This is a genomic window from Streptomyces sp. NBC_00989 (assembly GCF_045162655.1).
In the GTDB taxonomy this organism is placed as follows: domain Bacteria; phylum Actinomycetota; class Actinomycetes; order Streptomycetales; family Streptomycetaceae; genus Streptomyces.
In genome coordinates, this window is sequence record NZ_CP108728.1 from 11,479,177 (window position 1) to 11,534,790 (window position 55,614).

At 67.7% G+C, this 55,614-nt stretch carries 53 protein-coding genes and 12 pseudogenes (1 of these 65 only partly in view); 37 read left to right on the top strand and 28 right to left on the bottom strand.

The genetic code is table 11. The features are described from left to right. The 3 genes and pseudogenes from OG714_RS51845 to OG714_RS51855 form a co-directional block, all read left to right on the top strand. A protein-coding gene (locus OG714_RS51845) for a TetR/AcrR family transcriptional regulator (RefSeq protein WP_189151489.1) crosses the window boundary here: on the top strand, positions 1-486 show its 3' portion. It extends 114 nt beyond the left edge of the window; the window shows 486 of its 600 coding nt (coding positions 115-600); its start codon lies off the left edge, out of view; its stop codon occupies positions 484-486. 171 nt (positions 487-657) lie between these two features. Next, positions 658-1,059, top strand: a complete 402-nt coding sequence (locus OG714_RS51850; protein ID WP_406131453.1) for a hypothetical protein — start codon at positions 658-660, stop codon at positions 1,057-1,059. A 7-nt stretch (positions 1,060-1,066) separates the two neighbouring features. Continuing rightward, a pseudogene (locus OG714_RS51855) lies at positions 1,067-1,610 on the top strand (ATP-binding protein); the annotation flags it as partial. Positions 1,611-1,662: 52 nt separating this feature from the next. Here OG714_RS51855 and OG714_RS51860 read toward each other — a convergent pair. Both OG714_RS51860 and OG714_RS51865 read right to left on the bottom strand, forming a co-directional pair. Beyond that, a complete protein-coding gene (locus OG714_RS51860) occupies positions 1,663-2,259 on the bottom strand; it encodes a DinB family protein (protein ID WP_406131454.1) in 597 nt (198 codons plus the stop codon). A 149-nt stretch (positions 2,260-2,408) separates the two neighbouring features. Continuing rightward, a pseudogene (locus OG714_RS51865) lies at positions 2,409-2,793 on the bottom strand (LacI family DNA-binding transcriptional regulator); the annotation flags it as partial. 101 nt (positions 2,794-2,894) lie between these two features. On the opposite strand from OG714_RS51865, the pseudogene OG714_RS51870 reads away from it, so the two are divergent. Both OG714_RS51870 and OG714_RS51875 read left to right on the top strand, forming a co-directional pair. Further along, positions 2,895-3,368: pseudogene (locus OG714_RS51870) on the top strand (hypothetical protein); the annotation flags it as partial. Further along, entirely contained in the window at positions 3,271-4,680 is a 1,410-nt protein-coding gene (locus OG714_RS51875; protein ID WP_406132230.1) for a ricin-type beta-trefoil lectin domain protein, read from the top strand. The pseudogene OG714_RS51870 and the gene OG714_RS51875, both read left to right, overlap by 98 nt. 42 nt (positions 4,681-4,722) lie before the next feature. Here the strand turns inward: OG714_RS51875 and OG714_RS51880 are convergent, their stop codons facing one another. The 4 genes and pseudogenes from OG714_RS51880 to OG714_RS51895 form a co-directional block, all read right to left on the bottom strand. Continuing rightward, complete coding sequence (locus OG714_RS51880; RefSeq protein WP_406131455.1) at positions 4,723-5,763, bottom strand: LacI family DNA-binding transcriptional regulator; 1,041 nt, start codon at positions 5,761-5,763, stop codon at positions 4,723-4,725. Positions 5,764-5,852: 89 nt separating this feature from the next. After that, positions 5,853-7,091, bottom strand: a pseudogene (locus OG714_RS51885) (IS701 family transposase). Positions 7,092-7,246: 155 nt separating this feature from the next. Continuing rightward, positions 7,247-7,438, bottom strand: a complete 192-nt coding sequence (locus OG714_RS51890; protein WP_406132252.1) for a hypothetical protein — start codon at positions 7,436-7,438, stop codon at positions 7,247-7,249. 336 nt (positions 7,439-7,774) lie between these two features. Beyond that, on the bottom strand, positions 7,775-8,014 hold the full coding sequence (locus OG714_RS51895) for a hypothetical protein (RefSeq protein WP_406131456.1): 240 nt from the start codon (positions 8,012-8,014) through the stop codon (positions 7,775-7,777). Positions 8,015-8,249: 235 nt separating this feature from the next. Between OG714_RS51895 and OG714_RS51900 the strand changes: the two genes are divergently transcribed. The 3 genes and pseudogenes from OG714_RS51900 to OG714_RS51910 form a co-directional block, all read left to right on the top strand. Then, entirely contained in the window at positions 8,250-8,759 is a 510-nt protein-coding gene (locus OG714_RS51900) for a SigE family RNA polymerase sigma factor (RefSeq protein WP_180362331.1), read from the top strand. A gap of 8 nt (positions 8,760-8,767) precedes the next feature. Beyond that, on the top strand, positions 8,768-9,082 hold the full coding sequence (locus OG714_RS51905; protein ID WP_406131457.1) for a hypothetical protein: 315 nt from the start codon (positions 8,768-8,770) through the stop codon (positions 9,080-9,082). Between the two features lie 304 nt (positions 9,083-9,386). Continuing rightward, positions 9,387-9,926: pseudogene (locus tag OG714_RS51910) on the top strand (transposase family protein); the annotation flags it as partial. Between the two features lie 24 nt (positions 9,927-9,950). Here the strand turns inward: OG714_RS51910 and OG714_RS51915 are convergent. Together OG714_RS51915 and OG714_RS51920 are read right to left on the bottom strand one after the other, a co-directional pair. Next, complete coding sequence (locus OG714_RS51915) at positions 9,951-10,322, bottom strand: hypothetical protein (protein ID WP_406131458.1); 372 nt, start codon at positions 10,320-10,322, stop codon at positions 9,951-9,953. Then, on the bottom strand, positions 10,319-10,444 hold the full coding sequence (locus tag OG714_RS51920) for a hypothetical protein (RefSeq protein ID WP_406131459.1): 126 nt from the start codon (positions 10,442-10,444) through the stop codon (positions 10,319-10,321). The genes OG714_RS51915 and OG714_RS51920 overlap by 4 nt, the downstream gene beginning before the upstream one ends. Positions 10,445-10,616: 172 nt before the next feature. Here OG714_RS51920 and OG714_RS51925 point away from each other — a divergent pair, with 172 nt between their 5' ends. The 5 genes from OG714_RS51925 (at position 10,617) to OG714_RS51945 (ending at position 16,717) form a co-directional block, all read left to right on the top strand. After that, complete coding sequence (locus OG714_RS51925; protein WP_406131460.1) at positions 10,617-11,519, top strand: AraC family transcriptional regulator; 903 nt, start codon at positions 10,617-10,619, stop codon at positions 11,517-11,519. A 96-nt stretch (positions 11,520-11,615) separates the two neighbouring features. Then, positions 11,616-12,314 carry a hemerythrin domain-containing protein gene (locus OG714_RS51930; protein WP_406131461.1) on the top strand — a complete coding sequence of 233 codons (699 nt, stop codon included), beginning with the start codon at positions 11,616-11,618 and terminating at the stop codon, positions 12,312-12,314. After that, positions 12,311-13,189 (top strand): LLM class flavin-dependent oxidoreductase, encoded by an 879-nt coding sequence (locus OG714_RS51935; protein ID WP_406131462.1) that lies wholly within the window; start codon positions 12,311-12,313, stop codon positions 13,187-13,189. The genes OG714_RS51930 and OG714_RS51935 overlap by 4 nt, the downstream gene beginning before the upstream one ends. An 854-nt stretch (positions 13,190-14,043) precedes the next feature. Continuing rightward, positions 14,044-14,967, top strand: coding sequence for a helix-turn-helix domain-containing protein (locus tag OG714_RS51940; RefSeq protein ID WP_406131463.1), 924 nt, complete (start codon positions 14,044-14,046; stop codon positions 14,965-14,967). Positions 14,968-15,241: 274 nt separating this feature from the next. Beyond that, positions 15,242-16,717, top strand: a complete 1,476-nt coding sequence (locus OG714_RS51945; RefSeq protein ID WP_406131464.1) for an aldehyde dehydrogenase — start codon at positions 15,242-15,244, stop codon at positions 16,715-16,717. A 244-nt stretch (positions 16,718-16,961) separates the two neighbouring features. Here OG714_RS51945 and OG714_RS51950 read toward each other — a convergent pair whose 3' ends face one another. The 4 genes from OG714_RS51950 to OG714_RS51965 form a co-directional block, all read right to left on the bottom strand. Next, on the bottom strand, positions 16,962-17,573 hold the full coding sequence (locus OG714_RS51950) for an NAD(P)-dependent oxidoreductase (protein ID WP_406131465.1): 612 nt from the start codon (positions 17,571-17,573) through the stop codon (positions 16,962-16,964). 136 nt (positions 17,574-17,709) lie between these two features. Beyond that, entirely contained in the window at positions 17,710-18,141 is a 432-nt protein-coding gene (locus OG714_RS51955; RefSeq protein ID WP_406131466.1) for an ester cyclase, read from the bottom strand. 24 nt (positions 18,142-18,165) lie between these two features. Beyond that, complete coding sequence (locus OG714_RS51960) at positions 18,166-18,336, bottom strand: hypothetical protein (protein ID WP_406131467.1); 171 nt, start codon at positions 18,334-18,336, stop codon at positions 18,166-18,168. Between the two features lie 119 nt (positions 18,337-18,455). Further along, a complete protein-coding gene (locus tag OG714_RS51965) occupies positions 18,456-19,373 on the bottom strand; it encodes an oxidoreductase (protein WP_406131468.1) in 918 nt (305 codons plus the stop codon). Positions 19,374-19,460: 87 nt separating this feature from the next. Here OG714_RS51965 and OG714_RS51970 point away from each other — a divergent pair, with 87 nt between their 5' ends. Beyond that, positions 19,461-20,018 (top strand): TetR family transcriptional regulator, encoded by a 558-nt coding sequence (locus tag OG714_RS51970; protein WP_406131469.1) that lies wholly within the window; start codon positions 19,461-19,463, stop codon positions 20,016-20,018. A gap of 168 nt (positions 20,019-20,186) precedes the next feature. Here the strand turns inward: OG714_RS51970 and OG714_RS51975 are convergent. Beyond that, a pseudogene (locus OG714_RS51975) lies at positions 20,187-20,327 on the bottom strand (IS5/IS1182 family transposase); the annotation flags it as partial. A gap of 966 nt (positions 20,328-21,293) precedes the next feature. Next, positions 21,294-22,532, bottom strand: coding sequence for an integrase (locus OG714_RS51980; protein WP_406131470.1), 1,239 nt, complete (start codon positions 22,530-22,532; stop codon positions 21,294-21,296). 75 nt (positions 22,533-22,607) lie between these two features. On the opposite strand from OG714_RS51980, the gene OG714_RS51985 reads away from it, so the two are divergent. Continuing rightward, positions 22,608-23,357 (top strand): transposase family protein, encoded by a 750-nt coding sequence (locus OG714_RS51985; RefSeq protein WP_406131471.1) that lies wholly within the window; start codon positions 22,608-22,610, stop codon positions 23,355-23,357. Between the two features lie 10 nt (positions 23,358-23,367). Here OG714_RS51985 and OG714_RS51990 read toward each other — a convergent pair whose 3' ends face one another. Beyond that, the gene (locus OG714_RS51990) at positions 23,368-23,754 is read right to left on the bottom strand and encodes an STAS domain-containing protein (protein WP_406131472.1); all 387 of its coding nucleotides are present in this window, start codon (positions 23,752-23,754) and stop codon (positions 23,368-23,370) included. A 425-nt stretch (positions 23,755-24,179) separates the two neighbouring features. Between OG714_RS51990 and OG714_RS51995 the strand changes: the two genes are divergently transcribed. The 8 genes from OG714_RS51995 to OG714_RS52030 all read left to right on the top strand — a co-directional run bounded on the left by OG714_RS51995 (position 24,180) and on the right by OG714_RS52030 (position 31,862). Beyond that, the gene (locus tag OG714_RS51995) at positions 24,180-24,779 is read left to right on the top strand and encodes a chemotaxis protein CheB (protein WP_406131473.1); all 600 of its coding nucleotides are present in this window, start codon (positions 24,180-24,182) and stop codon (positions 24,777-24,779) included. Then, complete coding sequence (locus OG714_RS52000) at positions 24,779-26,644, top strand: CheR family methyltransferase (RefSeq protein ID WP_406131474.1); 1,866 nt, start codon at positions 24,779-24,781, stop codon at positions 26,642-26,644. The genes OG714_RS51995 and OG714_RS52000 overlap by 1 nt, the downstream gene beginning before the upstream one ends. Before the next feature lie 23 nt (positions 26,645-26,667). Continuing rightward, on the top strand, positions 26,668-27,522 hold the full coding sequence (locus OG714_RS52005; protein ID WP_406131475.1) for a GAF and ANTAR domain-containing protein: 855 nt from the start codon (positions 26,668-26,670) through the stop codon (positions 27,520-27,522). A gap of 12 nt (positions 27,523-27,534) precedes the next feature. Then, positions 27,535-28,281, top strand: coding sequence for an ANTAR domain-containing response regulator (locus tag OG714_RS52010; protein WP_406131476.1), 747 nt, complete (start codon positions 27,535-27,537; stop codon positions 28,279-28,281). A 720-nt stretch (positions 28,282-29,001) separates the two neighbouring features. Further along, the gene (locus tag OG714_RS52015; RefSeq protein ID WP_149547173.1) at positions 29,002-29,205 is read left to right on the top strand and encodes a cold-shock protein; all 204 of its coding nucleotides are present in this window, start codon (positions 29,002-29,004) and stop codon (positions 29,203-29,205) included. 354 nt (positions 29,206-29,559) lie between these two features. Next, positions 29,560-31,053, top strand: coding sequence for a DEAD/DEAH box helicase (locus tag OG714_RS52020; RefSeq protein ID WP_406131477.1), 1,494 nt, complete (start codon positions 29,560-29,562; stop codon positions 31,051-31,053). 46 nt (positions 31,054-31,099) lie between these two features. Continuing rightward, the gene (locus OG714_RS52025; protein ID WP_406131478.1) at positions 31,100-31,504 is read left to right on the top strand and encodes a CBS domain-containing protein; all 405 of its coding nucleotides are present in this window, start codon (positions 31,100-31,102) and stop codon (positions 31,502-31,504) included. A 49-nt stretch (positions 31,505-31,553) separates the two neighbouring features. Next, on the top strand, positions 31,554-31,862 hold the full coding sequence (locus tag OG714_RS52030; RefSeq protein ID WP_406131479.1) for an SCO5918 family protein: 309 nt from the start codon (positions 31,554-31,556) through the stop codon (positions 31,860-31,862). A gap of 117 nt (positions 31,863-31,979) precedes the next feature. On the opposite strand, the gene OG714_RS52035 is transcribed toward OG714_RS52030, so the two are convergent. Both OG714_RS52035 and OG714_RS52040 read right to left on the bottom strand, forming a co-directional pair. Then, complete coding sequence (locus tag OG714_RS52035; RefSeq protein WP_406131480.1) at positions 31,980-32,339, bottom strand: hypothetical protein; 360 nt, start codon at positions 32,337-32,339, stop codon at positions 31,980-31,982. Positions 32,340-32,385: 46 nt separating this feature from the next. Continuing rightward, a pseudogene (locus tag OG714_RS52040) lies at positions 32,386-32,774 on the bottom strand (ATP-binding protein). A gap of 879 nt (positions 32,775-33,653) precedes the next feature. On the opposite strand from OG714_RS52040, the gene OG714_RS52045 reads away from it, so the two are divergent. Together OG714_RS52045 and OG714_RS52050 are read left to right on the top strand one after the other, a co-directional pair. Further along, complete coding sequence (locus tag OG714_RS52045) at positions 33,654-33,992, top strand: MerR family transcriptional regulator (protein WP_406131481.1); 339 nt, start codon at positions 33,654-33,656, stop codon at positions 33,990-33,992. A gap of 245 nt (positions 33,993-34,237) precedes the next feature. Then, positions 34,238-34,441, top strand: coding sequence for a cold-shock protein (locus tag OG714_RS52050; protein ID WP_266771059.1), 204 nt, complete (start codon positions 34,238-34,240; stop codon positions 34,439-34,441). Between the two features lie 603 nt (positions 34,442-35,044). Here the strand turns inward: OG714_RS52050 and OG714_RS52055 are convergent. Beyond that, a complete protein-coding gene (locus OG714_RS52055; RefSeq protein ID WP_406132253.1) occupies positions 35,045-35,194 on the bottom strand; it encodes a hypothetical protein in 150 nt (49 codons plus the stop codon). Here OG714_RS52055 and OG714_RS52060 point away from each other — a divergent pair. From OG714_RS52060 to OG714_RS52070, 3 genes are all read left to right on the top strand, one after another. Continuing rightward, positions 35,189-35,788, top strand: a complete 600-nt coding sequence (locus tag OG714_RS52060; RefSeq protein WP_406132231.1) for a hemolysin III family protein — start codon at positions 35,189-35,191, stop codon at positions 35,786-35,788. The two genes, OG714_RS52055 and OG714_RS52060, sit on opposite strands and share 6 nt — an antisense overlap. A 222-nt stretch (positions 35,789-36,010) precedes the next feature. Then, positions 36,011-36,367: a PRC-barrel domain-containing protein gene (locus OG714_RS52065; protein ID WP_406131482.1), complete on the top strand. Its 357-nt coding sequence runs from the start codon at positions 36,011-36,013 to the stop codon at positions 36,365-36,367. Between the two features lie 37 nt (positions 36,368-36,404). Continuing rightward, complete coding sequence (locus OG714_RS52070; protein ID WP_406131483.1) at positions 36,405-36,572, top strand: hypothetical protein; 168 nt, start codon at positions 36,405-36,407, stop codon at positions 36,570-36,572. A 77-nt stretch (positions 36,573-36,649) separates the two neighbouring features. On the opposite strand, the pseudogene OG714_RS52075 reads toward OG714_RS52070, so the two are convergent. Beyond that, positions 36,650-37,888 (bottom strand): annotated as a pseudogene (locus OG714_RS52075) (PP2C family protein-serine/threonine phosphatase). A 1,266-nt stretch (positions 37,889-39,154) separates the two neighbouring features. On the opposite strand from OG714_RS52075, the gene OG714_RS52080 reads away from it, so the two are divergent. The 5 genes from OG714_RS52080 to OG714_RS52100 all read left to right on the top strand — a co-directional run bounded on the left by OG714_RS52080 (position 39,155) and on the right by OG714_RS52100 (position 42,557). Beyond that, positions 39,155-39,778, top strand: coding sequence for a hypothetical protein (locus tag OG714_RS52080; protein WP_406131484.1), 624 nt, complete (start codon positions 39,155-39,157; stop codon positions 39,776-39,778). A 13-nt stretch (positions 39,779-39,791) separates the two neighbouring features. Then, positions 39,792-40,523, top strand: coding sequence for a CBS domain-containing protein (locus tag OG714_RS52085; protein ID WP_406131485.1), 732 nt, complete (start codon positions 39,792-39,794; stop codon positions 40,521-40,523). A 15-nt stretch (positions 40,524-40,538) separates the two neighbouring features. Then, positions 40,539-41,048 carry a flavodoxin domain-containing protein gene (locus tag OG714_RS52090; protein WP_406131486.1) on the top strand — a complete coding sequence of 170 codons (510 nt, stop codon included), beginning with the start codon at positions 40,539-40,541 and terminating at the stop codon, positions 41,046-41,048. A 254-nt stretch (positions 41,049-41,302) separates the two neighbouring features. Next, positions 41,303-41,629, top strand: coding sequence for a hypothetical protein (locus OG714_RS52095; RefSeq protein WP_406131487.1), 327 nt, complete (start codon positions 41,303-41,305; stop codon positions 41,627-41,629). A gap of 238 nt (positions 41,630-41,867) precedes the next feature. After that, a complete protein-coding gene (locus OG714_RS52100; protein WP_406131488.1) occupies positions 41,868-42,557 on the top strand; it encodes a response regulator in 690 nt (229 codons plus the stop codon). A 15-nt stretch (positions 42,558-42,572) separates the two neighbouring features. Here the strand turns inward: OG714_RS52100 and OG714_RS52105 are convergent, their stop codons facing one another. Beyond that, complete coding sequence (locus OG714_RS52105) at positions 42,573-44,264, bottom strand: GAF domain-containing protein (protein WP_406132233.1); 1,692 nt, start codon at positions 44,262-44,264, stop codon at positions 42,573-42,575. A gap of 103 nt (positions 44,265-44,367) precedes the next feature. After that, positions 44,368-44,574: a DUF2180 family protein gene (locus OG714_RS52110; protein ID WP_406131489.1), complete on the bottom strand. Its 207-nt coding sequence runs from the start codon at positions 44,572-44,574 to the stop codon at positions 44,368-44,370. A 161-nt stretch (positions 44,575-44,735) separates the two neighbouring features. On the opposite strand from OG714_RS52110, the gene OG714_RS52115 reads away from it, so the two are divergent. Further along, positions 44,736-45,902, top strand: coding sequence for an RNA-guided endonuclease InsQ/TnpB family protein (locus tag OG714_RS52115; RefSeq protein WP_406131490.1), 1,167 nt, complete (start codon positions 44,736-44,738; stop codon positions 45,900-45,902). 1,317 nt (positions 45,903-47,219) lie between these two features. Here OG714_RS52115 and OG714_RS52120 read toward each other — a convergent pair. From OG714_RS52120 to OG714_RS52145, 6 genes and pseudogenes are all read right to left on the bottom strand, one after another. Continuing rightward, positions 47,220-47,432 (bottom strand): annotated as a pseudogene (locus OG714_RS52120) (hypothetical protein); the annotation flags it as partial. 265 nt (positions 47,433-47,697) lie between these two features. After that, positions 47,698-48,579 (bottom strand): helix-turn-helix domain-containing protein, encoded by an 882-nt coding sequence (locus tag OG714_RS52125; RefSeq protein ID WP_406131491.1) that lies wholly within the window; start codon positions 48,577-48,579, stop codon positions 47,698-47,700. Between the two features lie 9 nt (positions 48,580-48,588). Then, positions 48,589-49,422 (bottom strand): alpha/beta fold hydrolase, encoded by an 834-nt coding sequence (locus tag OG714_RS52130; RefSeq protein ID WP_406131492.1) that lies wholly within the window; start codon positions 49,420-49,422, stop codon positions 48,589-48,591. A 235-nt stretch (positions 49,423-49,657) separates the two neighbouring features. Continuing rightward, positions 49,658-50,118 (bottom strand): annotated as a pseudogene (locus OG714_RS52135) (nucleotidyl transferase AbiEii/AbiGii toxin family protein); the annotation flags it as partial. A gap of 5 nt (positions 50,119-50,123) precedes the next feature. After that, positions 50,124-50,474 (bottom strand): hypothetical protein, encoded by a 351-nt coding sequence (locus OG714_RS52140; RefSeq protein WP_406131493.1) that lies wholly within the window; start codon positions 50,472-50,474, stop codon positions 50,124-50,126. Between the two features lie 870 nt (positions 50,475-51,344). Next, positions 51,345-51,554: pseudogene (locus tag OG714_RS52145) on the bottom strand (transposase); the annotation flags it as partial. 804 nt (positions 51,555-52,358) lie between these two features. Between OG714_RS52145 and OG714_RS52150 the strand changes: the two are divergent. Further along, positions 52,359-53,033: a hemerythrin domain-containing protein gene (locus tag OG714_RS52150; protein WP_406131494.1), complete on the top strand. Its 675-nt coding sequence runs from the start codon at positions 52,359-52,361 to the stop codon at positions 53,031-53,033. Positions 53,034-53,311: 278 nt separating this feature from the next. Continuing rightward, positions 53,312-53,628 (top strand): annotated as a pseudogene (locus OG714_RS52155) (transposase family protein); the annotation flags it as partial. Between the two features lie 231 nt (positions 53,629-53,859). Here OG714_RS52155 and OG714_RS52160 read toward each other — a convergent pair. Then, the gene (locus tag OG714_RS52160) at positions 53,860-54,831 is read right to left on the bottom strand and encodes an SDR family NAD(P)-dependent oxidoreductase (RefSeq protein ID WP_406131495.1); all 972 of its coding nucleotides are present in this window, start codon (positions 54,829-54,831) and stop codon (positions 53,860-53,862) included. Between the two features lie 62 nt (positions 54,832-54,893). Between OG714_RS52160 and OG714_RS52165 the strand changes: the two genes are divergently transcribed. Further along, positions 54,894-55,466 carry a TetR/AcrR family transcriptional regulator gene (locus tag OG714_RS52165; protein WP_406131496.1) on the top strand — a complete coding sequence of 191 codons (573 nt, stop codon included), beginning with the start codon at positions 54,894-54,896 and terminating at the stop codon, positions 55,464-55,466. Positions 55,467-55,614 lie beyond the last annotated feature (148 nt).

A 55,614-nucleotide genomic window follows, 5' to 3' on the forward strand; every position in this document is an offset into this window, starting at 1 on the left:
GCTGGATTCACCAACGGTGCGCTCGCACGATACTTTCCCACCAAAGCAGCCATTCTGCGGGCCGCGCTGGAGCGCGCCAATGCGGCCACCGAGCAGCGTGCCGCCCGCACCATCGCCGGCGCCAACGGCCTGAACGCGTTCCGCAAGTTCTGCGTCGAGATCATGCCCCTGGACGACGAGCGTCTCAATGAGGCCCGCGTGGTCATCGGCTTCTGGAATTACGCGGTAGCCGATCAGGAACTGATCGGCGTCTACGACCAGGCGATATCGCGCTGGCGCGATCAGATGCTCTCGTATCTGCACACTGCGGCTGAAGCGGGAGAGATCAACCCATCCTGCGATCTCGATGCGTTCTTGGACCTTGCGATGGCCACGCTGATGGGACTCCAGATCAACGCGATCTTCGCGGCTCGCCTGACCACACCCTCCCGCCAGTTGCGGATACTCGACGGACTCATCGCGGGGTTGCAGACCGGCACCTCATGATTCGAGCACGCAGGCGCAGACGTACTCACCTGTGGATCAGTTGCATCTGATCCGTCCCTTGTGTCACAACGGGTTCTCAATCGGTCGCAGCGGCGCCCGCCAGGTGGAGTCATTTCTCACCTACAAAATCGGGTCTCCCAGGCACCGGATGGAGTCAGAACTGACCTACAAGTGGCGTCGACCGTCACCTACGAAGCCACGGGAGCGGTCATCGGCTTCGACGACGAGCCGATGAAGCAGTACATCACCAACACCTTCGGCCCCATCGACGACCCGGCCTCGGCGGCGTACTTCAACTCCGTACGCCCCCACCACTACGTCGAGCACAACGCCCGTGCCATCAAGGCCCAGGGCGTCAAGGTCCGTCTCCTCGTCGGCGACGGCGACTGGCTCTACGACAACAACGGCACACGGATCACGGAGAACTTCAGCAAACTGCTGACCGAGTACGGCATTTCGCACACCTACGCCGTCCTCCCCGGCGTCGACCACATGATCACCGAGGCGATCGAGGCCGGCACCCTCGCCTACCCGTCCGGATTCTGGGAGGAGGCCCTGGCGAAGTTCACGTAGCCCTCAGCGGGCGTTCGACTTCGACGCCAACCCCAGCATCGACCCGGCCACCGTCAACACCCTCGCCACCTGCGAATGGGTCAAGAAGGGCGAGCCGCTCTGCCTGATCGGAGACTCCGGCACCGGCAAGTCCCCCCTCCTGATCGCCCTGGGCACCGAGGCGGCGATGCACGGCTTCCGCGTCCGCTACGTGCTGGCCACCAAGCTAGTCAACGAACTGGTCGAGGCCGCCGACGAGAAGCAGTTGACGAAGACGATCGCCCGCTACGGCCGTGTCGATCTTTTATGCATTGATGAACTCGGCTATGGAACTTGACCGCAGGGGTGCTGAGCTGCTGTTTCAGGTTTTGCCGGAGCGTGAGGAAAAGAACAGCGTCGCCATTGCTTCGAACGAGAGTTTCAGTGGCTGGACGAAGACCTTCATCGACCCTCGGCTCTGCGCGGCCATTGTCGACCGCCTGACCTTCAACGGCGCCATCATCCAAACCGGCACCGAGTCCTACCGTCTCGCCCACACCAAAGCCCTGGCCGGGCAGACCGCAGCCGGCTGAACGGCGCCGTATGGCCGACCCCGGAGCCAACGGGGTCGGCAGCACGGCGAGATCAGCCGTCGACTTCCCGCGCCACGCGCTCCAGTCGGCTCCGGTAGTCCTCCCACCACGCGTGATCGCCTGGTGGCATGTTGTCGTTGCCCTTCAAATACCCGACGCTCTCGTCGATGAGCTCTCGCACGATGTCGGCGTGGCCGGTGTGGCGCTGGGTATCGGTGATCACGCGCACCACGATGTGGTGCAGTGTCACCTCTCGGCGTTCCTCCGGCCACCACGGGACGTGACCGATCGCGTCGAGCGGTAGCGTCGCGATTGTGCTGTTGGAGTGCTCCCACGCCTGGTGATACAGCCCAACGATCTCTTCTCGCGACTGGTCTGCGGTGGCCCACATGTCCGAGTTGGGTTCTGAGTCCTCCGTATACCACCAGGTCGGCACGTCCTCGTCGAAGAAGGGCCGCCCGAACGTGTCACCGAGGTACCCCAGCTCCACGCTGGCGATGTGTTTGACCAGCCCCAGCAGGTTCGTGCCCGTGTGAGTCAGCGGGCGGCGGATGTCGTATTCCGAGAGTCCATCGAGCTTCCACAGCAGGGCGTCACGCCCGTCTTGCAGGTAACGGAGAAGGTCCGCTTTCGGGTTCGGTTCGATCATGCCGGGCAGTTTCCCACCCGGCACTGACAGCCGGGAGTGACATCAAAAGTCACTGACATTGATCTTGCCTGCCGCCGCGAAACGACTCCCCAAGTCACCTCGAAATAACTCCCGTCGAAAGTGGCACAGCCACACGGTCGGTCCAGCGTCCGGACCGACTGCCGGATCACGAGCTGGGTGCTGAGGACGACGTGGTCGTCGGCGGCGGGCCGGTCCTCGCCGTGGAGAGCCAGGCGTACGGCGGTGCGGCCGAAGTCCTGGAAGGGGACGCGGACCGTGGTGAGGGCGGGGGTGAGGTCTGCGGCGAAGGGGACGTCGTCGAAGCCGACGAGGGAGATGTCGCCGGGGACGTCGAGGTGGGCCTCGCGGAGAGCTGTGAGGGCGCCGGCGGCGACCATGTCGGTGCTGGCGAAGACGGCGGTGAAGTCGAGGCCCGCCCGGAGGGCGGCGCGGATCCTCTGGTAGCCGGAGATGCGGGTGTAGGGCGCCGGGGACGTCGAGTTCGTCGGCCTGGGGGATGCCGTGGGCGCGCAGCGGGGTAGCCGGTGCACCTGGCAGCCGGGACTCCCACATCATCTGGACGACATCGTTCCGAGGGAGCTCATCTCTCTTGCCGATGACGAGGGAACAGCGTCGCCGTCAACGTTCCGGGCCGCGACTCCGGGTGGGCCGCCGGCCTCGACGCCGAGATCATCGTCAGGACGCCCTTCGTGTCCGGCCGTATCGACTTGGTGCTGTCTGCCTCGAAGTTCTGTCGTATTCGGAACCGTCACAGGTCTTGTCACCGGTGTGGGCGCCGTGCGAGTGTCCGGCCATGGTTACGTAACCATGGCCGGTTTGCGCGGGTCCGAGTGTCTGCATCCGGACCCTGGTTCATCACTGCCTCGGCTCAGGTGACGAACTCGCACGCCGCCCTCTGCGATTCCCGTCACTGGAGACGACATGACCAAGACCCCGACGAGGTCGAAAAGACTGGCCAGTGTGATCATGGCCGGCTTCGGCGCGACACTCATGCTCCTGACCGCCCCCGCCTTCGCCCAGTCGGCCCCCGCGGCATCAGCCGCCTCGCACGCGCCGGCGAAGCCTGGGCCGAAGGGCGGTACCAGTGACTTCCGCGGGGTGAACTGGGCGGACCCGCGGGACAACTACGCCAGTGACGCCGTGGTGCCCAGCGGGCTCTCGGTGACCGACGACTACCGCACCGTGTACCGAACCACGGGTCACATGGTGCGCGGCTTCAAGAAGAACCTGGGCGCCAACACGCTGCGACTGCCGATCAACCCGGCAAGCGTCGGCACCACCTGGTGGAAGTCGTACCGGGCGACGATCGACGCGGCCACGGCCTACGGTGACAAGGTCATCGTCAGCTACTGGGAGGCCGACTCCAGCAAGGACGGCCTGGTCGACGACACGGCCGCCTGGAACAAGATGTGGAACACCGTGGTGCGGGAGTACAAGCACAACCCGCGGGTCTACTTCGAGCCGATGAACGAGCCGCACGGCTACACCCTTGACCAGTGGGTGTCCGTCACCAGCGGCTGGCTGGCCCAGCACAAGGACGTCCCGCGCGGCCGTGTCGTGATCAGCGGCACCGGCTACAACGACAACGTCACCGGTGTCGGCGCGGCACCCGCGCTGCGGGGAACGCTGCTGTCGCTGCACTTCTACGGCTACTGGGCCAGCTACACCCAGCAGGCGGACTGGGTCGCCGACCTCAATGCCCGGATCGGCAAGTACGCCGGCCGGACCGTCATCGACGAGGCCGGTTCCCCGATGACCATCGGGCTGAACTACGGCGCGTGGAACGGCAACGTCTACACCTCGTACCTCGCGGCGGTGGCCAACACCGCCCGCAGCAAGGGGATGGGCCTGGTGTACTGGCCGGGGCTGCGGTTCGGCGACTCCTACTCGATCGAGTCGCTGGACGCCAAGGGCAACCTGGTGGACAACAGCGCCACCGGAGTCGCGCTGCTGCGCTGGGGCTACGGCTTCGGCAAGAAGGCGCCCGTCAACAACCTGCCGGCCGCGCCTCCCGGCGAGGTCCTGCGCGGAGTGGGCTCCACCCGCTGCGTCGACGTACCCGGCTTCAGCACGACCAACGGCACCCAGCTCGACCTCTGGGACTGCAACGCCGGCGGCAACCAGACCTGGAACTGGAACGCGGACAAGCAGCTCACCGTCTACGGCAACAAGTGCATGACGGTGGGAGGCACCGGAGCCACGGCGGGAGATCCCGTGGTCATCTCCGACTGCACCGGCACGACCGCACAACAGTGGAACGTGAACGCGGACCTCTCCGTGACCAGCGTCGCCAACCCGGCGCTCTGCCTGGACGCGGCCGGAGCGGGCACCGGCAACGGCACGTCGGTCGATGTCTGGTACTGCAACGGAGGCAGCAACCAGCAGTGGACCAGGAGCTGACACCGGCACCCGTTCCCGTCGACTGCTGATCCGAACCGCACGTCAGCGCCGCCGCGCTTCGCCTTCCGGCGAGGTCGGCGGCGCTGTGGTGCTCGCGCGGACCACCAGACAGGTCGGAACCAGGGTCTTGTCGATCATGTCGGGCCCGGTGCGGCCGATCTTGCTCAGCAGCTTCTGAAGGCTGAGCCGGCCGACCGCGGCGAAGTCCTGCCGCACGGTGGTCAGCGGCGGCCAGAAGGCATGGGCCTCCTCCACGTCGTCGAACCCCACCACGCTGACGTCGTCGGGAATCCGGCGGCCGAGTTCGTGCAGGGCACGCATGACACCGAGCGCCATGTGGTCGTTCGCGGCGAAGATCGCCGTTACCTCCGGCCTTCGCCCGAGAGTCAACCCGTGCCGGTATCCGGATCGGGTGGTCCAGTCGCCGTACAGCACTGGGGGCGGGACGATGTCGGCAGACTGCAGGGTGCGCCGCCAGGACTCGACCCGATGGGCCGCGGAGTACGAGGTCTGGGGTCCGGCGATGTGCCATACCTGCCGGTGGCCGAGTTCCAGCAGGTGCTCAGTTGCCTGACGGGCACCCTGCGCCTGATCGGTGTCCACCACGGTGTAACCGGGGCCGGTGTCGGAGTCGACCACCACCATCGGAACCCCCGGCGGGAGGCTGAACTCGGCGTCGTCCAGGAGATGCGCCTCGAAGACGAGGATCACTCCGTCGACGGCCGCCTCGCTGAGCCGGTCGTAGGCACCGGAAACCCTGCCCATGGTCGGGTCCGGCACGGGGATGAGGGTGACGGCGTACTTGGCGCGTGCGGCTTCCTCGGCTATGGCGTCGAGTGTGCGCGTATTTCCGAACGTCCTGAGCGTGAACGTGATGACACCGATCGTGTTGAACCGCCCGCTCTTGAGCGCGCGTGCGGCTCCGTTCGGCCGGTAGCCCAGCGCCTGCATCGACTCCACGACCCGCTGCCTGGTCGCCGGGTCGACGTTGCTGTGGCCGTTGGACACGCGCGAAACCGTCTGCGGCGCGACACCGGCGTGACGGGCGACGTCCGCCATCGACGGCCGGGACCGCCTGGACATGGGCTCGTCCCCAATCGCCATGATCCCTTGTTTCCCTTGTTTCTCGGGCCCTGACAACAGCCTAGTACTCCAGCTGTAGATCGTGATCTTCATGTCTGGGATGCGGCTTGCCGCCGGTAGTGACTGGTGCGTGATCGTGCCTGGTGGCGGCGGCGCCAGTCAGACCGGGCAAGCCGGTGGGCCGCGTCGCGAACGGGCCGGACGACGAGTGCGATGAACAGGCGGCAGATCTCGTTGCAGGACAGTGGGATCAGGTCGTCCGGCGTGGGCCGGTGTGCGTGTTCGTCGGCGCGGACGACGGAAAGGAAGGCGTGGGCCAGCATCGCGAGGGTGACCCAGCGGGTCCACGAGGGGTAGCGGCGGACCTGGTGCTCATCCAGCCCGGCCAGTGCCTTCTCCGTTTGGAAGGTCTCCTCCACCCGCCATCTGGAACCTGCGACCTTGACCAGGGTGGCCAGGGATGCCGGCGCGGTGGAGTGGCAGCGGTAGTAGGCGAGTTCACCAGTGCTGCGGTTGCGGCGGATCAGCAGTTGGTGGCGGCCCCGTGCCGGCTCGGCGAGGTCGATGACGGCTCAGTCGTAGAACCGCTGTCCCTTCGCCCCGCGTCCGGCCGACAGCTTCTGTCAGGCCCGCTTCGGCACCTTCTTCACCAGGGCGTCGGCGCGGAACTTGCCTGTGCCGGTGGGAACTTCGGTCGTGCAGGCCACCGCGAGGACATAACCGATGCCGCGTTCCTCCAGAGCCGTACGGAGTCTTGGGTTTCCGCCGTAGACCTCGCCCCCGGTGACCCAACCGACGTGGTGTCCGGCGTCCAGGAACCGTTCGATCATCGTGCGGGCCAGGTCCGGCTTGGTCGCGAAGACGGTGTCCTCGCCGAGCCCTGCTGCTCGGTCTCGGTCCAGGGTGCACGTCCAGGAGCGCGGGATGTACAGCTCCCGGTCCACCGCCGCGTGCCCGCGCTCGCCGGCGTAGACGAGGTAGACCGCGACCTGGGAGTTCTCGATCCGTCCAGCCGTTCCGGTGTACTGGCGCTGGACCCCGACCGTGTGGGTGCCCTTCTTCACATCGCCGGTCTCGTCGACGACCAGCACCGCTGCCTCGTCGTGGAGGTGCTCGACGACGTATTCGCGCACGTCATCACGGACGCTATCGGCATCCCACACGGCCCGGCACAGCAGATGCTGCATGCCGTGCGGGTTGGCCTCTCCGGCCCACTCCGCGATCGTCCAGCAGTTCTTCCTCGGCAGGTCCGACAGCAGTCCCAGCACCAACCGCCCGGCTCGCAGGCGGGGTTCGACCCGGGCGAACCGGGCAGCGATCCGGCCCATGGCAACCTCGAACGCCTCCCGCCAACGGACGGGATCTGTGCTGTGACCTGCGGCCACCGTCTCATCGTTACTCCACACAAGTCGCGATGATCAACGGTGGCCGCACCCGTCTCCGCACCGGCCCCGACCAGCAAGATCACGATCGACAGCTGGCACTAGGCGGTTTCGAGGAGTCGCTTCCGCAGCAGGGCGGCGCCGGATTCGGCGAGCCAGTCCGCGAGCGTACGCAGTCCGGGGTGGATGATGCGCAGCGCCTCGATGTCGGCGTGCCAGCGTGATCCAGCTGCCCAGCGCTCCCGGACCTGGGCAATCTCGGGGGCTGCAGGCCCCGTATACGCCGAGTCCATGCGCGTGGCTCAGGAGACGCTCGACGCCGAGCTCAGCGGTCGGCCCCACGGACGCAGCAGCGCGCCCGTCAAGACAACCGGCCGACTCATGATGTCGAGATTCGGATAGGCCAGACCGGGGTCCAGCCAAGGTAAAGCCAAACGCCGCAACGGGGATGTCGGAGAGGGACCGTTCCCGGGACACGCCACAGGGGCGCCTGATCTTCATCCAGGGCACGTTGCTACCCCTCCGAGGGGCAATGAGGTCCACGGCGGGTCGTGCGGAGCAGCACGCCTCCCGCACCGGGCAAAGGCCCGAGGCTCTCGGGGAGGCGTGCGTACTCCTCGGGGTGGGGCTCAGCCCACCGCGTTCGCCCGCTCGGCCGCGCTCAGCGACGAGAGGGGTTCGGCGGCAGACTTGGCGTGGACCGGGTTTGCTTGGGTGGCCGCAACCGGGTCCGCGTGGGTGGCGGCAACCGGGTCCGCCTGAGTGGCCGGGACCGGGACCGGGTTCGCGTGAGTGGCCGGGGTCGCGGCGCTGGCGACGCTGACCATCCCCGCGGCGGCCAGAACGGTTCCGGCGGCCACGCTGAACATAGCGCGGCGGTTATGCGAGAACTTGCGGTGCTTCGACAACGGTGTGCCTCTTCCTCGGATCGCCGGACTCCCACCTGTGCGTGGAGCCCTTTCGGGAGAGAGGTACGGAGTCGGGCGGTGGTCAGGTTGCACGGTGCGGCGGGAAAATTCTCCTGCCCGCACCGTGCAACCCCAGAGGGCCACCCCCCGTATGTATGACAGATGGAGTGGTGTGCAAGGGAGAGGCCGGCAAAGAGTGAGGGACACGGCCCGGGAACGAGAGTTCCGGGAATTTGCCGAGGCGCGGCAGGCGCAGCTCCGACGCAGCGCCTACCTGCTCTGCGGTGACTGGCACCAGGCACAGGACCTGACCCAGACGACTTTGATGAAGTTGTACGCGGCCTGGGGACGGGTCAGCCGGGACGGCAATGCGGATGCCTACGCTCGCACCATCCTCACCCGCACTTTCATCGACCAGTGGCGCAAGAGAGGCTGGCGTGAGGAGCCGGTGAGCGAGCCACCCGATCTTCCCTCGGGCGTGTCCGGCGCACCGGAGTTGCGATTGATGATGCAAGAAGCCCTGATGGAGCTGGCGCCCCGCTACCGGGCCGTGTTGGTCCTGCGATTCTGGGAGGACTGGTCCGTTGAGCAGACCGCGCACGCACTGCGGGTGAGTCCGGGAACGGTAAAGAGCCAGAGCGCCCGCGGGCTCGCCCGGCTGCGCGAGATCGTCGAAGGCTTTGACAGTGAAGGGACCAGGAGGTGAAACCGGCCATGAATGAGCACGAGAACGACGCTCTGCACGCCGCCTTCCAGGCAGTCCTCAGCGCCGAGCCGGAGCCTGAGCTACCCAGCGTTATCGACGCGGCTGTCGTCGGCGGCTTCCGGATCCGCCGCCGACGAGTTGCGCTCGCCACAGCCGGCGCACTGATCGTCGTGGCCTCCATGGCCGCCGTGGCCGTCAACCTGTCCTGGCTTGGCGGCGAACGGGCTCCGGTGCCCCTGGCCCCCGCCAGCACCGCCCACCCGACGCCGCACACACCCGAACCCGCTCGCACGGCAGCAGAGCCCCTTCCCTCCGGAGACTGACAGTCGCCGGGGCCGCCCCGGCATCAGGCTGTGGAGTCCAGGTAGATCCACACTGCCTCCGAGTTCCACTTCCGCACGCGACGGGGACCTGGACCAGTGGACCGCCACACCCTCAAGATCATCTCCGTTGCGGCTTCTGGCCTCACCTTGGCTGGACCCCGGGCCGGTGGTCAACGAGGGCTTCCAGCCTGCTTCGGCAGTTCGCCAGTCGGCCTGACACAGGGGTGAAGCTCCTGGTAAATGGGTTTTCGACCAAGAATTCAGTCTCTACCAGAGGCTTCATACGCTCGTTTACCCGTCCGGGCTGGACGTGTCCAGTTTCTGCCCTCCGGTTCCTCTCCGCCCGCCTGCGGGAACACCACCGTGGTCTCGGCACCCGATGGCGGCGCCTGAGCGCAGGTCGGCAGGCCCTGCTCGCACTCGCCCATCTCCGCAACGGTCATCCGTATGTCCGGCTCGCGGCCGGGTTCGGCGTCGGCACCACCACTGCCTACCGCTACGTCACCGAGGCGGTTGAGATCCTGGCCGCCCTCGCCCCGACGCTCGCCGAGGTGGTTCGGGCGGCGTCGATGAAGGCGTTCGTCCTGCTGGACGGGACACTGCTGCCGATCGACTGGGGGCACCTCCCGGCCGAAGGCTGGGGGAGATCGCCGCCGACCGACCCTTCTATTCGGGCAAGCACAAGAAACACGGGATGAACGTGCAGGTGATCGCCGATCCTTCCGGCCGTCTGCTGTGGGCCTCGTCGGCTCTGCCCGGCGCCGTCCACGATATTCGTGCAGCCCGCGAGCACGGCATCGTCGACGCTCTCGCCGAAGCCGGCGTCAACTGCTGGGCCGACAGAGAGGGCCCCGGCAGAGCCTGCCGATCAGTCCTGCGACGCGGCGTCCTCGACGGCCAGCGCGAGACCCTGCGCGAGAGCAAGGACGTTCTCGCGGTAGAAGCCGAGCTGGACATGGAAGGCCTCGTCCGAAGCGAACATGCTGTACGTGGACAGCAGCACCGAGTGCAGGACGTGCAGGTCCTCGGCCGAGAGGACCACCCTTTCCGTACCCTTCAGCGTGGCACTGAGCTGTTCGAGGCGCTCCTTGCCACACCCCGCTCGGACGGTGAGGACGGGTTCGCCCTCCCGCCGGTGGGCGAGCCACGGCAGTACCTCGGCGAGGAGGTCGCGCTGCGCTCCGACGAACCGGACGGAGAAACCCGCTCCGTCCCGCCGCACGAACGGCCTGGCCCTCACGATGTGCACTTCAGCACGTACCGCCCGCTCTGCACGCCGTTGTCGAACTGCACGACCGTGTACTGGAAGGCATGGACGTTGTACAACGTCTTCACGTCAAGGCTCTGGGACTCGATGTCCACGCGCAGCCGGGCACCCGCCTTGAGAGCCCAGCGCTCCAAAAGCTGTCGTGACCGCTGTGCCGCTGGGCCGGGGTTCCGTGAACCGCCCGGTCGGCCTCGCGATCACGGGCTACGATGACTCGAATGCCCGGTCTCCTGCCGAGTGGTCCGACCGGCATCGGGGGAGTGTCTGATGCTCGTTCGCACGTCGACGATCGAATCCGTGCCGCAGGACGAGGTGACGGTATCGACGTATCGCTTCGCCGAACTCGGTCCCATCCATATCGGTGAGGTCGATTTCAGCGGCGAGTTGAGGCTGGAGACCGAGGACATCGGTACGGGTTTCTACGTGCACGTGCCCATCGCGGGGCGTTTCGCGTCACGTCACCGGGGTGTGGACCTGACCGTGAGCCGCCTGGGCTCGGCTCTGTACCGACCGGGTGGCGGCGCCGTTTCCGCCCGTTGGCCTGCCGGGTACCGCGGGCTGTGCGTCCGCATCGACATGCCCGCGGTGGAGACCATGCTGGCCCGGCTGGTCGGCGACCGTACCTCCCGCCGTGTCAGCTTCGACCCGGTGATGAACTACGCCGACGGCTTCGGACGCAACTGGGCCGAACTGCTGGTGTCCGTCAACCGGCAGATCGCGGCTCCGGGCAGTCTGCTGTCGCAGCCGCTGGTGGCCGGGCCCCTGGCGGACAGCATCGTGAACGGATTCCTCCTGGCGGCGACGCACTCCCACCCCGAGGTGCTCGGTGGGCCCGTCACCCGTGCACGGCCCTTGTCGGTCCGCACGGCCATCGACATCATCGAGTCGGACCCGCAGGCGCCGCTGACGCTCTCGCTCCTCGCGGACCGTTGCGGGGTCGGTCCGCGAGCTCTGCAGAAGGCATTCCAGGCGCATCTGGAGATGTCACCGATGGAGTACGTGCGTGACGTCCGGCTGCGTCGGGCGCACGAGGAGCTCCGTGTGGCCGACCCGGCCACGGATTCGGTCGCCGCCGTCGCGCGCCGCTGGGGTTTCGCTCATCTGGGGAGATTCGCCGCCGCGCACGAAGCGAAATTCGGTCAGAAGCCGCTGCATACGCTCCGCGGATAATCCGATTCGCGTCCTGGACATTTTCTTTGCCGACGCACGTCAGGTTGCTAGATTCCGGATCGCCAAGTCCCTCCGGCAACCCCTGGGAATGCAGACATGAGTAACGAACCGCTCGCCGACGTGCGTGACATGTACATGGCCCACGCGATGTTCCGTCGCGAGTTCGGACTCGCCCCGGAACTCATCCGCGGTGTAGCCGACAACGATGTCACCCGCGCCGCCGTCATCGCCGATCACCTGCAGATCGTCGACAACGGCCTCCATCACCACCACAGCGCCGAGGACAAACACCTGTGGCCGCGGCTGCTGGAGCGGAACGCGGCGAATGCCGAGTCCATCGCGCAGCTGATGGAGGAACAGCACGCACACATCGACAGGGTCCTGGACGAGGTGCGCGCCGGGCTGGCGCACTGGCGCGGCACCGCTGACCCCGCGCAGCGCGAAAGCCTCGCCGTGTCGATGGCCCAGCTCTCGGACCTTCTCGAAGAGCACCTCGCGGCGGAGGAGGACCACGCCGTACCGCTTCTCGCCCAGTACATCACCGCTGCCGAGTGGGGACAGATGCTGGCCGACGGCGCGGGGGACGTCGCGCCGGAACAGGCCCCGCTGATCTTCGGCATGATGGCCTACGAGGCGGACCCGGACACCGTCCGCGACATCGTCGCCCAGCTGCCGCCCGAGGTCAGCGGCATCATCGGCAGTCTGGCCACGGAGGCCTACGCTGCCCACGCGGAGCAGGTCTACGGCACTGCCACGCCGGAGCGCGTCGGTGCGCGTGGCGGGGTGAGCCGATGACCACCGGAAAAGTGAGGTTCGGCGCCCTGCTGGAGCCGAGCCCGGACCACCCGCAGGATGTCGTGGAACTGGCCGAACTGATGGAACAGCTCGACTACGACGTCGTCACGCTGTCCGATCACCCGTACTGGCCCGAACGGCTCGACACCCTCGCGCTGTTGACCGCCATGGCCGTCAGGACCGAGCGCATCACGGTTATGTCCAACCTGCTGAACCTTCCGCTGCGTCCGCCTCCGGTGCTTGCCCGCACCGCCGCGACCATCGACATCCTCAGCGGCGGCCGATTCGAACTCGGTCTCGGCACCGGCGCCCAGCAGATGTGGGGGTCCATCGCCGCGGAGGGCGGGCCGGCACGCACCGCCGGGGAGTCCATCGAGGCGCTGGAGGAGGCCACCCAGCTCATCCGCGCGTTGTGGACGTCCAAGACGGATGTCGCCTTCGACGGCAAGCACTACCGGCTGGACAATGCGAAGCCGGGGCCCGAGCCGCGGCACGAGATCGGCATCTGGTTCGGCGCCTACCAGCCGCGGATGCTGCGGGTGGTCGGGACGATTGCCGACGGCTGGATCCCGAGTTCCCCGTTCCTCCCGCCGGGCGCGCTGCCGGACGCCAACCGGATCATCGACGAGGCGGCGCTCGCCGCGGGCCGCTCGCCGCGGGACATCGGCCGCGGTTACAACATCGAGGGCACCTTCGGCACCGGTTCCGGCTTCCTCGAAGGCCCCGCAACGGTGTGGGCCGAGCAGCTTGCCGAACTGGTCCTGAACAAGCAGGCGGACACGTTCTTCCTCTACCGTGCGGCCTCGGCCGACTTCCTCCGCCAGTTCGCGGCAGAGGTCGCGCCCGCGGTCCGCGAACTCGTCGCCGTCGCCTGATCGCTCTGTATGTGGAGCGCAGGCCGGGCAGTCGCGCAGCCTGCGTTTCAGGTTCCTCATCGTTTCGAATCCCGGCCAACTGGCCGGCGTCTTCAGCGTGTTGCTGAAGGAGAGGGCCGACAACCTCCTGCCGCCACTGCCCCATGACCGAGTCCAGCCGGGGCAGGATCGCGGTGCAGCCGGTCACTGGGCGGAGATCTTGTGGACGGTGGTGTCGTCGGATTCAGCCGACGCCCGTCCGCAGACAGCACTTCCAGTGTGCCCCCGAGTGGGGGGAGGCAACTCGGGGGCACGGTGCGGGGCGGGATCGACCGACCGCGATGCTCCTCTCAGGCGTGGGCAGCCTCCTGCATCGGTGTCGCCCAGTCGTCTTCGCTCTGCTCCGCCGATGGAGTCCCACAGACGCCGTTGGACGCGGGAGAGGGCTTGGAGGCCTCCGGTGGGGGCGAGTGCCCACGCTGGGTGGGTGGGCGGCGGCATCCTCCGCCTGCTCGCAGGTGTGGCCGTGTGCGATCAGCCACAGCATCCACGGCGCGGAGCCGATCCAGGCGCCACCGCGACCTGCCCACTCACCCCGGACGAAGCAGCGAATCGAACATCAGGTCTCATACCGCCCTCTGACGCTCTGGCCTGCAAAGTCGCCAAGGCCGCCGTCGGCGCCCACCAGGCCACCCTCCGTGAATATCGTGACCGGCCGAGCGACAGTGGCGAGGACTGACAACACCGCGGCTCGATGAGCGACCCGCCCGGAGGGCCCAGTCCGAGCGAGGCCGTCAACTGTGCCGGTGACGGATCCGCTGGGGGGTACTGAGCGTGACTCGTTGGCGGGCGAGCGGCGGCGTACCGTCAATCGCATGAGTGATGGCAAGCAGGTCAGCCCCGGGGTGCGGGAAGAGATCCGCGCGTTCCTGGCGACCCGCCGCGCACGGTTGACCCCCGAGCAGGCGGGTCTCACGGTGTTCGGCGGCGATCGGCGGGTCAAGGGTCTGCGCCGCGAGGAAGTCGCGGCACTGGCCGGCATCAGTGTCGAGTACTACATACGCCTTGAGCGCGGCGACGCCACCGGTGTCTCCGAATCGGTCCTCGACGGCATCCATCACGCGTTGCAGCTGACCGATGCCGAGCGGGCGCACCTGAGTGACCTGCTCGACGCGAGGCGCTCCCGTCGACCCGCGCCGCCCACCGCACGGCCGCGGCTGCGGCCGCCGGTTCAGCGCATCCTCGACTCGATGACCACCACCGCGGCGCTCGTGTTCACCGGCTGCCTCGACATCATCGGCGCCAACGCGCTCGGCCGAGCGCTCTACCAACCGATGTACGCCGCCCCGGGTCGGCCGGTCAACACCGCCCGCTTCGCGTTCCTCGACCCGGCGGCCCGTACCTTTTGGCGCGACTGGGACAGAATCGCCGATGACTCTGCCGAACTGCTGCGCGCCGAAGCCGGCCGGACGCCTCACGACCCGAAGCTCACGACCCTGATCGGAGAGCTGTCGACGCGTAGCGAAGACTTCCGGGTCCGCTGGGCTCGCCATGACGTGCGCTCGTACGCCACTGGCGTCAAACGCGTCCACTATCCGGTCGTCGGCGACTTCGATCTCGCATACGAATCGACCCGGCTGGCCGACCCCGGTCAGATACTGATCATGTACACCCCCGAGCCGGACACCCCGTCGGAGGACGCGCTGCGGATGCTCGCCAGTTGGGCGGCGTCGAAGCCGGGCGCGGATCACCCACACCCGGCGGGCGACCCGCACGCCACCGGGCCCGAACCCGGATAACCGTCCAGCCAGAGCAACTGTTCGTCCGCGGCCCGTCTTCGGACGGCTACTCGACGTACCCGAAAACAGCCGACCGCCTCTCCGGGCGGACGACCCGACCGCAGCGTCTCCCGCTCGGACATCTCGCGGACTTCGCACGCGGCGGGTGCACCGCGACTCCCACCATCCGCGCCGTTCCAGCCTGCCCGCACACACCGAGGCCGCGTCACCCGACCGGCAGTTCCGAAGCATTCCGGACTCTTTCCCAGCCGCCGCTCCGTACAAGGAGATTCCCATGAGCACCGTCCAGAACCAGACCCCCTTCGACCGGCCGATGTTCTTCGTCGGCGGCGATTGGATCGGCCCCAGCACCGATGAGCGTCATGTGGCCTTGGAGGCCGCCACCGAGGAACCCATCGGCATCGCCGCGATGGCCGGCCCCGCCGACATCGACGCCGCCGTCGCCGCCGCCCGCGCCGCCCTCGACAGCGGGCCCTGGGGCCGCAGCACCGCGGCTGAGCGGGCCGAGGCCATGCGCCGTTTCGCCGACGCATGGGACAAGCGAGCAGACCTCGCGACCACGCTCGTGAGCCGGGAGAACGGCATGCCCATCGGCCTGTCACGGCAGACCAACGGGCTCGGCCCTTCCGGGCATCTACGGCGCAACGCCGACCTCATCGAGAACTTTCCCCTGGAGGCGCCCCGCCCCAGCATGCGGGGGGCCACCATCGTCCGCCGTGAACCTGTCGGTGTCGTCGCGGCGATCACCCCCTGGAACTTCCCGCTCGGACTGGCGCTGAGCAAGCTCGCCCCGGCCCTCGCGGCCGGCTGCACCGTGGTGCTCAAGCCGTCGCCGGAAACCGCGCTCGACAGCTATCTGCTGGCGGACGCCGCCATCGAGGCCGGCCTGCCCGCGGGTGTGCTCAACATCGTGCTCGCCGACCGGGAGGCCGGCGCCTACCTTGTGAGCCATCCCGGCGTCGACAAGGTCGCCTTCACCGGCTCCACCGCGGCCGGTCGAGCGATCGGCGCCGAGTGCGGGCGCCTGATCCGCCGCTGCACCCTCGAACTCGGCGGCAAGTCCGCCTCGATCGTGCTCGACGACGCCGACCTCGACACGTTCGTCGCCGGTCTGGACGGCGCCTCCTTCATGAACAACGGCCAGACCTGCACCCTCCAGTCCCGGATCCTCGCACCGCGCTCGCGCTACGACGAGATCGTCGAGGCCGTGGCCGACTTCGCCTCCGGCCTCGTCGTCGGCGACCCGCTCGACCCGGCGACGACCTGCGGCCCGATGGCCAGCAAAGCGCACCAGGAGCGGGTGCTCAGTTACATCGAGGCGGCCCGCGCTTCGTCGGCCCGGCTCATCACTGGCGGTGGGCGTCCTGCGGGCCACAACCGCGGCTGGTTCGTCGAACCGACGGTCTTCGCCGACGTGGACAACTCCGACAGGCTCGCCCGCGAGGAGGTGTTCGGACCGGTCCTCGCCATCATCGCGTACGACGACGAGGCCGACGCCGTACGGATCGCCAACGACTCCGACTACGGGCTGGCCGGGTCCGTCTGGACCCAGGACGAGGCACGCGGCATCGACGTGGCCCGGCGGATGCGCACGGGCACGATCGGCGTCAACTACTACGCGATCGACTTCAACTCCCCGTTCGGCGGCCTGAAGGCGAGCGGCATCGGCCGCGAGTACGGTCCCGAGGGGCTCAGTAGCTACCTGGACCACAAGTCCATCTACACCAGCGCCGACCATCTGCCCGCCTGACACCGCCCCTTGTGGCGGCCGCCATCCGACCCGAGGTCGGCGACCGCCACATAGCCGGGTTCAACGGTGATCGGGCGACAGCGGCCTGATGCGCACAAGGGAGCGGGCAAGAACGCCCGGTTCGGCGACACCGGCGTTGGCCGCACGCTTATAGCGGCGGCGGCTTCAGGAGAGACGTTGTGCTGCACCACGCAGGCATGGGCGCGGCCCGACGCGACGACTCCGGAGGGTGCGGCGGACCTGGTCAGTTCTGCACGTAGACAGACTGATTCAGATAGCGCTCCTGTTCCAGATTGTCGAGCATGAAGTCGGCGAGATCGGCTCGGGAGATCCTGCCGAGGATGGATCGGCCTCGGTAATCCCCTTGCCGGTAGGCGCCGGTGGCGGGGCCGAAGGTGAGGGTGGGCGGCTGGACGATCGTGTACGTGAGACCGGAAGCGCGAACCAGCGCATCCTGCCGTTCCTTCGCCGAAAAGCCGGAACGGGCGAGGAGGCGGACTGCGCCCACCACGCCTCGCATCGCAGGGGTGAGTCGGCGTCGGCTGATCACGCTGGTACCGAATCCGGTGAGCACCTCAACGCGTTGTACGCCGGTGTTGCGCATCGCGGCGAGTATGGCGCGGGTACCTGTGTCGCAGACGGCGTCGCCGAGGCTGATGATCACCGCTTGAGCTCCGGCGAGGGCCTTCTCCAGGGCCGGCACGCAGTCGAGTTCGGCGATCGCGACCGTCAGATTCGAATGAGAGAGCGTGATGTGGGAGGCGTCGCGGGTGACGGCGATGACCTCGTGCCCCCTCCGCAGTGCTTCGGGAATGAGCACGGAGCCGACACTGCCGCTGGCGCCGAAGACGGTCATTCTCATGGCGGTGCCTTTTCCAGGTCCGTGATGCAGGTGTGACACTGCCGAGATGCCGACCGACGACCGGGACGATCCCGGCAGTGTCCATGGGTGCCGGCCGGGATCATCGGTCGCGCCGGTACGGCTCGCTGTGTCAGGAGGCGGAGGGCAGGCTGGTGATGCCGAGCTGCAGGAGCATGGCGAGGATGTCCTCGACGAAGGTCGCCTCGGCGATCTTGCCGTCGTGGATGCGATAGATCCCCACGCCGTTCCACTTGGCAGGCTTGTTAGTGGCGGGCATGCCCATGAACGGGCCCGTGTTGACGCCGCTGTTGGTGAACAGCGCGACGACGGTGTCGCCGTCGGTCAGGTACCGCTGCGGCTCCAGGTGCATGCCGGTGAACGCGCCGGCGGCGTTGGCCTCGGCGAACTTCCTGAAGTCCGCCAGGCCGTGATACTCGCCGAGACTGCCCCCGCGCCAGACCATGTCCTCGGTCCAGTACCGCTCCAGGCCGGAGAGATCGCCCCCGTTGAGGACGGTGTCGATGAATCCCCGAACGACGGCGATGTTGTCCTGCGCGCTCATGGTGGTGCTCCTGTGGTCGGTGGATCAGGCGGAGAGACGGGCGTTGAACCAGGAGGAGATGCCCTCGACGACAGCGTGGCCGGTCTTGGGGACCACGTTGTTGAAGCCGTGAACGCCATCGGGCCATACATCGAGGTCGGCGCGGTTGCCGGCGACCTGCTTCGCGAAGAGCGGGGAGAGGGAAGGGGCGCGCAACTGTTCGTCGTCATGGCCGGGGAAGGCGTTGGCAAAGAAGCCGCGGACCCGGTGGCCGGGGAGGACGAGGGCGGTGTGGTCGGCGAAACGCCGGCTGGTGCTGCGGCCTCGATGGCGTATCAGGGCCGGAAAGCGACTCCGGTCAGCCGTTCGCTCTCCGCCCACAGGCGTGCGCCCTGCTGCGGATCGTCCGCGCCGCGGGGGAGCTTGACCGGCTTCGGTGTGCCGGAGGTCTGATCGCGTCCCGAAGGGCCGATGAACTGCCCGCTCACCACGTCGGAGGTGCTGGCGGCGTACAGCGACGGCCACGCGGCGCCCTCGGACGAACCCATGAGCAAGCGCTCGGCAATCGGGGTGAACACCCTGGCCAGGGTGCCGTTGCCGTGCTGCTGAAGGTTGGTCATCGCGGCCCCCGGGTGGACCACCAGCGCCTTGAGCGGCGTGCCGGCGGTGCGCCGGGCGAGTTCGAGGGTGTAGACGATGTTGGCGCGCTTGGATTTGGCGTAGGCACCCATGCCCCGGTAGCTCTTCTCGCTCATCAGGTCCTCGAGCCGCCCCATGGGCCAGCGCGCGGCGATCGCACTGACCGTGACCACCCGAGGGGCTGGGGAGCGGAGAACGGCGGGCCACAGCTGCGCGTCGAACGCGAAGTGGCCGAGATGGTTGGTACCGAAGGTCATCTCGAACCCGTCGCGCGTACTCTGACGGGTCGGCAGGTTCATCACCCCGGCGTTGTTGAACAGCAGGTCGATCGTCTCGGTCTCGGCGATGCGAGAGGCCGCCTCGCGGATCGAGGCGAGGTCCGACAGGTCGACCACCAGCGTGCCGGTCTCGGCCTTCGGCGCCACGGCGAGCACCTGCTGCACCGCTTTGTCGAGGTTGGCCTCACTGCGTCCAGCAAGGATGATCCGCGCGCCACGCGCAGCGAGCACACGTGCGGTCTCCAGCCCGATGCCGCTGTTGCCGCCTGTGACGAGGGCCGTGCGTCCAGCCTGGTCCGTGATTGCATCCGGGGTCCAGTGACTCATCGTGATCATGCTCCCTTACTGAACGATTTTTCAATAGTCATCGTGCGGGTGGAGCGAAGCTTTGTCAAATGAACGTTCATTAATTAAAGTGGGCGGATGCGCACCCGGGATCCCGAAGCCAAGAAGCAGTTGCTCTTCGAAGCCGCGTTGGCGGAGTTCGCCGAGTTCGGCCGGGCGGGAGCGCGGATCGACCGGATGGCCAGACGTGCGGGTATCAGTCCGGGGCTGGTCTACTCGTTCTACGAGGGCAAGGCCGAACTGTTCGACGCGGTCTTCGACCGGATAGTCGACCTGATCGTCGCGTCCGTGCCGATCGACGCAGATCGCCTGCCCGAGTATGCGGGCCACCTGCACGACGCAGGCGCGTCACACCCCGACGTCATGCGGTTTCTCAAGTGGTACGACCTCGAACGCGGCGACTCCTCGCAGCGCACCGCCGTGGCCGCCTCCATGTCCGAGAAAGTCGCGGCGATCACCGAGGCTCAGCGGCGCGGGACGGTGACGACGGCGCGGCCCGCGGCGCACATTCTGGCCCTGGTGCTGACCTTGGCAAACATGTGGCACTTGCCCGGAGAGGACGTGGCGGGCCTGGTGCCCGAACCTGAACGGCGCGCCTTGGTGGCCTCAGCGGTCGCGGCGTTGGTCACGCCCTGATGTGCGACCCGCGCTTTCCATCGGCCGCCAGGTCGGTCGCGCTCGTCCGCGCCTTCCGAGGCGGTGGCCTCGATGACGGTGCGGCCGAACCGGCGGACCCGAGAGGGCGGTATGAGACCTTATATCCGGTTCGCTGCTTCGTCCGGGGCGAGTGGGCGGTCGCGGCGGTGCGGGCACCCCGGCCGCCGCCTGCACGCTCTGCGTGTCGAGCACCACCATGCTCGGGTCCGCCTTCCGGCGCGCCATCTCCCGCGCCTGGCGGCGCAGCAGGTCATGGATGGTGTAGTCGGTGCCGTCGTCGCGCCAGGCGCACGCGGTCCGCGCGCGACCTCGGCGCCATCACCTCAGTTGTGGTCGTGGAGGCCGACGTTGCCGTATGGGGATGGTGCCGATGTCCGTGCAGCCGAGCGCCTGCGGCTTCCCCAGCCCCATCGGCCCTGGTTCACTCTGTGAAACGGCGGTGCGCGGTCGCCGCCGATGGCCCGAACGACACGGACAGCAACTGCTGCCAGGTGCAGTCGTCGTGGCCACAAACGCGGTCGCAGCCAGCACTTCCCGATCAGCGTGCCGGCGCCGTCCGCTGCGCGATCGACCAGAGTCGGTCTTGTCGAAGGCCGCGTTCTGACGCCCATCGACGTCGACCGGCCCCGCAGACTCGCCGCCGTGCGGGAGGCGCGGTTTCTGGCTTGGGCCGACACCGCTCGGTAGCAGACGGCGACGAAGGTGCATTTGTCGAAATCGGACAAGCATCCGCGTGTGCCCGTCTGGCCTCGTCGGCAGCCACGCTTGCAGCCATGTGGTGCCTTGCTGGCCACTTCCGGCAGTTCCACCGGCGGACAGCCGGTGGACAGACGCCTTTGGACCGCGCGTCACGGGGTAGCGCCGACCAACCAGTCGCACGTGCTCTGATCAGGAAAAACATCACTGGACAGCACGACAAGGAACTAGGCAACACGAACGCTCATGGTCTTGTAATGCGTAGGTGTCGTTACCTCGCGTAGGTGCGGGGTCCCTCCACGGGACGGATGGGCTGATGGCCGAGGAAGCGCTCTCCGCACCCGCGGGGATGGTTCCAAGAACCGGGCGGGGCGCCTGCTCAAGGAAGTGCTCTCCCTGGCCGGATGCGCCCTCTCTCAGCCTCGGAACGGGTCCCAGCCCATGGACATCCCAGGACCTTTTCAGGAGCTTTCACGCCTGTCTCAGGGAGCGTCCAGGGATTTTCCGCCGCGTAAGCGGGGAAGGCCCTGACAGCGCTGAAAGACATGAACGCGCTGGTCATGGCCTACTTTTTCGGCACTCGATGATGTTCACCGCAAGCCCGCCCCGAGCCGTCTCCTTGTACTTCACGTTCATGGTGGTCCCGGATGCGATCAGTTCCTTGACCTGCGGATTCGGGGTCAGTTTCTTGATCCATCCGGTCAGCAGGGACTTCTCAGGGACAATCTGCGGTTGGCCCTGTCCCAGCCGCGAATCCATGGCGGCCAGGCCGCGTCGGCCGGCACCGGGCATGAAGTGAGCGTAGTGGTCGAGAGTGATCTTCGGTGAGGAGTGTCCGAGCCACACGGACAGGCTCACCACCGACTCGCCAGCCTCCAACTGCACACTGGCATAGGTGTGCCGCAGGACATGGAACATGTCCTCGCGCGGCGCCACGTAGTTCGGGCTCCGCCGGATCCGGCCGCCGTAGCGATGGACCTTCTCGCCCACCGCCTGGATGAGACCTGCCCCTGCCAGTGCGGGCTTCCAGCTCTTGTCGTTCCACGTCCGGTAGTAGATCCGGTTGCCGTGCAAGGTCGTGAGCACCAACTGCACGGTGATCGGCTTGCGTTGCTTTGTCTCCAGGGCGTTGGCCGGGGGCTCCGGGTTCCGCCACGGCAACGTGCAGGGGGTGGATGGGAAACGTCGGAAGTGGTCGTGTGCTCGGGCGGCGAGGTTGGGAGGCAGCGGTACCGTGCGCGTCTTGCCGCCCTTGGGGAGGCAGGAGTACGGCCGTCCCTTGATGTCCCACCTGAGCTGACGCCGGATGTGTACGACGCCCGCTTCGAAGTCGAAGTCGTCTTCGGCTAGGCCGAAGGCCTCTCCCTGGCGCAGGCCGAGCCCAAGCCCGAGGTCGACTGCGAACCTGTAGCGCTCTTGAAGGTGGGAGCGGACCGCGTCGACGACGGATCGAGCCCAGGCTTTAGCCTTCTTCTCCGTACGCCGTGGCGGCTTGACGCTCCGGTGGACCTTGATGGGGTTCCGCAACAGTCGCTGGTCGTCGACCGCACTGTTGAGGATGGACGAGAAGTGGCCCCAGATCACTTCGGCCGTCGTGTCCTCGACCCGGGCGAGCAGTGCTGCCCTGAACGAGCGCAATGCCGAGGCGTCGATGTCCCGGAGGGAGAGGTCGCCCAAGATCGGAATGATGTGGTTCCAGATCCGGCTGCGCATCGGCCCCGCGGTTGAGGGCTCGTCAGTCCGGCTCGGCCACCAATGAGCTTCTTCGAGTTGGCCACCAATCAGGTGATGGTCCATGAAGCGCAACGGGCGAGGCCCCCGGGCTGTTGATCGAGATGTCTGACGTCTCAACCACGCTGCTCGGGGGCCTCGTTGGTCATCCATCCTGCCGCACTCGACCTGCCCCATGCGCTCGTGGAGCGGGTGACGATGCTCGTCGTCACCCGTGAGGGTGACCGGCGCTGCAAGCTCCGGCCGTCCCAGCGCGCGATGGTGGCACTGGTGTACCTGCGCGAACACACCACTCTGGCGAAGATCGCTGCCGGATTCGGGATCAGCGAGTCCACCGCCAACGCCTACACCAGCACGGTCATCCACCTGCTCGCCGACCGTGCGTCGGGTCTGCTGAAGGCCCTGCGCGAGGCCGATGCGGACTTCGTCCTGCTGGACGGCACGCTCGCCGAGTGCGACCGGGTCGGCGACGCACGGGCCGACTACTCGGCCAAGCACCGCCGGCACGGAGTGAACGTGCAGGTGGTCACCGATCCGGGCGGCAGGCTGCTGTGGATCTCACCCGCGCTGTCGGGCCGATCTCACGACCTGACCGCCGCCCGCACCCACCGGATCATCCGCATCTGCGAGCGCCAGGGCGTGCCCATCCTGGCCGACCTCGCCTACCAGGGCGGCGGCCCCTGGGTGACCACGGGCATCAAACGCAGGCCCCTGCAGGAACTCACCCTCACCGAAAAGACCGCCAACCGGGCCCTGGCCGCGGCACGGGCACCGGTCGAACGCGGCGTCGCACGCCTGAAGTCCTGGCAGATCTTCCGCAGATCCCGGTGCAGTCCAAACCGCATGACGTCAATCGCCAAAGCCATCCTCACCCTGGAGCGGCAACGCTGAAGAAGCTCATTCATCCCGCCCCACCCGAGTTGCGTATCAGCCGCCGTTCAAGAGTGCCAAGACAGGGATGGCCGCCGCCGGGTGTCGGCGACGGCCAACGGCCACCGTCGAACGGACCTGCCCCCTTACTCACGGATGTGCGACCGTCGAGTGCCTCGTCCAGTGTGTCGGTCAGGACGAAGACCTGACTGAGGCCGACGATCCGGATCATCCTGCGGATGCCCGGCTGGGGGCAGACGAGGGTCAGGTGTCCGCCCCGTTCCTCGGCGCGTCGCCGTGCACGGCACAGCAACCCCAGCCCGTAGCAGTCGAGGAACTCGACAGGGTGGAGATCGACCACGACATAGGAATTCGGACGGTCTGTTGTTGCGTCCACCTCGGCGGTGATCAGAAGCACGACGGCTATGTCTATCTCGTCGAACAGTTGGACGACGGTTCGCCTTGCGTCTCGTGGATGTGAATCTGCTGGGCGGAAGAGGTGGGCTCCCGTGGCATCGCTGCGTCTCCGTGGGTTTCGCGAGATGCTCGCCTCGATGGGGAAGCGGGCGACAACGGATGTGCACAGCCACCGGGGGTTCGGGTGACGGCAGGGGCGACTTTAGGCCGACCCACGTCAGGGGCAGGCCGAGTCTCTGAGTCGAAACGCTTCGCCTTGGAGTGGGTTCCCTCTTCAGGGTGTAATTTTGCTTATATTCTTGATAAGGAGCCTAAAGGGTGCAATCGGACCAGGCAGTCACTCCGGAAGGTGTCGGCCGTGAACCGGGGCGCCCGCCGACAGCTTCAGCTCCTCAGCGGCCGACCCCGTTCCGCTACGCTCATGCCGTGACGCGCGACGAGGCACCCGCAGATCATTACAGCGTTGTCGCCGTCGCGTCGTCCGCGGGCGGCATCCAGGCCCTGAGTGCGCTGCTCGGCGCGCTGGGCCCCGACCTGCCCGTTCCGGTGCTGTTGGTCCAGCACCTCGATCCGCGGCACCGGACAGTGCTGGCCGAGGTCCTGGCGCGCCGAACCACGCTTCGGGTCAAGCTCGCCGAGGCGGAGGAGCACGTGCTGCCCGGCACCGTCTACATCGCCCCTCCCGACCGGCACCTCCTCGTCGACTCCGACGGCACCCTGAGCCTGTCCAACTCCGAGCTCGTCCACTTCGTACGCCCTTCCGCCGACCTTCTCTTCGAATCGGTCGCCGGTGCCTACGGGGCGGAGGCGATCGCCTGCGTGCTCACCGGGACTGGCCAGGACGGCGCCATGGGAGTTGACGCCGTCAAGTCACGCGGTGGCATGGTAATTGCCCAGGATCCGCGAACCGCCGAGTTCTCGGGGATGCCGCAGTCGGCGGTGGACACGGGAGCGGTGGACTTCGTGCTACCTCTTGAGGACATCGCCGCGGTCGTACGCGGACTTGTCGAGGCCAAGAGGCAGTGATGGGTGCACCGCAGGACTCCGAAGGCAACGAGGCGCTGGAGGAGCTGCTCGTCTTCATCCGCGAGGCCCGCGGCTTCGACTTCACCGGCTACAAGCGTTCCACACTGTCCCGCCGCATCCACAAGCGGATGACGGACGTCGGTATCCACTCGCACCCGGACTACCGGGATCTCCTGGAGACCAACGCGGATGAATTCGGCGCGCTCTTCAATACGATCCTGATCAACGTCACCTCCTTCTTCCGCGACCCGGAGGCGTGGACCCTTCTCCAGCACGAGGTCGTGCCCGAGTTGCTGACGACTCTCGATCCGGACCAGGAGATCAGGGTGTGGAGCGCGGGCTGCTCCAGCGGCGAGGAGGCGTATTCGCTGGCCACGATGTTCGCGGAGGCACTGGGTATCGAGGAGTGCCTGCGCCGCGTCAAGATCTACGCCACGGACGTCGACGAGGAGGCGCTGCGCGAGGCCCGGTCGGGGCTGTACACGCCGAAGTCGCTGGAAGCGCTTCCCTCGGAGATGCGGGAGAAGTACTTCGAGCAGAACGGCGCGCAGTTCAGCTTCCGCCCGGACCTGCGGCGGCGGGTGATCTTCGGGCGGCACGACATCACCCGTGACGCCCCGATCTCCCGGCTCGACTTGCTCGTGTGCCGGAACGCCCTGATGTACTTCAACGTCGAGGCCCAGACGAAGATCGTCGACCGCTTCCACTTCGCCCTGCGCCCGAGTGGTTTCCTCTTCCTCGGCAAGGCCGAGATGCTGCTGAACGACAGCGAGCGGTTCGAAGTGGTGAACATGCGTCAGCGTGTCTTCCGGCGCCGGGTCGGCAGCAACGGACTGACCTATCATCCGGCCCCCTTGAAGCTCAGGACGGGCACAGGCGCCGAGGGGAACTCGGTTGCGCGCGCTCGGCAGTTGCGCGACCTGGTGCTCGACGCCGGGCCGACCCCGTTGATCTCGCTTGACGGCGACGGAACCGTCGTGGTGATCAACGGTCAGGCCAGGACCCAGCTCGGCCTGACCACCGGTGACATCGGCCGCCCCTTCCAGGATCTGGAGGTCTCCTACCGGCCGGTCGAACTCCGTTCCCTGATCGACCAGTCCACGCACGAACGCCGGACTCTCCGGGTCAACCGGGTCGAGCGCCGGGTGGGCGAGGAGGTCCAGTACTTCGACATCCTCATCCAGCCGATCTCCGGGCCCGGCGCGCTGCACGTTGCCACCGTGATCTCGTTCACCGACGTGACCGTCGCCACGCATCTCAAGTCCGAGGTCAAAAGGGTCCGGGAGGAGTTGGAGACGGCGTACGAGGAACTCCAGTCCACCAACGAGGAGTTGGAGACGACCAACGAAGAACTCCAGTCCAGCGTGGAGGAACTGGAGACGACGAACGAGGAACTCCAGTCCACCAACGAGGAGTTGGAGACCACCAACGAAGAACTCCAGTCCGGCAACGAGGAACTGGAGACGATGAACGAGGAGATGCGCATCCGTACGGACGAACTGGACGAGGCCAGGGCGTTCTTGGAGGCGGTTCTGACGAGCATCGCGGCGGGTGTGGTGGTTCTGGGCGAGGACCTGAAGGTCAAGAGCTGGAACCGGGGCGCCGTCGACCTGTGGGGACTGCGCGCGGACGAGGTGATCGGCGAACCCTTCTTCGAGCTGGACTTCGGGCTGCCCACCCAGATGCTGCGGGCAGTCGTGGAGCGGTGTCTGGAGACCCGTAAACGCTCCGGCCCGGTCGGCGTGGAGGCCACGAGCCGCATCGGCCGGCCCATCACCTGCGACGTGTTCTTCTCCCCGTTCGGCGGGAACCACGGGGGCGTCGTCCTGATGATGGAAGAGAGCCGAAGCGACGACGCCGACTGACCTTGCGGCGTAGCCTCGGACTCATGGACCCGCAGGGGCGTACGGAGGACCCTGGGCTGGCAGCGGTGGCACGGCGACGTGCCGCGCTGGCCCGTGAGCGCGCGGACAGGGCGGAAGCGGCCGCCGAGCGGCATGAACTGCTGGCGAGGAAACCCGGCCGGGAGTTCCACACCCAGATCGCGAGGACGCACCGCCGAACCGCTGAGTGCCATCGCGCCTCGGCCCGCCTCCAGGACGACTTCGCCCTCCGCGCGACAGCCTGGGTTGGAGGGCGGGGTACCCAGCCGCGGTTCATGACGGTGGTCGCCGAGGAGTGCGGTACCGGCAGCGCGGCGGTGACTTTACTCGACACGGAGCAGAACCAGCTCGCGGTCGCCGTGTCCGACCAACTGTCCCGTACGGCTCAGGACCTGGAGTACGTACTCGGTGAAGGTCCGGGCCAGGATGCGGCGGCGGGATACCGTCCGGTGCATGTGTCCGGGCCTGAGATCGCGGCGCGTTGGCCGGGATACGGGCCTTCCCTGGTCTCGCTGGGCATCTCCTCGGTGGCCGCCGTACCGCTGCGCACGCAGGACAGTTGCATCGGGTCACTGACGGTGTTCGACCCGCGGCCCGGGGACGTGCGGCCTGCCCACCTCACCAAGGTGGCCGAGGCCCTCACCCGCATCGTGCTGCTCGACCCCGACGCGGACCCGGACCTCTACGGCGGAACCGATGTCCGAGCCATCGTTCAGCAGGCGACGGGCGTGCTGTCCGCGCGGATCGGCTGCTCCGTCGGCGACGCGCTGGCACTCATCAAGGCCCGGGCTTTCGCCGAGGACATGTCCCCCGACGCCGTCGCCCGGCAGATCGTGCACGGAGACCTGAAACTCACCTGAGGAAGAGGCACGATGACGCCCGAACAGCGCCTGGCCGACGCATTCGTGGCCCTGGCCGGCAGCACGGCGGACAGTTCGTCAGACGTGCCCGGACCCCTGTCCGTCCTGGCCGACCGCGCCCCGGCCCTGCTGGGCACGCGTGCCGCGGCCGTGGTGTTCACCCCCGAGGGCTACGACGCGGCGCGTGTGGTGGGCTCCAACCCTCAGGTGTTCCACTTGGAACACGAGGCCGTCGGATGGCGAGAGGGTCCCGGCCACGACTGCCACCACCTTGGCGCAGGGCCCTGGGCTCAGGCCGCTTTCGATAACAGTCACACCAGGCGGCGGTGGCCGCACTACACCCCACAGGCGCTGAGCCTGGGCTACTCGCACGTCGTGGCCCTCCCTCTGGGCGAGCACACCCGAACGAGCGGAGCGAGCGGTGCGCTCATCCTGCTGTCCTGCGCAGGGCGTACCTTCTCCCCGGAGGCGCTGGTTCTCGGCAGGTCACTTGCGGACTTCACCGCCGTCATCCTGGAGAGTGCCCGCGAGGTCGACCGGAGCCGGACACTCGCCGCCCAACTGGAACAGGCACTGGCCAGCCGCGTCGTCATCGAACAGGCCAAGGGCGTACTCGCTACCCGCCGGAAGGTGACCCCGGACGAAGCCTTCGACCTTCTGCGCAAACATGCCCGATCACGTCAGCGACCGCTGAGGGAAGTGGCCCGTGAGGTGATCGAAGGACATGCGGATCCCGAGCTGACCGATCCCGCGTCGTGACGCATCGCGGTTGCGGTCGCCGACCTGCTCCGGTCCGTCCGCAAGTGCTCCGCAGGCTTCTGGCGTCGCTCACGGAATCAAAGGGCTCTGGTCCGGTGAGCGGCATCTCTCATTAATAGTGGCGCATGCTGAGGGGCCAAGACATGCAGGCGCCCGCCGGCCTGGCAGCCGGTGCCACACAACAATCGGGCCCGAACTCCGGACAACCCGGGCTGTTGTCTCCGACGGCACGCAGCTCCACCGCACCTCAGGCGGTCGCGTACGTCTGAGGACCGACGGCCCCTGGAGGAATCTCGCCTGACGCACTCGTGTTGCGTCACAGGGGACGTGATCCTGTTCAATTCGATCTTGCGGACAGGCGCGGACCTTCCCGCGCTGGGGCGGCCCTGGTTGCGGCTGACGACTCCGCTTTTCCGGAACGTTGCGCTGTGAGTGAGTCAATAACTGTGCTTGTGAGGTGAGAGTTTTCCGGACCATCCAGCGAGAGTTTTTGTAGCAATGGGCGGAGTGGAATTTTTTGACCGACGCGGGTCGTAGCGGCGTGCTACGGTTCATTCCAGTTGCAGTTTTGGTTCCCGAAACTTCAAGTGCTCCCGCTCGGCTTCGGTCGGGGAGAGCACTTTTGTATTTTCCGGTCGTTTTCCGGGCGGGGTAATCATTGCGGCGACACGGTGTCCGCACGGTGCGGATTCCGATGTACTGCCCCGAAGGAGATATGACATGGCTGCCGGTACCGTGAAGTGGTTCAACGCGGAAAAGGGCTTCGGCTTCATCGAGCAGGACGGTGGCGGCGCTGACGTGTTCGCCCACTACTCGAACATCTCCGCCCAGGGATTCCGCGAGCTGCTGGAAGGCCAGAAGGTGACCTTCGACATCGCGCAGGGCCAGAAGGGCCCGACGGCCGAGAACATCGTCCCGGCCTGACGCTGACGAGCACTCTGTAGCTGGGGCCCGCATCCTCCGGGGTGCGGGCCCCAGCTACACGTGTTTCCCGTGACGGTTTCATCTGCGGGACGGCTCGGAGGAATCCGCGGCCTCACCAGGCGCGGCCCATCCTTCAGAGATGCAGCCCCGCCCTGAGCCGCACCGCGGTCGACATCCTGATGGTGCGTCCCCGTCACGTCACCCATTTCAGCACCTGTGCCCGCGTGGATTTCCGTCGGCCAGATCTGCTTTCTTTTACATTTTGCTTTTGTTGCCGGTCCATACTTGTGGTTCTCCGTGCTGCTCAACGCTGTGGGAATTCCTTGATATGTGCCACATCGAGGAAGGTTCCGCATGAACCGCACACGTACGAACGACCGCTTTGCCCGCACCCGTAGTGGCAGCGCCGACGCCGGGAAGGGCGGCAGCCGCTACGGCTCGTCGGCACCGCGCCGTTCCGGTGGGCCTGTCCGTTCCGGCGGTTACGGCCGCCGGCCCGCCGCGGTGCAGGGTGAGTTCGCGCTCCCTGAGACGATCACCCCCGCGCTTCCCGCCGTCGAGGGTTTCGCCGATCTCGACATGCCCGAGCAACTGCTGGCTGAACTCGGCAGGCAGGGTGTGAGCGCACCGTTCCCGATCCAGGGTGCGACGTTGCCGAACACTCTGGCGGGCCGTGACGTCCTGGGCCGCGGGCGCACCGGTTCCGGTAAGACCCTCGCCTTCGGTCTCGCCCTGCTCGCCCGTACGGCCGGACAGCGTGCCGAGCCCCGCCAGCCGCTGGGCCTGATCCTTGTACCGACGCGTGAGCTGGCGCAGCAGGTGACCGACGCGCTCACTCCGTACGCCCGTTCCGTCAGGCTGCGGCTGGCCACCGTGGTGGGCGGGATGTCGATCGGCAGGCAGGCCGGCGCGCTGCGAGGCGGGGCCGAGATCGTCGTCGCTACCCCGGGCCGGCTCAAGGACCTCATCGACCGCGGCGACTGCCGTCTGAACCAGGTGGGCATCACGGTGCTGGACGAGGCCGACCAGATGGCCGACATGGGCTTCATGCCGCAGGTCACCGCACTGCTCGACCAGGTGCGCCCGGAGGGGCAGCGGATGCTGTTCTCCGCCACCTTGGACCGTAATGTCGACCTGCTGGTGCGCCGCTATCTCACCGATCCCGTCGTGCATTCGGTCGACCCGTCGGCTGGTGCGGTCACGACGATGGAGCACCACGTCCTGCACGTCCACGGCGCCGACAAGCACGCAGCCACGACCGAGATCGCCGCCCGCGAGGGCCGGGTGATCATGTTCCTGGACACCAAGCACGCCGTCGACCGGCTGACCCAGGACCTCCTCAACAGCGGGGTACGGGCTGCCGCGCTGCACGGCGGCAAGTCGCAGCCGCAGCGCACCCGCACACTTGCCCAGTTCAAGACGGGGCACGTCAGCGTGCTGGTGGCGACCAACGTGGCGGCGCGAGGCATTCACGTCGACAACCTCGACCTGGTCGTCAACGTCGACCCGCCGACCGACCACAAGGACTATCTCCACCGCGGTGGCCGTACCGCCCGCGCCGGCGAGTCCGGCAGCGTCGTCACCCTCGTGACACCCGGCCAGCGACGCGGCATGGCCCGCCTCATGTCGGACGCCGGGATCCGGCCTCAGATCACCGAGGTCCGCCCCGGCGAGGCCGAACTGAACCGCATCACCGGTGCCCAGGCTCCGTCCGGCATCCCGGTCGTCATCACCGTACCGATGGCCGAACGCCCCAAGCGCAGCGCCTCCTCCAGGGGCCGGCGCCGCCCCTCCTCGGGAGCCCGGCGCGGGCCCGTACGCCAGTCCGTCGTCGGTGCGGCGGCCTAGAACCTTCGTGATCAGGAAGCTGACCCATCTCTGCAGGAGGCATCTTTTGACGTTGGTTGAGACGCAGCCCCGTCCGGCGAACGCCGGCCCTGTGCACAGGACGCTGGCTGAGGTCGTGGAGGTGGCCGGACCGCAGGTCTGGGACGACATGAGCGTCGAGGTGGCGCTGTCCGTCATGGCCGCCGCCCGCACGGGCCGACTTGTCGTCTGCGACCAAGACGGCCAGTGCACCGGCCTGGTCACCCGGACCGAACTCACCGCCGTGCGCGACAACTCCGCTTACACGGACCGCGTCCGCCTGCGCGACATCCTCGGCGACCACCGGTCGTTCACGTCACCCGTGATGACGATGGCCGAAGCCGAGCACGCGATGCGCTCCCGTCGGCTCGGTGCCCTGCCAGTGGTCGTCGGGCAAGGCGGCGCCCTGGGCGTCCTCGCCCTCTCCCGCTGATCCGCCTCACCCTGGTCGGACCGTTCTCCCCTTCTCCCTGTGAGGCCCCATGCGCTGCGTCATCGCCCGTTTCCCCTTCGAGCTCACCAAGAGCGGTGTGCTGGAATCGATGAAGGGCATCAAGCCCGAGCAGGTCATGGGCGAGTCCGTGATCATCGGCCGCCGTCACTACCCCGTCAGGCAGGTCGGCCAGGTCATCACCCGCCAGGACCGCCGCGACTTCAGCGCCGACGAAGTCCGCCGGGCGATGACCAGGCTCGGCTTCACCTGCCGCGCCCTCCCCAAGGCCGTACCCGTAGGCATCCTCGGCTCGCTCCGGCAGGCTTCCGCGATGCTCGGCACTCCCATGTCCGTCTGACCGACGCGACAGGCACGCGCCGACACCTGAACAGCAGTGGGCCCGGCCGACGCAAGTCGGCCGGGCCCACTGCGTGCGACGGGTTCCCGTCGCCATGGTTCCTCAGCGGCCGGAATATCAGTGGTCGGAATAGCTGAAGTCGCCCACGGTCCAGGCGCTGACGTCGTCGATCGCGACCCGGTACATCCCGCCCGTCTCCGGGATCCCCACCGTGCCCTGAAGAATTCGGGCGACGTGGAAGTGCAGATGAGTGGGCGGCCCGTCCCCCTTCGCGGGGGTGTCGAAGACGGCGGAGAACTCTCCCAGGCGGGCGGAATCCGTCAGCACCTCCGACACCCTCCGCCTCCACACGGTTTCGGGAGCCAGCCGGCCGGTGATGACAGCGCCGCCGGTGACCACGGTCAGGGACATCTGGTTGCTCTGCCCGGACTCCACCACGGTGGCGATGTCAACGAGCAGCTCGTCATGCTTCGACATGGGGCAGATTATATTTGCCGGCCATCCGGCTCCTTCAGCGGTGGCGTCACCGGGCGAGGAGGGCGCTCACGGTCTTGCCGCCGGCCGCCTGGCAGGTGACTGCGGTGGTACGTGCGAGGCGGTTGATCATGGGCCAGCCGAAGCCTCCGGTGCCGTCGTTCAGGTCGGGGGTGCGCATGCGCGGCATCTCGGCGCTGTGGTCGTAGACGGCCACCTCGATGTCGTCCGGGTGTGCGGTCAGGTCCAGGTGCAGGTTCCGCCGCCGTGACGCAGGGCATTGGTGACGAGCTCCGAGACGACCAGGACCACGGTGTCGGCATCCCCGGCTGCGATCGGACGCTGGAGACTTCCGAGGAAGTCCCGGGCGCTTTCGCGTGCACCGGCGACGGAGGTCGCGGAGCGGACGGTCGCGACGTTGACGCTCATGGTGTTCATCAGGTCTCCCCGGTCTTTGGATCGTCGATGTCCGGTTCTGCCTGCCGTGCCTCGTTCCCCCGCCTGTGCCCCGTTAACCAGAGTTAACCAGGCGCTGAAGCCCTTCCTCCTGCGCCGGTCACTGTTCGAGGCCGATTGCCTCTCTGTCGAACGCGCGGAAATCTGCGTTTGTCAGAGTAGACATCATGTCGGGGGTGTGGTTATGGTTCTCTCGTAGCCCAGAGAAACAGCAGCGCCTGGCAGACACGAACTGCCGGGCGGCAGTACATGCAAGTGCAGTTCGCAGGACGGTGCGGTGGTGGAGTCGCGAAGCCAGAGCGGTTGCAGGACGGCGACGCGGCTGACGACCGTACCGGGTGGCCCGCAGTGATCAGGGGCCGCCGTGGCAGTACCCGAAAGTGCAGTTCGCGGTACCCAGCAGTGAAGTAGGTGAGCAGCACCTCGGTGAAGGCGTCGGCTGCGGACGCGCGCACCGGGAGGTTCGGCAGTGGGGTTCCAAGCCAGGGCAGACGCAGGACGGGCGACGGGGCTGGCTGCCGGAGAGCGGCGCTGTCACAGGCCGCTGAGCAGTTCGTATCACCAGCAGTGCGCAGTACCCCGCTTGTAAGTAGTTGATCCCAGAGGGAAGAACGGAGGAGCCGAGCGCCATCAGGATCGCCCGGGCCGACATCTTGAACCCGGGTACCGCAGGACATCGATAGTGAGGTGGTCTCCGGTCAAGCAACCGCGATCCCAGCAGCCCCGGCAGCATGCCGGTCGGGTCTGCGGAAACAGAAGGCCGGCGCAGTACGAGGGCCGGCAGATGGTGTAAGAGTTCCTTCGGGGCCCTGGTGCGATCCAGCACCAGGGCCCCTCGACGCGTTCCACAGAGAGGTGCAGATGACAGCAGACGACTCGTTCGGCCGTATTGACGACGAGGACTACCCCGCCTACACGATGGGCCGGGCCGCCGAACTCCTCGGCACCACCCAGAGCTTCCTGCGCGCCATCGGCGAAGCGCGCCTGATCACCCCGCTCCGCTCCGAGGGCGGGCACCGCCGCTACTCCCGCTACCAGTTGCGCATCGCGGCCCGCGCCCGGGAACTCGTCGACCACGGCACTTCCGTCGAGGCTGCCTGCCGCATCATCGTCCTCGAAGACCAGCTCGAAGAAGCCCAGCGCATCAACGCCGAATACCGCCGCGCTGCCGAAGCGGCGAACCCGACGACCACGCCCTGAGAAGATGGCCCGCCGGCATCGGCGGGCACCGCCGTACACCCGGTCCTGGTGTTCGGGGTGATCGCTTTCCCTGGTGACGCGAGGTGTGGGCATGTAGCGTCTGTGTCAGCTGTCGTGGTTCGGACTTCCCTATAGCCCACGCTCTTGGCGTGGGCGTTTTGCTGTGCTGTGTCGCAGGGACCAGGGCGATCACCTCCGCCTTCCACATGGAGTGGGAGGCGTTCATCGACTGGAAGGCATGAGACATGGCTACGGGAACTGTGAAGTGGTTCAACGCGGAGAAGGGCTTCGGTTTCATCGCCCAGGACGGCGGCGGCCCGGATGTCTTCGCGCACTACTCCGCGATCAACTCGTCGGGCTTCCGTGAGCTCCAGGAGGGCCAGGTCGTGACGTTCGACGTCACCCAGGGCCAGAAGGGCCCCCAGGCCGAAAACATCAGCCCGGCCTGACCTCCGCAGTCCTGCTCGGGGGATCGCGCACGCCGCGTCCGTGACTGCCGCCGACTGTGCGCGCCGTGCTGCTCACCCGGACACAGGGAACGGGGACCGGACCTCAGGAACTCTGCGGCCGAGGTCACGCCGGCCCCAGATTCACTCAACAGATCAGGGCCGCCCAGCCATTGCTGCGCGGCCCTGATCCTGTGCACAACAGATCCTGTAGACGCCCTGCACGAGACCCGGCCGATTCGAGCGTCGTCCCCGGCTCGCACACCTCGCCGTACGCCTTGCCGATCAGCCGGGCCGCGATGCGATCCTTGGACGTAGCCGGGCGGAATGCCTGTTCGTAAGTCCTGATCGCTCCCATGGCCGGCCGATCTACTCGGCTTCGGCAGGCCCAATGGACGGCAGTATCAACGAGGGCCCGGAATTGAAACAGCGGCGGACCACCATGCCGACGACATGGACGGCGGCTTCGCGACCGACCTCCCGGAATGGCGTCCCAGTGCCGTCTTCTAGCATGACCGCATGATCACCGGTGATGCCCAGGAGTCCGAGAGGGGGCGAGGGGCCGTATCCCGCGACGTCGCTGAAGTCGAACACATTCACGGTGCCTCACGGAGTGCGGAGAGTCGAGGAGACCGGCCGCCCGTCGGACCAGTCGGCGATGAAGCAGAAAAAGAAGTTCATCCGGTTGCCGCTCTGGTCGAGCGGGCGGCTGACCTGGCCGAACCGATCAAGCCGAGGCTGCGTGGCTGGCTGCATGCCGCGATGGTCCCCGCCTCACTGATCGCAGGCATCGTTCTCGTCTGCCTGGCCCGGACCCCGCAGGCGGCCCTGGCCTGCGCCGTGTATTCGGTCACCGCCTGGATGCTGTTCGCAACGAGCGCGATCTACCACGTTGGCACCTGGGGGCGGCTCGGCGAGGCACTCCTGCGACGTCTCGACCACGCCAACATCTTCCTCATCATCGCCGGCACCTGCACACCCCTGGCGGTGCTTCTCCTCCCGCCGGACCAGCGGTCCCTGCTGCTGTGGATCGTGTGGGCGGGCGCATTGGCCGGTATCGCGTTCCGGGTCTTCTGGGTCGGAGCTCCGCGCTGGCTGTACACCCCGTGTTACCTCGCCCTGGGATGGGCGCCGGTGCGTTACCTGCCCGACTTCCTGCACACCGGGGGAGCAGCCGTACTCATCCTGATCGTGGCCGGCGGGCTCCTCTACAGCGCCGGCGCGGTGGTCTACGCCCTCCAGCACCCCGACCCCTCACCCCGCTGGTTCGGCTTCCACGAGGTGTTCCATGCCCTGACCGTGGCGGCCTTCACCGCGCACTACATCGCCATCTCCCTGGCCGCCTACTGACAGCGACAGCGTTCCGGCCGCGCCGCTCATCGCCCGCGCTGCCGCGCGCTGGACCGCGAACGGGCCGGGCTGTCGCCGAGGTATCGCGCCGCGTGTGAAGGTCGTCAGCCGTCCGGCCTACAAGTTGGCTGCTCTGAAGGGTGTGACGCTCCGTGGACAGGTAAGGAGGGAGGAGAACGTGACGCCAGCGGTCTTCAGCTGACCTGCGACAGAGGGGCTGCCGTGTTCGAGGCGCAAGACATCAGGGAATGGCGGGGCCACGAAGTGGTCGACCATGAGCAGCACAAGATCGGCGTCCTGGAGGCGGTCTACGTGGACACGGCCACAGACCAGCCCGCGTTCGCGACGGTCAGGGTCGGCCTGCCGACCCGGCACCGGCTGGTGTTCGTCCCCCTGGGCGATGCGACGGTCGGTCCCGGCTATCTGAAGGTCGCCTACGACAAGAAGCAGGTCAAGGAAGCACCCTCGATCGGCACGGACGGCGAACTGCTCGCGGAGAACGAGAAGACGGTTTTCGCGCACTACGAGCTCGCCTACCGAACTGGTGAGGGCGGCGAGCGTCGCCTCGCCCGCCGCTGATTCCCCCACCAATGTGCCCCACCATGAGGTGACACCGATGGCTCTCTTTCTCCTACTGGTCCTTGTGGCTGTTGTGCTCGGCATCATCGGTGTGGTGGCGAAGGGCCTCTTCTACCTGTTGGTCATCGGTGTGGTGGTTCTGGCCACCGACTTCGTCCTCCTGGGCCTGCGCCTGGGCCGCCGTCGCAGGCGTCTCCCCCGGTGACGCGGTCAGCCGGGCAGCTGCCCCGGGCAGCCCCGCCCGGGGACCGGACGCAGCGGGATGCCGGAGCAGGCATCGGGTCATCGCGCAGAAGGTGCCCGCCTTGTCCGTGACGGCGCGGAGGCATCGGTGAGGTCGGCGCCGGTGTTGGCGTCCCGCTCCGAGTGATCGACGCCGTGCCAGTCCAGGCACATGACGGTCGCGTCGTCCTGCAGGTGGCCGTGGTTGGCGTCGACGATCGCCCCGATGAGAGTGCGGGCGGCCTCACGGGGGTGCAGCGCGCTGGTGCGCACGATCAGGTCCGAAAGATCGAGACTGTTGGCGTTGCGCTCCAGCATGCCGTCGGTCAGCATCACCAGCCGGTCGCCCGGCTGAAGGTCCAGCGACTGGACCCGGCAGGTGTGAGGGGCGTGGAAGCCGAACGGCATGTCGATCTTCGGAGTGATCTCCTGCACTTCGCCGTTCCGCATGCGCAGCGGCCAGGGGTGGCCGGCGTTGATGAACTCGGTTGTGCCGTCGATCAGACTGATGCGGAGAAGCTGACCGGTGACGTAGCTCTGACGGCCGTGCTCACGCATGGCCTGGTCGGCCTGGCGGGCCTGTTCGGCGAGGTCGGCACCGGCCCGGCGTGCCCGGCGCAGGGCGCCCACCAGGAGGGTGGCCAGCAGCGCGGCGTTGACATCGTGGCCCATGGCGTCGGTGACGGAGAGCTGGACGGTGTCCCGGTCGATGACGTAGTCGAACGTGTCACCCCCGACGTGGTCGGCCGGCTCCAGCGCCCCGGCCACGGCGAACTGCGCGGCCTCGCACGCCAGCGAAGCGGGGAGCAGCCGGTGCTGGATCTCCGCGGCCAGGCTGAGCGGGACGGTGCGGCGGCCCCACTGGTACACGTCGGTGAAGGACCGGTTCGCGATGACGATGTATGCCAGCGCGTGCGCGGTCTCACCGATCTCTCCCATGGTCTCCGCGTCGGGTGCCGCGGGCAGGAACAGTTAGAGGAGCCCGATGGCGTCCCCGCGGTTGGTCACCGGGGCGATGATCCGCACCAGTGCGCCCCCGCCCTTGTCCTCCACGCTCGGCTGCTGGGTGCGGATCACGTCGTCGTAGAGGGTGCCCCGCAGGGTGATGCGCCGGGCGGGTTCATCGGTGTCGACGCTGCCCGCCGCACCCAGCCGTACCACCGAGCCGCCGGTGAAGTCGGTGATGAGGAACGACACCGACGCGGCCCCGAGGTGCTCCCTGAGCATCCGCGCGACCACGTCGAGTGACTCCACGGGTGCCGCTGTCTCCGCTGCGGCCAGTGTCCCCGCCAAGGTCATCACCCTGCCCTGGCCACCCCGGTTCACGGGAGTGGTCGGCCCACCGTGCCCGTCATGCTCGCGTACGGTCACGGTGACTCCTCGCTGCTAGCTGGTGCCCGGGGCTCCCGCCCTGGTACGCGAGGGGGCGGCGCCGAACCCGGTGCCAGAAGGGCTAGTGCACCACAGAGTGCCTGAACAGATGCGCCTTATCGGCCAACCACCCGTCGAGCGGTCAAGTCACCGGTCACGTCCGCGGGACTGAGATGCACCGGGCTGGATTGCGCACGACCTTGGCCCGGCCTAGCATCCGGCCTCCCCGCAACCGCGCGCCTTGGCTGTCGGTGTCGCCCTGGTGGTTCCCATGAAGCCGCTGCTCGGCGACACGCGATGCGTGAGCGATGCGTGAGCGGATGAGGTGGCAGAGACCATCACTGCGTGGACTGAGTGCAGAGCGGTATCTGTCCTGACCTGGTGGTTTCAGACACCGAAGAAGTGTCCGGAACCATCCGGCAAGATCCCGCCAGGTCTTGTAATGCGTAGGTGTCGTTACCTCGCGTAGGTGCGGGGATGGTCCCTCCACGGGACGGATGGGCTGATGGCCGAGGAAGCGCTCTCCGCACCCGCCGGGATGGTTCCAAGAACCGGGCGGGGCGCCTGCTCAAGGAAGTGCTCTCCCTGGCCGGATGCGCCCTCTCTCAGCCTCGGAACGGGTCCCAGCCTATGGACATCCCAGGGACTTTTCAGGGACTTTCACGCCTGTCTCAGGGAGCGTCCAGGGATTTTCCGCCGCGTAAGCGGGGAAGGCCCTGACAGCGCTGAAAGACATGAACGCGCTGGTCATGGCCTACTTTTTCAGCATTCGATGATGTTCACCGTGAGACCCCCGCGCGCCGTCTCCTTGTACTTCACGGACATGTCGGCCGCTTCTGATCATGTCGATGACCTGCGGATTCGGTATGGGTGGACGCGATCTGCGCCAGGCCAGGGACTTTTCAGGGACCTTTTGTCGAGGGTTGCCAACAAGGTGTCCGGCGGTGTGTGACTTGACACCCGCTCCACCAGTCGCCTGAAACCAATCAACTCGACTTCACCCAACGCGGGACGGGTCCGGTGTGTGCTCTCCGCGACTCGTGGCTGCTTCTGCCGAGAACTTGATCGCGCTTCATTTTAGGGCCGGTTGGCCCCCCGTGCGGTCCTTCGGCCCACAGCGCGATGACGGCCGGGGGCGGGACATTGAAGAGGTCACCGCACTTGCGGTGGCAGTGTCAGGAGGACGGGATCGCCATGGCAGTTCACGATCATTCGGGCGGCCGGGCGGGAATACGGTTTCCCTCGCGCCGCAGGGCATCGACTTCGGCGACGTCTGTCGCGGCGCGTGACACCACCCGGTCGACCGTGTTCGCCATGGTCTTCGCGGGCGTGCGGATCCTGACCGGGTTCGTCTTCCTGTGGGCTTTCCTCGACAAGACGTTCGGGTGGGGCTACGCGACCGCTTCGGGCAAGGGCTGGGTCGACGGAGGGTCGCCGACCAAGGGCTTCCTGAGCGGAGTCGCCGCGGGACCGATGCAGTCGACCTTCCACAGCATGGCGGGCGACGCCTGGGTGAACTGGCTGTTCATGCTGGGGCTGTTGGCCATCGGCGTCGCCGTGATGTCGGGCGTGGCGCTGCGGTTCGCCGCGGTCGCGGGCACCGTGATGATGGCGCTGATGTGGGCGGCCGAGTGGCCGCCGGCCCAGCACCTCTCGACCGGTGCGCCGAGCATGTCGTCGAACCCCCTGGTCGACTATCACGTCCTGTACGCCGTGATCCTCATCGCGCTCGCTGTCGGCCATGCCGGTCGGGTGTGGGGCCTGGGCCGTGGCTGGGAAAGCATGGCGATCGTGCGAGACAACCGCTGGCTGAGCTGAGAGGACGGCGGTCATGCGGCACAGCAAGATCGGCTCCGTGATGACGGGCGGTGTCGTGTGCGTCGAGTTCGGCACTCCGTTCAAGGAGGTCGCCCGTCTCCTTGCCCACCACAGGATCAGTGGTCTGCCCGTCGTGGACGGCGACGAGCAGGTGATCGGAGTCGTCTCCGGCACCGACCTCATGCTCGACCGGGCACGCACAGTGGCCTCGCCGCAGCCACGGCCGCGCCTGCGCTTCCTGCCCAAGGGGCGAGGGGCCGGGGACGACGATGTCAGGGTCCGGGCACACTCGGCCGGCCAGTTGATGTCGAAGCCGGCCGTCACGGTGCACGCCGAGGACACCGTCGCCGTAGGCGCGCGGATGATGGCGCAGCACGGGGTCGAACGGCTGCCGGTCGTCGACGAGGAGGAGCGCCTGGTCGGCATCGTGACCCGGCGGGACCTGCTGCAGCTCTTCCTGCGGCCGGATGCGCACCTGCACCGCGAGGTCGTGGAAGAGGTCCTGGGCGGGGCCCTGTGCCTGCCGCCCACAGCGGTTGCTCTCGACGTCCGCGACGGGGTGGTCACTCTCACGGGCGAGGTGGAGCGGCGCATCGAGGCCATGGTCGCGCAGCGGATGGTCCAGCAGGTCGACGGTGTGATCGATGTCGTCTCCGAGCTGACCTGGCGTATCGACGACAGCGTGGGCGAGGCGGTGGAGGAGGACCTGAAGGACGTCGCGGACGCCTGGATCCACAAGCTCTGAGAGGGAGGATCGGCCATGGCACGGCGAGCACTCGTCGCGTACGGAACGAAGAACGGTTCGACACAGGGGATAGCGGAGGCCGTCGCGGACGCCTTGCGCACCCACGGCATCGAGGCCGAGGTGTATCCCGCCTCCGAGGTCGGTGACGTGAGCCCGTACGACGTGGTGGTTCTCGGCGGCGCGCTGTACGCGGGCCGTTGGCACCGGGACGCCGTGCGGTTCGCGCGGCGGCACCGTGTCGCGCTGCTGGATCGGGCGGTGTGGCTGTTCAGCAGCGGTCCGCTCGACGCGTCGGCCGACAAGCGGGACATCCCGCCGGTACGGGGCGCCCGGCGCGCGTCGGTGCGCCTCGACGCCCGGCAGCACGTGACCTTCGGCGGTCGGCTCGAAGCCGGGGCACGCGGCCGCATGGCACGGATGATCGTCGAGGCCGGACGCGGCGGGGACTTCCGGGACTTCGACCGGATCTCCGCGTGGGCCACCGGTATCGCGCAGGAGAGCGACGCGGAGGCGCAGGTGTCATGACGGGCGCCGGAGCCGCGATGTGGCGGTGGCGGAGCAATCCGCTCCGCAGGACCTCGGACACCGTCGAGGCGTGGACCCGGCTCCTGCTGGGAGTGCTTCTCCTGCTCGCCGCGCCCCTCGCCTGCGCGGTAGGGGTCCAGGCCACTTACCACCATGAGCAGAACAGGGCGGAACAGCAACGAAGTTCCCGGAATCCGGTGCAGGCGACACTGGTCGGAAGTGCTCCCACGGAGGACTTGTACACAGTGCGCGGAGTGGTCGGTGCGAAAGGCAAGGCCGTTGTCCGCTGGAGCGTCCGAGGCCACGAGAAGACCGGGATCGCCGCGGTGACGGCCGACAGCCTCAGTGGGACGGTAACCACGATCTGGGTCGATCGGCGCAATCGAGTCACAGCGGCACCGCTTGATCACGGTGCCGTCGTGGCGCGGTCCGCGGGTGCGGGTGTCGCCGCGTTCGCGGGCGTCATCATCGCGGTGCTTGGTGTCCGGCTGGCTGTCGGACGTATCGGCTTTCGCCGGCGGTTGATCGAGTGGGATCGGGCCTGGGTCGATGTCGAGCCTCAATGGGCTCATCGGGCCTGAGACGCCGGTACGTGAGGAGGGGAACGGTCCATGTCCGGCATGACCGGCATCCTCAGTGGGCTTCCCGCAGAGCACCTTGACGCGGGGGCCGGGTCAACTCGTGGGGTGGCGATGGCTGTTCCCTCCCTGTGGGTGGCGGTTCGAGGCAACGGCACTGCGGCGCCCCGAAGCTGAGAGCGGCGGGGCGCCGAAGGGAGCCCGGCCCGATAGACGGGGACAACCGAAGCCGGAGGGCGATGTGAGCCAGGAACGCGTTTTCACACCGGAGTCACCGATCCGGGTCTTCCTGCTCGACGATCAAGAGGTCGTACGACGCGGGGCGCATGACCTGCTCGATCTGGAACCGGACATCACGGTGGTCGGCGAAGCGGGTACCAGCGCCCAGGCGCTGCTCCGAGGCCCGGCGCTGCGTCCGGACGTCGCGATCCTGGACATTCGCCTTCCTGACGGTGACGGCATCACCGTCTGCCGTGAACTGCGTGACCGGATACCGGAGTTGGCCTGCCTGATGCTGACGTCGTTCGACGATGACGACGCCCTGCTGGACGCGATCATGGCCGGGGCGGCCGGCTACGTTCTGAGACAGATCAAGGGCTCTGATCTGGTCACGGCGGTGCGGACGGTGGCATCCGGGCAGTCGATGCTGGACCCGGCGACCACCGGACGGCTGATGAGCAGTCTGCGCGCACCCTCCGGGCAACCTGCTTCAGAGGCAGGACGGTTGGACGCTCTGACCGTGCGCGAACGCGAGATACTGGATCTCATCGGTGAGGGTCTCACCAATCGGCAGATCGGCAGTCGTATCCATCTGTCGGAGAAGACCGTGAAGAACCACATCTCGCGGCTTCTGGCGAAACTCGGGGTCGAGCGCCGCGTCCAGGCGGCGGTCCTGGCGGTCCGGCTCGCACCGTTGTCCCCTAACACGTGATCCGGGAGGATCGCGCTAGTGCCGGTCGGGAAGCGGTACGCCCCAGCACAGAAGGGTGCCGCTCTCAGCCAGTGCGGCCAGGGTGAGTTCACCGCCCAGGTTCCGCGCGCGTTCGCTGAGATTGCGCAGCCCGCTGCGGTGTCCGTCTTCGACGATTCCGACGCCGTCGTCGGTGACGGTCAGCGTGAGCCGCTCTCTGCGGACGACGAGTGCGATCTCCGCCGACGAGGCGTGTGCGTGCCGGGCGATGTTCGACAGTGCTTCGCTCAGTACCGCCACGACGTCGTCCGCCATGGTGTGCGGGACATCGGTGTCGAGCAGTCCCTCCATGAGCAGGGAGGGAGTGAACCCCAGCGCGGGAACGGCTTCCTCGGCGGTCTTGGAAGCACGGGCTCGCAGGCCGTGGCCGGTCGCGGTGCTGTCGTGGGCCCGCAGACCGAAGATCGTGGACCGGATGATTTTGATGGTGGTGTCGAGGTCGTCGACCGCCCGGCCGATTCGCTCGGTCGCTTCCGGGTGCTCGACGAAGCGACTCGCGCTCTGCAACGTCATTCCCGTCGCGAACAGCCGTTGGATGGCCAGGTCGTGGAGGTCGCGCGCGATACGGTCGCGGTCCTCCAGCAGGCTCACCTGCTCGGCGGCCCTGCGTCGGTCGGCGAGCTCGAGCGCGAGGGCGGCCTGGCCGGCGAAGCCGGGCAGCGGCGCGATCTCCGCCTGGGTGAAGGGCGGGCACCCCGCGGTGCGCGCGAGCACGAGGACCCCGCGGTCTCCGTCACTGGTGCTCATGGGAACGGCGACCGCCGGCCCCAGCCCTGTCCAACGTTCGGGGCAGTAGGTGATCCGCGGGTCACTCCCCACATCCGAGGTGACGATCAACTGCTCTGCGGCCAGGGCCGCCCCGCTCAGCGTCCCCTCGCGTGGCAGCCTCACACCACGATGGAGCTCGGCACCTTCCCCGAGCGCGAGTACCCCGCGCAGTTCCTGTGTTCCCACGGTGACCAGGTCGACCACGCCGAGATCGGCCGAGGTGATGTCCTGCGCCCGGTTCAGCATCAGCTCCAGCACCTTCGTCTCCGGGGTCCCGGAGAGCAGGCCGCGGGTGAGTTCGGCGCCGGCCGCCATCCAGCGTTCTCTGACCTGCGCCTCCGCGTACAGGCGGGCGTTGTCGATCGCCACCCCTGCGGCCACGGCCAGGGTCGACAGGACGGCTTCGTCCTCGCTGTCGAACTGAGCACCACCGCGCTTCTCGGTGAGATAGAGGTTGCCGAACACTTCTCCCCGGACACTGACGGGCACACCCAGGAAGGAGTGCATCGCCGGGTGGTGCGGGGGGAGGCCGTGCGAGGCCGGGTGCTGCGACAGCTCTGTCAGCCGCAGCGGTTCCGGATGCCTGATCAGCTCGCCGAGTACCCCGTGCCCGGCGGGCAGAGCCCCGATCCGTGCCTGCTCGGCCTCGCTGACCCCGACCGTGATGAACTGGGTGAGGCTCTGATGGGGACCTATGACACCAAGTGCGCCGTATTCGGCATCGACCAGAACCACCGCGGCCTCGGTGATGTGGCGCAGCACCTGGGAGAGATCCAGCTCGCGGCCCACCGACAGGATCGCCTGCAGCAGCCCGTGGAGGCGTCCTCGGGTGCCGCGGACCACGCGGATCTGGGCCTGGAGTTCTTCGAGCAGCTCGTCCAGACGTAGTTGCGGCACCATCTCGGACCGTGCGTGTTCCTCGACGTTCACGTGCTGCCTCCGGTCGCTCGGTCGTCCCGGGTGACCCCGCTGTTGCTGATGCCCGGTGGGTGGCGCGGCCAGGTCAGAACTGGTGCTCCGCGTCATGACAGGTGAGGCACGTGATGCGGCGAGCAGGTTGCTTGAGGGTGGTCACCCCCATGCCTTCCGGCCGCTCCAGATGCTGCGGGTTGACCTTGACGTGCTCGGGGCACAGGGCGGCGCCGCAGTTCCGGCAGACGGCGACTGCAGCGGTGGCCGTCCCGGACTGGTGACACTCGTAGCAGTTCATCGGGGCCTTCCTTCGTGGATACCCCGGCCTTCAGGCCGGGGAGGAAACGAAGCTCCTGCGGAGCAGGGCAGGAGGAGTCGGTTCGCCGCGGGGGCGGACCGGCGCCCACCGCCGACCGTCCGATACCCGCCTCTCACACGGGAGTTGATAGAGGGTGAGGTATGGCGGAGCAGGTTAAGCGGGCGTTCAGGTACCGCTTCTACCCCACGGGCGAGCAGGCGGCGGAGCTGTCGCGCACGTTCGGCTGTGTCCGCTTGGTGTACAACAAGGCGCTGGAGGAGCGCACCCGGGCCTGGTACGGCGAGCTGCGCCGGATCTCCTACGTTCAGTCGTCCGCCGCGCTCACCCAGTGGAAGAAGACCGAGGAACTGGCCTTCCTGGCGGAGGTGTCCTCGGCTCCGCTCCAGCAGGCGCTGCGTCATCTTCAGGCGGCGTTCGCCCACTTCTTTGCCAAGCGTGCGGAGTATCCGCGCTACAAGTCGCGGAAGAAGTCCCGTGCGTCGGCCGAGTACACCCGCAGCGCCTTCACCTGGCGCGAAGGACTTCTCACGCTGGCCAAGTTGGCGGAGCCTTTGGACATCCGCTGGTCGCGCCCCCTGCCTGAAGGTGCGGAGCCGACCACGGTGAGCGTGTCCCGCGACGCGGCGGGCCGCTGGTTCGTGTCCCTGCTGTGCGAGGACACCATCGCCCCGGCCCCCGCCATGAACACAGCGGTCGGCCTGGACGCCGGGATCACCTCCCTGGTGACCCTGTCCACCGGGGAGAAGATCGCCAATCCGAAGCGCGAGCGGCGGGATCGCGCCCGTCTGGCCCGCGCGCAGCGGGAGCTGTCGCGCAAGGCCAGGGGCTCTGCGAACCGGGAAAAGGCCCGCCGCAAGGTGGCCCGCGTGCATGCGCGGATCGCTGACCGGCGCCGCGACTTCCTGCACAAACTGACCTCGCGCATCGTCCACGAGAACCAAGTGGTCGTGATCGAGGACCTGACCGTCCGCAACCTGCTGAAGAACGGCACGCTCGCGCGCGCCGTCTCCGATGCGGCCTGGACGGACCTGCGCTCCATGCTCGAGTACAAGTGTGCCTGGTACGGGCGTGAACTCGTCGTGATCGACCGCTTCTTCCCCAGCTCGAAGCTGTGCGGAAGCTGCGGCACGGTCCGCGGGAAACTGTCGTTGAACGTCCGTGAGTGGAGGTGCGAGCACTGCGGCGCCGTGCTGGCGGCAGCAGCCTGTGGAGACGGTGTAAGACCTCAACGGGAGTCCTCCCGGACGGGGCAGTCGTCGGTGAAACAGGAACCCCAGCGGGCGACCGCTGGAATCCCCCACCTTTAGGCAGGGGAGGAAGTCAAGCTTCGTTCTCCTCTCCGACGGGTGCGACGGGGTGCGCAGGCACGCCCGTTTGAGCCGCGTCCTGAAGCAGGCGCACTCTTCAGCGGTGTAAGAGCTGTGTGGTCCCGTTCCGCGCCTTGGCTGTCGTCCGCAGGCAGGAAGAGCACACGTCGGCGCGGGGACCTCGCAGTGGAGCGTCTTACCGTCCAGTGCGCTTCTACGCCCCCGATGAGCGGGCGGTGGTCAACGGCCGATATCTCGGCGAGCGCAGAGGGGCGAAGGGACACGACCACCGACGCCGCAAGGAGCCCTTCGGTCTGCCGCGGCCGGAGCCGGCAGCCTTCCCGCCAGGACAGCGCGATCATCGTGCCGAGCAGGGCGGGCGGGAGAACCGCCGGGAGGAGTAGTACGTACATGAGCACCGCCAGGGCTTCGATGGCCTGTCGAGAAGGGCGGGGCAGAGGAAGATACCTCGCTGGACGCATCGGGTTGCCCAGGAGCACCGTGTGCAGGGAACGGGACACGGGCCCTGCGACGGGTGAGCGGAGTGCTTCGGTGCGACATCGCGGTGGAAGCGGCGCTGCCGGGGGCCAGGGCGGCACCACCCAGAGTAGTCCCCGGATTCGGTCCTGGACAGCGACAGTCGCCCGGGGACGCCGGGATCAGACCGGGGGACAGGGTCCTCCGACACCTGTGCTCGATCAGGCATGATCCTGGACCGGGATACGAGGCTCTGGTCTCCGACGGCCGGACCACGCCAGGAAGGCGAGAACGTCGTGGCAGGTCACGACCTGAAGCCCCTCGGGTTCTTCGCGTAACGCATCGGGCGGCTGCCCCGCCCCAGACCGACCCGGTAGGCGTTGCCCGCGACCGGCACCCCAACACCGGTGGCCGTGACGGCGGTTGCGGCCGTGATCCGGGCGGACCCGGCACCGGGTCCTGGGACCAGCGGTGCCCGCGCGCATCGTCCGCCGCCCGTCGGGGCGGTGAAGCGAAGGGTGAGGTCGTCGCCCCGGTCCCTGGGGGTTGTTTCATCCACCGTCGTCGACGTGCCCGCTGGGTGCGCGGCGTTGAGAAGGGTGCCGCTCCCGTGCGAACCGATCCGGAACAGCCGCCCGCCCCTGGCCAACCTGTTGTCGCGCGGTCGGTGAGCCGTCGCAAGGCCCTGTAGATCCTTGGGCTGGGGTCCGGTGTCGTAGCGGTTGCCGGGGCAACTGGCTTGACCTGGCGGGCAGGCCGCGCAATGCGCTGCTGGCCGGTGCCAATGAGTTCCTTCAGCCAGGTGCCCGTTCGAGGGTAACGGTGGACCGGTGTCCTGGATCAGCCGGCGTCCGGATCGTCGGATGCCTGAAGGAGGCGTGCTGCGAGGTCGTCGGCCCAATCTACAGCCCAGGTACGCAGAGCGGTGATTGCGGCGTCGTCGAGGCCGTAGGCGGCGAAGGCCTCGTCGTCGGTCCACTCGGCACCCGCGAGATTGGCTTGCAGGTCCTCCCGTTCGAAGCGGCCCCGGGCGTGCCGGCGGCCGGACTCCTTGTAGGTTCTCGCCGCTCGTGTGGGATGCCGCCTTCATGACCTGCGGCTTCATCCGCAGTCTCACGACGTATCGGACGCTGGAGGCTCACGCCGTGTCGTCTCCTCGACGGTCCGCGCCGGGCGGCTCGGGCCGCCGGTCCTCTGACCTTGGCTGTCCTTTGACAGCCAAGTTAGTCCGGTGCGATGCCCTGACCTGGGGCGACTAGGTTGGATGTCAAAGGACAGTTGTCGGTCGGGAGCAATGTGAGGGCCGCGGCTGGGCGGTTCAGCGCTGGCCGGAACCGCGTGCGCCACCTGTCACGGGCCTCCCTGCCCGCCAGGAGGCCGGCCACGCGACGTCGTCGATCGCCAGCCACGGCTCGGCGGCGACGGCAGTCGGCGTGAGCCCCGTAAACGCCTTCACTTCGCGGTGCAGATGGGACTGGTCGACGTAACCGCTCTCGGCCGCGACACCGGTGGGAGGGACACCCGCCGCGAGCAGATGGGCCGCATGGTCGAACCGCACCAGCTGGGCGGCCCACTTGGGGGTGACGCCGAGCTGCGCCCGGAAACGCGCCCACAGACGCTTGCGGCTCCAGCCGACCTCGTCCGCCAGGCCGTCGATACGCATCCGGCCTCTGCTGGCGACCGTCCGCCTCCAGATGTGGACGACTTCCGGATCGACCCGCAGGCCGTCCCCGATCCGCCGGCGGACGGCGTCCGCCGCCATCGGGAACCGCTCGTCCCACGATCCGGCTGTACGCAGCCGCTCCTCGAAGCGCCCGGCGTCGCGGCCCCAGACGTCCGCCAAGGACTCCACGCTCCCGCTGCCCCCGGCCGACGAGCCGAGCACTGCGGCCGCCACACCCGGCTGCAGCCGGATCTGCAGGCACTCGCCCACCAGGCCTGACGCCCGCAGCTCCCCGGGGGCCAGGCCGATCACGACACTGCCGCGTCCGTGCTGCCCCTGCGTGTCGTAAGCCAGGCCGTCATCGTCGCTCAGATCGATGAGCAAGGTGACGGACGGATGCGCGACCATCGCGATGTCGACGGGCGCGGGGACACGGTGGCGGAATCCGGCCATGCTGATGCCCGGCAGCCGGTCCGAGGGCTCCGGTACTGCGATGTCAACGCCCGACCACGCGGGTGGCACGCTCTGCGACAACACGGCGCCAGTCTAGGCCGGGCCTGCCGGCGGGGTTCCGGCGCACAGGGTCGCGAAGTCCAGCAGTAGCCGGCCCACCGGCTCGGGCGCTTCCAGCATGGGCATGTGCCCAACGCCCGGCAGCATCTCGACCCGCACGTCCGGCACGACGTCGTACTGGCGTGCCGACGCCGGATCCCACCGGGGATCGGCGGCGCCGAAGACCACGAGCACCGGGAGCCCGAGGGTGGCGAGCCGCTCGGGCACGGACTGCTCGGCGAGGTACGCGGTGTTCTCGCGCAGCACCTTGCGGAACGCGCGGTACGTGGTACTCCGCACGTCGGCGACCATGCCGGGCGGAATGGGCGCAGGCCCGGCGAGCGTGGCGCCGATGCCTTTGCGGATCATCGCATCCGAACGCCGCCACCACAGCAGCGGTCCGAAGGGCGGTGCCAGCATCACGCGGAGGATGGCCGGCTGCGGCAGGAGCGCGTCGAGGTGCGGGCCGGTGCTGATCATCGCCAGCGAACCCACCAGGTCGGGGCGCTGCTCCGCGAGCGCGGTGGCGACGTATCCGCCGCTGGAGTGGCCGGCCACGGTGACGGCGCGCAGCCCGAGTTCGTCGAGCAGCGCCGCCACGCGGCCCGCCTGCGCCGGAACGTCGTAGGACGTGGCGCGCGGGGACTGGCCGCAGCCGGGGAGGTCTATCCGGACGACATGATGACGGGCGGCGAGGGCCGGGACCACCGGCCCCCAGGAGGCGCCCGAGGCTCCAGACCCGTGGATGAGCAGCAGTGGCGGCGCGTCCCGCGGTCCGTCACGGTCCACATGCATCGGCTGCGCGTGCTGTGCGTCGTGGGCGTTCATAGAGCGATGGTGCGGGGGCGGCGGCTGCCGGTCTTGTACGAATGTCGCCAACGGCCCGTGGCGGGCACGCCCCGCACGACTAGGTTCACTGTCAAAAAAGGCGAAACGACTGGGTTCGTTGTCAAACGCCTCGATTGGATAACAAAGGACATGGGCGGTCTCACGGCCGGTGTCGTATCCGACGTCGATCCGACATTGGCCGTGAGATTCCGACACGGGATTTGAGATCCCACAATTCCTCGAGGTCGGCGGTGCTCCAGCGCTGGGACGCCGCGAGCACGTCGATCAGGTCGCGGGGTGCACCGCGGTCGCCGAGCGCGCGGACCTTGGTTCCGATCACGTCCTCCTCCGCGAGAACGGGACCGTAGGGGCTCTGGGCGATGGGACGCCAGAAGATCTCTTTGAGGATGTCAACCTCGCAGTCCTGCCCGGTTGCCGGGTCGGTCACGGTGAAACGGGCAGACAGCGGGGCGGTCTCCAGCGACTGCACCTGCCAGCCTCGTGCTTCCAGCCGGCACGCAGTGTGGCCGCGATGTCGGCCATGGGAGCCGGGTTCTCGGTGGCCACGTCGAGGTCCTGGCTGGGGCGGTTCACGAGGCGGTGTGCCCGCACGGCGTAACCGCCGGTAAGGACAAGTGGATAGGGGGAGCCGAGGTCGATCACATCCGCCAGGAGCCGGGTGTGGAACTGCGGCATGTCCCTCACGCGGCTGCCCGGGCCCGGGCAGCGAACTCGGGAAAGGCGTCTTCCCACACCATGCGCACGGTGCGGCCGACGAGAGTGCGCAGGATGGGCCACATCTGCAGGAGCAGTTCCTGGTTAAGGTAGCGGGGCAGGTCCTCGCGCAGGCCCTCGTGCAGGACGGTGCGGTACAGGCCCATGCGCTGGCGCGGATTATCCAGGTCGTAGGCGCTCAGCCCGGACCAGGCCACGTGTAGTGGCAACTCCACGACCCCCTTGGTGGGGCCGTGCAACTCCGTAAGCGATTTCGGCAGGCGCTGAATGAACTTCTCCCGGTAGAGCGCGAGGTCTTCGGCGTACGCGCTGGACATGTCCGGTGTCTGGGACGATGCATGAGGCTGTGGGCTGGCTGCCATGACTCGCATTGTCCCCGGCTCTTCAGCGGAATTGGCCGGCCTGGCGCCTTGAGAGCAGAAAGACGCCACCGACCTGCAAGGATGCGTGTGTCTAGATCGAATCCGGCGCAGGAGCCAGGGCACCTTTCTGGTGAGCGGGCGTACAGGGTTTGACCGCGGGCTGTCCGTGCCGGCCGACGGGAAGGGGTTGGTGGGGCATGCCGGGGCGGTGCTGTTGCGCAGGCTCGCCGATCGCGTGGGCCTGACCGACGCACTGGCGGGAGTGCTTCCACCGGGCACGACCTCGTCATGGCGGGACCGGGCCACCGTGCTCGTCGGCCTCGTCGTCGCGATAGCACTCGGCGCCACGAATCTGTGGCGGCCCGCAGGCCTGCTTCTGAGCCGGAGGGCGCCGGCCGCACGAGCGAGCAGCGGAAGCACGGCCGCCTTGGCCTCGTGATCGGGTGCGAGGGCAGCCGCGCGCTGCAGACGGTCGACGGCGGCTCTGTGGAGGCGGGCCTTGCGTAGTTCGTTGCCGTGCACGCGCAACACGTAGGAGGTGAGGGCGATTCGCTGAAGTAGCGGGCGATGTCGATGCTCTTCGCGGTCCAGTGGGCGGTGGTGCTCAGTCGTTCCTCGGGCGGGACTTTGCCGAGGGCGACGCCGAGGCCGACGCGGGCTCGGGATCGGGCCAGGAGGTGCAGGACGTCGCGTTCTGTGTGCCCGTCCTCTATACGGGCGTCGAGCCGGGCGACCAGAGGCCACAGCTCGGTGACGGCTTCGGAGGCGTGGCTGGACTGGCGGGCGCTCGCGAAGGCTTGCGTCCGTACCCTCTAAGCTCGTTTTTTATGGTTTGTGAGCTTTGAGCTGATTACGTTCGGCGATGCTTTCTGGGCGCCTGGTCGATTTGCCCACGTCGCAACGGGTGGCGGGTCGCCGGTTCTTCGAGCCGAGTGGGCGTCCTGGTCCGGGAGTTGAGGGTTTGGGTGCACGGGCAGGACTGTGCAGGTGGGGGCGGAGGTTCCTGAACCCCCGGCGGACGCGGGCGGGGGCGAGCCCCCCGAGCACAGCCCGATTTCCTTGACGAACCGCATAGAGGCACCCCCGCTTACCGGCCGCGACTACCACCGGCCCCTACGAGCCCTCGGTCTCACATGACGAACCCAGACAGATCTCGATCATGCAATGACCCTGACGGGGTGTGGCAGCCATCGCTGTACCAGTCCCACGGATAGGCGTCCGGCATTGCTTGGGGTACACCTGTCTGCCGAGGTTATGGAGGCTCAATTTCTTCACAGTTCCGTCAGAGATAACCACCAGCGGCCAGAACCGGGGGTAGTACCGCTGTTGCTACCCTCGCGACTGGCAGCTGCCGTGTTTACTGGAGGAAGATCAGGCACGCAAAGGATCCGGCGAGTTCGTCGACCACGGCCGTCGGACTTTCATGCCGCGAGATGGCGGCGCCCTCCTGCTTTTGGCCGGCCCCGCAGCGCCGCAGACCCCGAACCGGAGACAGCCAGAAGCCGTTGTACAACCGAATCTGAGGCTTAGAAACTACAATGATCACGAAGCCCGTGCCTGCTCTGCTATGCGCCCCACCTGGTCACAACCCGCCCAGCCGCACGATGCCGGAATTTGCAACCGCCCTGGCCTGACCGGCGACCTCACTTCAGAAGAGCCGCATGCAAAAAGGTACGATCGCGCACAACTCCGCAAGGATTTGAGTTAGTTGCCACAGGTGCCGATAGCATTCAAAATCGCCGGGTGCACGCAGTGCGTCACAATCCATGCGTACCCTCTCAGATAATCCCTCCCTTAGGAAAGCGACAGGCACTTATGAGTACGGCAACCGACGTTCCCATGGCCGATGTGCGCGACATGTATGTCGCGCACACCGTGTTCCGCCGCGAGTTCGGCCTCGCCCCGGGGCTCATACGCGGTGTCAGCGACGGTGACACCACACGCTCCAAAATTGTGGCAGCGCATCTCGACATCGTCCTCGGGATGTTGCTGACCCACCACGAGGGCGAGGACCTGCTGGTGTGGCCCAGGCTGCTGGAGCGCGTCAGCGAGGAGATCGCTCCGGTGGTCCACCTGATGGAGGAGCACCACGGGAGGATGCACACTCTTTGCGACGAACTGATCGCGCAGCTGAAGTCCTGGCGTTCCAACGCCTCCTCCGCCCCCTCGGCCGAGGGCGAAACGGTCGCCACCACCTGCGAACGGCTCAACGAGGTCCTTTTCGAGCACATGGGCCTTGAGGAGGAGAAGATCCTGCCGCTTGCGGCGAAGTACATCACCGCCAAGGAGTGGCACGAGTTCAGTGAGCACGCCCTGGCCGAGACACCCAAGAAGAACCTGCCTCTGGGCCTCGGACTGGCGCTTTACGAAGGCGATCCCGAGGTCATGAAGGGCGTCCTGAAGGGCGCTGCTCTTCCCGTCCGTCTCATCATGCCCGTCATCAGCCGCCGCCTCTTCCGGTCTCACGCGAAAAAGGTCCACGGCACCCCTACCCCGCCCCGCGCGAGCGCCTGACGTGAAGGACGAGTACAAGTTCTTCGACGCGGACGAACTGCCGCCTGACGCTTCCGTCGGCCTGCGGCCCTGGCCCTGGCCCTGACCCGGGCTCCGCGACCATCTCGTCGCCGGACTGGATCTCCGTCATCGCCTCGCGGGTGATCCCCCAGGGCCCCGTCGAGTGCCCGGATCGTCCCGGCTTGGGGTGTTGATCTTGGTGGTGGGTCCCGGAAGCAGGTGAACACGGCGCCTGTGGATCATGTAGTTCTCTACGCTGCAAGATCCACGAAGGTGCCGTGTTCGTTCCTCTATTATCCCTTGTCGCTGTCCCCATGCCTCATGCGCCCTGTCTGGAAGGCCTCGGCGAGGGTGCCGCCACGGAGCAAGTCCGCTGCATGGTCGCCGAGTTCGAGTCGGTCTGTGATCCGAGGGGGCTTGCGGAGTGCGGTACCGGCTCTCCTCGCTGCTGGCCCTGGTGGTCTGCGCGATGACCCCGTCCGGCCACGACTCGATCACCGCGGCGGCGGAGTGGTGCCGGCGTGTGACGCCGGAGGAACTGGCCGGCCTCGGGCTGCCCTACCTCCCACTCCTTGGCCGCTACCGGGTGCCGGCTCCTCATCCTGTGTAGTCCGGGTCCGGTCCGAACCGTCCTCACGGCTCTCGCAACGGTCACACCTGCCCTGCTCCGCAGGAGCTTCGTTTCCTCCCCGGCCTGAAGGCCGGGGTATCCACGAAGGAAGGCCCCGATGAACAGCCGTCTCGACCTGGACCTCGCGGCCACCGGGGCCACGGTGCCCGGCCCGCGCAGTCCACAAGGCGCGTCGGTCGGCGCTCCGAGCTGAGGTCAGACGCGGAGCAGGTTGGTCGAGACGGTCCAGAGGCGCTTGGCGGTGGTGGGATCGAGCGCCCATTCCTTGACACCGTGCGGGTGCTGCACGAGGGCGGCGTCGTTCGGCACGGTGTAGGCCTCTTGTGAATCGTCGAGGTAGTGGCCTCCGGAGTGAGCGAACTCGTGGGCGACGGCCGCGACGATGCTGGTGGCGGCTCCCTGCTCGACCGTCTTATAGGTGAAGACTCCGGCGGCCTCGGCCGCGTCGAGCGACTCCTTCTGTTCTGTTGTGAAGTTCCGCTGCAGTCCCGTCGCGATACCGCCGGGGTTCACCGCATTGGCGACGATGCCGTCGGACGCCCAGAGGCGGGTCGCCTCGACGGCGAAGAGCGAGTTCGCCGTCTTCGACTGGGCGTAGGCAATCTGCGGGTCGTAGTCGCGACGCTCGAAGTGGAGGTCGTCGAAGTCGATGCCGGAACGCATGTGCGCCGTCGAACTGACCGAGACGATGCGTGCTCCGTCGCGGTCGGACGCTCCCAGGGCCAGGGCGTCGTGAAGGCCGGTTGCCAGAGCGAAGTGGCCGAGATGGTTGGTCGCGAATTGCAGCTCCCAGCCCTCACGCGTTCGTTCGAGGCCGCTGGTGACTACGCCCGCGTTGTTGATCAGCAGGTGAAGCGGGCCGCTCCACGCGTCGACGAACTGTGTGACGGTGGTCCGGTCGGCGAGGTCCAGCCGGACGACTCGGGGCTGCATTCCTCCGGTCGACTTCTCGATCGCCTTGGCGACGGCGTCACCTGCGGTCGTGTTCCGGACGGCGAGCGTCACTTCCGCCCCGGCAGCGGTCAGCGCACGAGCCGTCTCGATTCCGAGTCCGGAGGAGGCTCCCGTCACGATCGCGCGGACGCCGGTGAGATCGGCGCCCCGCAGCACCTCGTCCGCGGCGCTGGAGGCGGTGAAGGGCGTGGAGATGAGTTTGCGAGTGTTCACGGCGCGACTATACGCACTAGACTTAATTTGTATAGTGCGGTTCTCGCCCGTATGCTCGTTCCATGAGCAGTCCCGACGCTGGCCGCCCGCCGTCGACAGTCGCTGATGCCGACCGTCGAAGCATGGTTCTGGACTCCGCCATGGCCACGTTCGCGCGATTCGGCTACAGGAAGACCTCGATGGAGGAGGTGGCGCGGGCGGCGCGCATCTCCCGGCCCGGGCTCTACTTCCTCTTCTCCTCGAAGGAGACTCTCTTCCGTGCTGCGGTCACCCAGGCCCTGGAGCGGGACATCACCGCTGTCGAACAGGTTCTGGCCGACAGCGGCCGCCCCCTTTCAGAGCGCCTCGTCGAAGCGTTCGACCACTGGGCGGGCCGCTATATCGGCCCGCTGACGCGCGATGTCGCGGCGGTTATCGAGGACAATCCCGACCTCCTCGGAGAGATCGTCGAGACCACGCCGCGACGTTTCGAGGAACTGATCACAGACGCGATCGCCGTCGAGTCAGGACATGGGGCGGCCTCCTCTGTCGCACAGACGATGATCAGCGCATCGATCGGCCTCAAGCATCAGGCCCCAGCACGGGAGTTCTACCTCGAACGGCTGAAGGTCGCCATCGGTCTCCTGGTGGGCTGACAACGCTCCCGGCCTCCTCCTACGACCGCGGTCTCGGACGCGACGGGCCAGCTTCCGATCCGCCCGTCGAAGCTGGCTCGGCAGATCACGCAAGGCCGGACAGCACCGGCCGTCCGGTGTGTGTGGTCCTCGGCTGCGTGCGCAGTGC

Coding starts and splice junctions, on each gene's coding strand:
- OG714_RS51860 (WP_406131454.1), bottom strand. CDS start 2,259: ATGATCGAACCGAACCCGAAAGCGGACCTTCTCCGTTACCTGCAAGAC.
- OG714_RS51875 (WP_406132230.1), top strand. CDS start 3,271: ATGCTCCTGACCGCCCCCGCCTTCGCCCAGTCGGCCCCCGCGGCATCA.
- OG714_RS51880 (WP_406131455.1), bottom strand. CDS start 5,763: ATGTCCAGGCGGTCCCGGCCGTCGATGGCGGACGTCGCCCGTCACGCC.
- OG714_RS51890 (WP_406132252.1), bottom strand. CDS start 7,438: ATGGACTCGGCGTATACGGGGCCTGCAGCCCCCGAGATTGCCCAGGTC.
- OG714_RS51895 (WP_406131456.1), bottom strand. CDS start 8,014: ATGTTCAGCGTGGCCGCCGGAACCGTTCTGGCCGCCGCGGGGATGGTC.
- OG714_RS51905 (WP_406131457.1), top strand. CDS start 8,768: ATGAATGAGCACGAGAACGACGCTCTGCACGCCGCCTTCCAGGCAGTC.
- OG714_RS51925 (WP_406131460.1), top strand. CDS start 10,617: ATGCTCGTTCGCACGTCGACGATCGAATCCGTGCCGCAGGACGAGGTG.
- OG714_RS51930 (WP_406131461.1), top strand. CDS start 11,616: ATGAGTAACGAACCGCTCGCCGACGTGCGTGACATGTACATGGCCCAC.
- OG714_RS51935 (WP_406131462.1), top strand. CDS start 12,311: ATGACCACCGGAAAAGTGAGGTTCGGCGCCCTGCTGGAGCCGAGCCCG.
- OG714_RS51940 (WP_406131463.1), top strand. CDS start 14,044: ATGAGTGATGGCAAGCAGGTCAGCCCCGGGGTGCGGGAAGAGATCCGC.
- OG714_RS51945 (WP_406131464.1), top strand. CDS start 15,242: ATGAGCACCGTCCAGAACCAGACCCCCTTCGACCGGCCGATGTTCTTC.
- OG714_RS51950 (WP_406131465.1), bottom strand. CDS start 17,573: ATGACCGTCTTCGGCGCCAGCGGCAGTGTCGGCTCCGTGCTCATTCCC.
- OG714_RS51955 (WP_406131466.1), bottom strand. CDS start 18,141: ATGAGCGCGCAGGACAACATCGCCGTCGTTCGGGGATTCATCGACACC.
- OG714_RS51965 (WP_406131468.1), bottom strand. CDS start 19,373: ATGATCACGATGAGTCACTGGACCCCGGATGCAATCACGGACCAGGCT.
- OG714_RS51970 (WP_406131469.1), top strand. CDS start 19,461: ATGCGCACCCGGGATCCCGAAGCCAAGAAGCAGTTGCTCTTCGAAGCC.
- OG714_RS51980 (WP_406131470.1), bottom strand. CDS start 22,532: ATGGACCATCACCTGATTGGTGGCCAACTCGAAGAAGCTCATTGGTGG.
- OG714_RS52000 (WP_406131474.1), top strand. CDS start 24,779: ATGGGTGCACCGCAGGACTCCGAAGGCAACGAGGCGCTGGAGGAGCTG.
- OG714_RS52005 (WP_406131475.1), top strand. CDS start 26,668: ATGGACCCGCAGGGGCGTACGGAGGACCCTGGGCTGGCAGCGGTGGCA.
- OG714_RS52010 (WP_406131476.1), top strand. CDS start 27,535: ATGACGCCCGAACAGCGCCTGGCCGACGCATTCGTGGCCCTGGCCGGC.
- OG714_RS52015 (WP_149547173.1), top strand. CDS start 29,002: ATGGCTGCCGGTACCGTGAAGTGGTTCAACGCGGAAAAGGGCTTCGGC.
- OG714_RS52020 (WP_406131477.1), top strand. CDS start 29,560: ATGAACCGCACACGTACGAACGACCGCTTTGCCCGCACCCGTAGTGGC.
- OG714_RS52030 (WP_406131479.1), top strand. CDS start 31,554: ATGCGCTGCGTCATCGCCCGTTTCCCCTTCGAGCTCACCAAGAGCGGT.
- OG714_RS52035 (WP_406131480.1), bottom strand. CDS start 32,339: ATGTCGAAGCATGACGAGCTGCTCGTTGACATCGCCACCGTGGTGGAG.
- OG714_RS52045 (WP_406131481.1), top strand. CDS start 33,654: ATGACAGCAGACGACTCGTTCGGCCGTATTGACGACGAGGACTACCCC.
- OG714_RS52050 (WP_266771059.1), top strand. CDS start 34,238: ATGGCTACGGGAACTGTGAAGTGGTTCAACGCGGAGAAGGGCTTCGGT.
- OG714_RS52055 (WP_406132253.1), bottom strand. CDS start 35,194: ATGCAGCCAGCCACGCAGCCTCGGCTTGATCGGTTCGGCCAGGTCAGC.
- OG714_RS52070 (WP_406131483.1), top strand. CDS start 36,405: ATGGCTCTCTTTCTCCTACTGGTCCTTGTGGCTGTTGTGCTCGGCATC.
- OG714_RS52080 (WP_406131484.1), top strand. CDS start 39,155: ATGGCAGTTCACGATCATTCGGGCGGCCGGGCGGGAATACGGTTTCCC.
- OG714_RS52085 (WP_406131485.1), top strand. CDS start 39,792: ATGCGGCACAGCAAGATCGGCTCCGTGATGACGGGCGGTGTCGTGTGC.
- OG714_RS52090 (WP_406131486.1), top strand. CDS start 40,539: ATGGCACGGCGAGCACTCGTCGCGTACGGAACGAAGAACGGTTCGACA.
- OG714_RS52105 (WP_406132233.1), bottom strand. CDS start 44,264: ATGGTGCCGCAACTACGTCTGGACGAGCTGCTCGAAGAACTCCAGGCC.
- OG714_RS52110 (WP_406131489.1), bottom strand. CDS start 44,574: ATGAACTGCTACGAGTGTCACCAGTCCGGGACGGCCACCGCTGCAGTC.
- OG714_RS52115 (WP_406131490.1), top strand. CDS start 44,736: ATGGCGGAGCAGGTTAAGCGGGCGTTCAGGTACCGCTTCTACCCCACG.
- OG714_RS52130 (WP_406131492.1), bottom strand. CDS start 49,422: ATGAACGCCCACGACGCACAGCACGCGCAGCCGATGCATGTGGACCGT.
- OG714_RS52140 (WP_406131493.1), bottom strand. CDS start 50,474: ATGTCCAGCGCGTACGCCGAAGACCTCGCGCTCTACCGGGAGAAGTTC.
- OG714_RS52150 (WP_406131494.1), top strand. CDS start 52,359: ATGGCCGATGTGCGCGACATGTATGTCGCGCACACCGTGTTCCGCCGC.
- OG714_RS52165 (WP_406131496.1), top strand. CDS start 54,894: ATGAGCAGTCCCGACGCTGGCCGCCCGCCGTCGACAGTCGCTGATGCC.